The sequence below is a fragment of the Bacillus sp. 7894-2 genome (genome assembly GCF_002272225.1).
Taxonomy (GTDB): domain Bacteria; phylum Bacillota; class Bacilli; order Bacillales; family Cytobacillaceae; genus Cytobacillus.
In genome coordinates, this window is sequence record NZ_NPDG01000058.1 from 113,864 (window position 1) to 165,588 (window position 51,725).

The window sequence follows — 51,725 nt, forward strand, 5'->3', positions numbered from 1 at the left end:
GGCTGAAACCGCGACAGTAAAAGATCCAAAGTGGGAAAAAACGGCAAGAAATGCGATAAATTCGGCAATCCCTTCAGAGGCAGTCATTGATGCCAAACCAATCTATGATATCCAATTTAATTTAAAGGGAAAAGAACCGGTAAAGATGAAAGTCTGGAACGAGCAAGGCGAAGTTTACTTTAAGCTAATTGACAGTGAAGAAATTTATTCAGTTCCTGCCGGAGAAGGTGCCATATTTATCGAGTCTTTAGAGGCAATCGCACAAAGCATTCAGAACACTCCTTAATTTGACTCCTGTAAGGGGTTCGAATATCGCATCAGGCACGAAAGGATAACAAAAACGGCTAAGCGATTCGCTTAGCCGTTCTTTTCATTGTATAGGGCAATAGGTTCTCCATTCTCCGTCAACGCACACCTTATGGCGGGGAACATAGCATTCAATGACCACAGAATCCGGATTCAGCCCGTTTTCTTCAAGCTGGAATGATACTGAAGCTTCAGACTCAGTGTTAGCGGATGAGCAGGGATATCCGCCGCGCCATTCATACTTTGTACAGTAGTAGCATAGCTGGGCGGATGCTGTGGCTTTATCGGAAGAAACTGTTTTGCTTTTGGCCGCTTCTTTAATCAGCTGTGTTTTTTTCAATTCTACTTCTGTTAAATAATCAGTAAAGGTGCGGTTTTTGGATATATCTATTTTTGTCTCCTTTTCAGACTTCAAGTCTTTTACGTAAAAAGCCTGTTCCTCAATAAGCCTGCTGTAATCAACCAGCCACACTTTTAATCCCTTCCCGGACTCAAAGGAGAATGATAGAAGGGATGAGAAATTTACAAGAGCTTTTTCATCTAAGGAAATGTTTTTTTCGTTGTATTCAATTTCATATTGCACTGTCCAGCCATATTGTTTTCCTTTTTCATCAATAAGAGCTTTTGGCTGGGTGGAGGCATCTTTTAATATAGAAGCTTTGAATTCCTTAAACTCATCAGATTTTAACACGGATTTCATGAAATCTTTCTCAGTCAAACCTGCCGAATTACTTTTGGGCTGTGCAGAAACATTGCCTGAGAAAACTAGTAAAATAGTCAAGAATAAGAAAATATACTTTTTCATCACATACCTCCTAAAAGTATTGTCCAATATAAGATTAACCTATATTTCCATAATTAGGAATGGTGCGATGTGATTATATACGGCTGGTATATTTTAACTAGTCTGACTAAAATGACAGCTCTTTCAGTGCATGATGGATGCTTCTTTTGCATTCAAGGAAATTTTCATCCAGGAAAATTTCCTCCATTCGCGGCCGCCCAAAAGGCACTGTATATTCCTGAAGCACTTTAGCAGGCTTGCTGCCGAGTATTAATATTCGATCAGAGAGGTAAATGGCTTCTTCGATATTGTGAGTGACAAACAGAATCGTCGGCTTATGTTCATTCCAAATATCGAGAAGCCATTTCTGCATATCAAGACGGGTAAGCTCATCCAAAGCTGAAAAAGGTTCATCCAGCAGTATGATTGGCTGCGGGCTTAATAGTGCCCGGATAAAGGCGGCCCTTTGCTTCATGCCTCCTGATAATTCATGCGGAAATGCATTTTCATAGTCACCGAGTCCCGCTTTTTGAAGCATTTTTCTGGCTGCTTCCGGATTCGCTGTCCCCATAATTTCCTGGCCAAGCAGTACATTCTGAAGGATGGTTCTCCATGGCAACAGGGAAGGTGTCTGGGGCATATAGCTGATTGAACCGCGTTTGCCGGTGATCTCAACATTCCCAAGAGTTATGGACCCTTCATCAGGCAGGAGAATCCCGCCAATCAGGTTAAAGATGGTGCTCTTTCCGCTGCCTGATGGACCTAAAATCGAAACAAACTCTCCTTCATTTACTTGAAAACTCAAATTGCTTAAAACCTGATTTGAATCGAAACTTTTCGTTAGAGAATTAACCGCTAATTGTATCATTTCCCGTCACTCTCCCTGGACTTCCATTTAATAAGCAAACGTTCTGCCAGTAATATTCCTCCAAAAAGCAGCAAACTTAACAGCATAATCGCAAGTATGGCTACAAAAACACGGTCTGTCCGAAATGAAGAAGAGGCTAGAGTCATATAAACCCCTATTCCGGCTTTAGCTCCGAGCCATTCAGATATTACAGCACCCATCACACTATAGGTTGCAGAGATCTTTAGCCCGGAGAATAAAGATGGAAGGGAATGGGGAAGCTCAAGCTTCCAAAAAAGCTGTCCTTTGCCGGCCCCTGCCATCAGCATATAATGCCTGAGTTCTCCCGGAGTCTGCCGAAAACCATCCAATGCTGCAACAGTAATGGGGAAGAAGCATACCAGCGTAATGACAATAAGCTTTGGAAGAAGGCCAAATCCAAACCAGACAACCAGCAGAGGAGCCAGAACAATTATTGGCACATTCTGTGAAAGGATGAGGAGAGGGTAAACAGACTCCCTAATAAAAGGTAATAAGTGCAGTATTACAGCTGTAAGCAATCCGAATGCAGTGCCAATCGCAAATCCCCAAAGGGAAAGCTGGACTGTCGATTGAAGATGCGGGCGGAAGCCATCCCAGCCCAAAACCGCCTCCTGAATGATATCTGTTGGTGGAGGCAGGAGCCATGCAGGGACTCCTGCCAGATTTACCGCCAGCTCCCAAAAAATGAATAAAAGGAGGAGAACCGCAGCCGGCCTCCATCCTTTCCTTAGCACATTGATCATGGACGGTACTTCTCCGTTAAATCACTCATTTCAATACCATCGGGCTGATAGAGTATCTTAACCTGTGAGATTACATTGCTGCTTCCTATTTCAATCATTTTTCTGTTCATGTCAGCAATGATTTTCAGTAAATGTTCTAAATCGCCTTCCATCGTTGTTTCGAGGGGATGCACTTCGTACTTAACGCCGGATTGCTGAATGATACTGATTGCTTCATCAACGTAAGGAATAACACTTTCCCCATCTTTTGTTTTTGGTATGATTTGAATGCTTACAAGTGCGTTTGCCATTTCATAAACTCTCCTTATTCCGGCAGGAAGTCATTTGTAAATGCTTTGCCGGCATCTAATTCTTTATCTAAAAGACCATTTTCATGCATCCAGTCTGCATAGTTTTCCCAGACCTCAAGCTTTTGTTCTCCCCATCTGGGAGCATCGTCCTGATAGCGCGGGGATAGCCACTCCTGACTCTTTTTGACCAATTCGCTATCCAGGTCTGGAGCATTCTTTAACAGAATATCAGCTGCTTCGCCCGGCTTGTCGATTGCAAATTCATATCCTTTAGCTGCAGCATTTACAAATGCTTTGACAGTTTCCGGATCATCTTCAATCATTTTTTCACTGGTAGCGAGAACAGGCGTGTAGTAATCCAGTTTTTCTGAGTAGTCTGTGAGGTAGACCATATTAATCTTTTCCCCCCGAAGCTCAGCTTCTACACCTGTCCATCCGTAATAAATCCATGCGAAGTCTATATCTCTTTTAACCGCCGTAAAAAAGTCTGCATCTCCCATGTTAACTATTGACACCTTTTCCGCATCCGCATTTTCCTTTTTCATTAGGGAGTCAATTACTGATTTTTCTAAAGGAGCTCCCCACCCGCCATACGTTTTTCCTTCAAAGTCTTTCGGTGATTTAATGTTTTTTTCGACAGGGGATGCAAAACCGGAAGTATTGTGCTGAATGACAGCCGCTATTGATACCAGCGGCACACCCTGTACACGGGCTTCTGTAATGCTTTCCTGATAGCTGACACCGAAATCAGCCTTGCCTGATGCCGTCAATTGATCTGCACCTGCTTCGCCTGGCATGATAATTTCGACATCGAGCCCTTCTTCTTTAAAATAGCCTTTTTCTTTTGCGGCATATAAGCCGGTATGATTGGTATTGGGTGTCCAATCCAGTACGACAGTAACTTCTTTCAATTCTTGTTTGCTGCCTGCATCTTCATTTCCAGTTTCAGCATTCTGACCGCTGCCGGCACAGCCGGTTAGCAGCAGCAGCGCAGAAATAGCTGCTAAACATTTTTTCATAGAGAAACCCCCCAGAAGCTTTTATGTAATAAGGAAAGTTGATATTAGTCTGCCCTGAAAAAATAAAAAACGCCCCGGCATAAAACCGGGACGCATATAAAAAACATTTTAATATGTTTAAGAATATGTTCCCTACGCCGGTATTAGCCAGATCAGGTTCAAAGGGTCAGCATCTTAAGGATGAAGTCTCAACCGGCACACCGGTTCCCCTACATTTCTTGCTATTTAATTTTAAAAGGCATGAATACTTTCCTTGATTTATTATAGCAGACAATATCAAAATGGACACCATTTGAAAGTTATTTCATTTCAATAGTCCGGCTTTCTTTCCAGGTTTTGAATTTCTCAAGTTCACCTGTAATCTGGCTGACGGCAAAACCAAGTACTGCTGCATCATCAAGAATACCCATTCCAATTAAAAAGTCTGGAACCAGGTCGATAGGAGAGACAAAGTATAGGATGGATGCAATAATAAAGATAATTGATTTTTTGGAGATATGCCGGTAATCGCCTTTTGACCATGCCTTAACTAAATCGATCAGCAGCTGAAACTTTTCCCATATATCACTTAACGAAGATTTGTTTTTCTCAGCTTTAAGTGTAGCCTTGTTTAGCAGACCTTTTGTTTTTTCAGGATCCTCCGCATAACGTTTTGCCCTGGAAGAAAATTTTTTATAGCCGTCCTTATAATCTTTCGTTTCTATGTCAGGCATAGCCATCACTCCTATATTGATAATTCGTAAAACAGTTATAATCTATTATTTACCGCATACCTGACATGACATAAACATTTAACCAGGAGAAAAAAATGGAAAAAGCAGTACGGCAGATTTTTATTATAGATTTTATAAAAATATCTCATACTATGATTTTATGAGCCAATCCCCTATAATGGACAATGAACATGATTACTGCTGTTTCAAGCGATATGATATATAAGGAGTGTTCAGCATGTTATCAAACATCGGTATTCCAGGCTTAATTCTCATCCTGGTTCTTGCTCTTATTATTTTTGGTCCTAAAAAACTTCCTGAAATAGGGAGAGCATTCGGGGAGACCTTAAAAGAATTTAAGAAATCTACCCGTGATCTCACTAAAGATGATGATGATGATAATGATAAAAGAAAATAGCCTACTGGTTTAGAACCGGCTTTGCAGACGATTAGTCTCGAAGCCGGTTTTTCTTTTTTATGGCTTTCAAACCGAGTGAATGGGTATATAAAAGAAGGAAAATAAAAAATAGTTGACTAACATGTATATACAGGATAAAATGAAAGCGTAAACAGTTCATGTATATACAAGTTAGTTTGTGTGTAATGGATAGATTTATAAAAATCGAGAACGATAAATGAGAACCTTAAAACTGTTTTTTTCTTTAATATGAAAACGGTAACAGGAGGAGAGCGTAGAATGGCCACAAATAAAGAGTCAGCAGAGCAAATCGTAGAAGCTATCGGGGGCAGGGATAATATCGCTGCGGCCACTCATTGTGTAACAAGGCTGCGTTTTGCATTAAAAGATGAAGGAAAAGTCAATAAAGAAAAGCTCGAAGATATTGATATTGTAAAAGGTTCATTTTCCACCAATGGACAATTCCAGGTTGTGATTGGACAAGGCCTCGTTGATAAAGTATATAAAGAAATGACAGATACAACCGGTATTGGTGAATCGTCAAAAGAAGAGACCAAAAGTGCAGCTGCCGAAAACTTAAATCCCCTGCAGCGTGGAATTAAAACACTGGCTGATATTTTTATTCCTATCCTCCCGGCTATCGTAACAGCTGGTTTGCTGATGGGAATCAACAACATTATGACAGCCCCGGATATTTTCTTCGATGATAAGTCGTTTGTTGATGTTTATACAAACTGGGCTGATCTGGCGAGCATCATTAACCTGATTGCCAATACGGCTTTCGTATTTCTTCCAGGCCTGATTGGATGGAGTGCTGTAAACCGGTTTGGCGGCAGTCCGCTTCTTGGTATGGTGCTTGGTTTGATGCTGGTGCACCCTGATCTTTTAAATGCATGGGGCTATGGTGCAGCAGAGGAAGTCCCGAAGTGGAATTTATTTGGTCTTGAAATTGAAAAAGTAGGTTACCAGGGCCAAGTGTTGCCTGTATTATTTGCTTCATATGTTTTGGCTAAGATAGAAGTATTTCTGCGAAAAAGAATTCCTGATGCGTTTCAGCTTCTGACTGTCGCGCCAATCGCTTTGCTTATTACCGGATTTCTTTCTTTTATTGCCATCGGACCAATTACATTCACGATTGGCAGCTGGATTACAAATGGGGTTGTCGGAATCTTTGATGCTGTTCCGGCCCTTGGAGGCTTGATTTACGGAGGATTATATGCACCTCTTGTTATCACTGGCATGCATCATACATTCCTGGCAGTCGATCTTCAGCTAATCGGCAGCATTGGCGGCACGTTTTTGTGGCCGATGGTGGCACTATCCAATATTGCACAGGGTTCAGCCGCTTTTGCCATGATGCTGTTAAGCAAAGGGAACGAAAAGCTGAAAGGGCTTGCGCTCACTTCTTCCATTTCAGCGTGGCTGGGTGTAACGGAGCCGGCGATGTTTGGGGTTAATCTTCGCTTTAAGTATCCGTTCTTTGCAGCGATTATTGGGTCAGCTGCAGCAGGCATATTCATCACTATAAATGGTGTTAAGGCACCGTCAATTGGAGTAGGCGGCTTGCCGGCATTCTTCTCCATCTTTGCGGAAAACTGGGGTGCTTTCTTTATCGGAATGGGGATTGCCCTAGTTGTGCCGTTTGTATTAACTTTAGCTTTCTCGAAATTTAGAAAAGCTTAAATAAAATGATTGATGCCATGGAGTTCTATGATTCCATGGTATTGCCATTTTTAGGCTTGCTCAATATTTTAATATACCGGAGGTTGCATTATGAAGAAGCAATGGTGGAAAGAGAGTGTAGTTTACCAAATCTACCCTCGAAGCTTCATGGACAGCAATGGAGATGGAATAGGAGATTTAAAGGGAATTATCTCAAGACTTGATTACTTGAAAGAGCTTGGTATTGATGTGGTCTGGCTTTCTCCAGTTTATAAATCACCCAATGATGATAATGGCTATGATATCAGTGATTATCAGGATATTATGCGTGAGTTTGGAACAATGGAGGATTGGGAAGAGCTTCTTGGAGAGCTGCATACAAGAGGCATCAAACTCATTATGGATCTGGTAGTGAACCATAGTTCAGACGAGCATATCTGGTTTTCAGAAGCAAGGAAATCGAAAGATAATCCATACAGGGACTACTATATATGGCGTGAAGGAAAAAGTGGAAAGGAGCCGAATAACTGGGGCAGCAATTTCGGCGGATCTGCCTGGGAGCTTGACGAAAGTACAGGAGAATATTATTTGCATCTGTTTTCAAAAAAACAGCCTGACCTCAACTGGGAGAATCCGAAACTGAGAAAAGAAATTTACGACATGATGACCTGGTGGCTTGAAAAAGGGATTGACGGGTTCAGAATGGATGTAGTCAACTTTATCTCCAAAGTGGAGGGACTTCCAGATGATGAACCAAAGCCAGGGAAGAAATATGCTTCTGGAAGCAAGTATTATCGAAACGGCCCAAAAATTCATGAATACCTGCAGGAGATGAATGAAAAGGCCTTATCGAAGTATGATGTAATGACTGTCGGTGAAATGCCTGGTGTAAATCCGGAGTGGGCTCGGCAGTATACAGGTGAATCACGCAATGAGTTAAATATGGTCTTCCAGTTTGAACATGTTAGTCTCGATAACGGGCCAAATGGCAAATGGGACCTCAAACCCCTTGATCTTTTTGATCTAAAAACAAATCTGACCAAATGGCAAAATGAACTGGATGAGGTTGGCTGGAACAGTCTTTATTTTAATAATCATGATCAGCCGCGCTCTGTTTCAAGATTCGGGAATGATGGAGAGTATTGGGATAAGTCAGCAAAGATGCTGGCAACATTGCTGCATATGATGAAGGGAACTCCATATATTTATCAGGGCGAAGAAATCGGAATGACGAATGTCCGTTTCTCAAGCATTGATGAATACAGAGATATAGAAACACTTAACTTTTATAAAGAAGCTCTTAACGATGGCTGGACAGAGGAAAAAGCACTGAAGGCCATCTATGCAAAAGGGCGTGACAATGCTAGAACGCCAATGCAATGGGATTCTTCCAGGCACGGAGGATTTACGGAAGGAACTCCATGGATAAAAGTAAATCCTAACTATAAAGACATTAATGTCGAAAAGGCCATGAAAAACCCTGACTCTGTTTTTCATTATTATAAAAAGCTTATAGAAATCAGGAAGAAAAATGAAATTATTATTTACGGAAAGTATAACCTTATACTCGATCAACATCCCGAAATCTACGCCTATACAAGAACACTCGGCAATCAGACTCTTCTTGTCATGTGCAACTTCTATGGCGGAAACACTGAAGCAGAACTCCCTGCAGACCTCCAGCAGAAAAAATTTGAACCGCTGATTGGGAATTACAATGAAATACAAATTGGCAGAACCATAAAACTTCGTCCATACGAAACTCAGGTGCTTCTCTTTAACAGCTAAAAGAAAAGCATTATTCTAAATAAACTAAAACAGGGTGATTCTAAATGAAACAACCATGGTGGAAAAAAGCAGTAGTTTATCAAATTTATCCGAAAAGCTTTAACGACACGACAGGAAATGGAGTTGGAGACATTCCTGGAATTATTGCCAAGCTTGATTACTTAAAAGAATTAGGTGTGGACGTCGTCTGGCTGACACCCATTTATAAATCTCCGCAGCGTGATAACGGATATGACATCAGCGACTATTTCAGCATCCATGAGGAATATGGAACAATGGCAGACTTTGATAAGCTACTTGAAGAAGCCCATAACCGGGACATGAAAATCATTATGGATATTGTTGTTAACCATACTTCCACTGAACATCAATGGTTCCAGGAAGCAAAAAAATCAAAAGACAATCCATACCGCGATTTTTATATCTGGAAAGATCCAAAGGAAGGTGGAAGCGAGCCGACAAACTGGGAATCCAAATTCGGCGGAAATGCATGGCAATATGATGAAGCAACCGGCCAATACTATCTTCATCTTTTTGATGTTACACAGGCTGATTTAAATTGGGAAAATGAAGACCTTCGCCGCAAAGTGTATGACATGATGGAATTCTGGTTTAAAAAAGGTGTAGATGGCTTTAGACTTGATGTAATCAATCTGATTTCCAAAGATCAGGATTTTCCGGATGATGACGGCTCTGTACCTCCGGGCGACGGAAGAAAATTCTATACCGATGGCCCTCGTGTTCACGAATTTATGCATGAAATGAATGATAAAGTATTCTCAAAGTACGATAGTATGACAGTTGGGGAAATGTCATCCACTACAATTGATCATTGTATAAAGTATTCCAACCCCGAGCGGGAAGAATTAAGTATGACTTTCAACTTTCATCATTTAAAAGTCGACTACCCTAATGGAGAGAAATGGGCACTCGCTGATTTTGATTTTACGGCATTAAAGCAAATTTTATCCAAATGGCAAACTGAAATGCACAATGGGGGAGGCTGGAATGCTTTATTCTGGTGCAATCATGATCAGCCTCGTGTTGTATCAAGGTATGGTGATGACAAATACTATCATCGTGAATCTGCTAAAATGCTGGCTACAGCCATCCATATGATGCAGGGAACTCCTTATATTTATCAGGGAGAAGAGTTTGGCATGACAAACCCCGGGTTTGAGAGGATTGAAGAATATAGAGATGTAGAATCACTGAATGTTCATTCTATTCTTAAGGAAAAGGGAATGGCAGAAGAAGAAATAATTAACATTCTCAAAAGCAAATCTCGCGATAATTCCCGGACGCCTGTTCAGTGGAATAGTACCGAAAATGCCGGATTCTCCGATGGAATCCCATGGATTCATGTCGCATCCAATTTCAGGGAAATCAATGCCGAAAACGCATTGAAGGACGAGAATTCTATTTTCTATCATTATAAAAAGCTGATCCAGCTTCGAAAGCAGTACGATATCATCACCTATGGTGATTATGAACTCATTTCTGAATATCATCCTGATGTATTTGCTTATGTTCGAAATGGTGATAATGAAAAACTGTTGGTCGTAAATAATTTTTATGGGAAAGAAACAACCTTTACCCTTCCTGAACACATTCAAGCAGATGAATATAAAGCAGATATTTTACTTGCCAATTATAAGCAGTCACCTTCTGCTGCGGAGACCATCCAGTTAAGGCCATATGAATCGGTTATCTATTATTTTAAGAAATAAAAAAAATCCTCCCGGCCTGCGGGAGGATTTTCCATATTTCATAGTTCATTAAAACAGCATTCCGGCTATGGCGGCACTTAGCATAGATGCCAAAGCACCCGCAGCAACTGCCTTTAAACCAAGCCGTGCAATGTCCTGCCTGCGGTTCGGGGCCAATCCGCCAAGTCCTCCCAGCAGGATGCCCAATGAGGAAATATTGGCAAATCCGCAAAGGGCGAAGCTTACGATCGCCACCGTTTTATCAGATAAAGTCGGGATATCCGGTGCAAAAGCAGAATAAGCAACAAACTCATTCAAAATTAACTTCTGGCCAATATAATTTCCTGCCTGTACGGCTTCTGACCATGGAACTCCTATAGCAAACGCGAGCGGAGAGAACACATATCCAAGTATGATTTCGAGCGTCAGGCCTTCCAGCCCGAATAACCCTCCAACCCATCCAAGAAGCCCGTTAATTAAAGCAACCAAAGCAATAAAGGCCAGCAGCATTGCGCCGATATTTAAAGCGAGCTCCAGTCCGACACTTGCTCCTTTTGCCGCTGCATCAATGACATTTGCAGAATCGCTATCCACTTCCATCTCAAATTCTTTAGGCTCTTCTTTATCTTCCGTTTCCGGAAGCATAACTTTGGCCAGGACCAAACCGGCAGGTGCAGCCATAAAGCTTGCTGCCAGCAGATATTCAAGAGGCACACCCAATAAGGAATACCCGATCAAAACAGATCCTGCCACAGAAGCAAGGCCTCCTGTCATAACTGCAAACAACTCGGATTTTGTCATATTGGCGATAAATGGGCGGATTACAAGAGGAGCTTCAGTCTGGCCAACGAATATATTGGCTGCTGCAGACATGGATTCCGCTTTTCTAGTCCCTAGAAGCTTAGCCAGTCCCCCGCCGAGGATCTTAATGAAAAACTGCATAATCCTTAAGTAATAAAGAACGGAAATCAGTGATGAAAAAAAGATTACAACAGGCAAAACCTGAAGTGCAAAAACGAAGGTAATGCCTGATTCATCTGTAAAAAGGCCGCCAAATAAGAAATTTATTCCCTGATTGGCGTAATTGATTATATCGTTTACCTTCATTGTGAGCCATTCCAATCCCTTTCTGCCGCCTTCCCACTTTAAAACGAGAAAGGCGAAAATCAGTTGAATGGCAAGCCCTCCCGCAACTGTTCTTACACTTATCGCCCTTCTATTGCTTGAAAGCAGGAAGGCTATTCCTAAAACGACAATGATTCCGAATATCCCCCAAACAAAATTCATGTTTACACCTCTTCACTATGTAGTAGTGTTTCCTGGCATTAATCCTATTTCCTTGAGAAACTGCTTGTAAATCCAATAGTTCTATTATGCGCAAAAGGAATAAATTCATGAAAATACTAAGCATGAAATAAATGATGGGGATAAACGAAAAAAGATGAGCACACCGCTCATCTTTCTGTGTTTTTTTCAATATATTCGAATAAAAATGACTGGCCGTTTCTGTAAAAGCGGGGATCGTAGAGCCCTAGCCTTTCATCATCATCAACGAGAACCACAAATGGGGACCATTCATAAAGAGTTTTAGCTTCAGGAGCTTGCGAAAACAACTTGTCCAAATCCGCTGTTTCTTTTGATTGAAGCACATATTGGGTTCTCTTTTCGGTGAAAAGAGTATCATTGAATATGGTCACTTCGTCATCTTTCTTTGTAATAACGGAATAAGACCACGGGATAAAATCTGCCGATAGTGCAACTTGTTCATAGTAATCATCATACTGTTTATAAATGAGATATCCCTGTGTGCTTTGAATTACCACATGAAGAAGCATAAAAGCCCATGCTAATTTAAAATAGTAAGGGGATTTAGATTTATTCCTTTTTGTAAAGAAATAGGCTGCTCCCATTATGATCCAAAACACCAAATCAACAATTGGAATCGTACCAAAAGTAACCCTCATAGTTGAAAATGGCTCCAAATAACCTGTGCCCCATGCATTAAATAAATCGCTGGTATTATGTATGAAAACTGCAAGCCATCCCAGCAGAAAAAGCTTCTTATCCTTGACTCTGAAAAGCAGGAAGGACAGCAGCAAAAACAGCAGGGCCCAAACCGGGGTAAGGAAAACGGAATGGGTAATCCCCCTGTGCCACATCTGATAAAGTCCTTCTGTATCCCAGAAGCGAGAGATGACATCAATATCCGGAATTTGGCTTGTCCCTACAGCGGTTAGCAAATACGCTCTTTTGGATTTTTTATCCATGTTGCGTTTATCAACTGCTCCATATAGGCTCAAGCCGAATAGAGTATGAGTAATTGTATCCATTTTAAACCCCTTTTTTGCATTTAGTTTCCCTATTATAAGCCTGAAAAAGATTTATAAAAAGAAATATGCAATTTTAAATGCGTTGCAAACTTGACTTGAGAGCGATAAAATTGAAGGTATTGCAATAATTAGTGACACATTGATTGCTTGGTCAACAAATTTTCATATAAGTAAGTGAGGAACGAATATGTCCAAAAATTTTAAAGAAGAAGTTTTATCCCGCCGCACGTTCGCGATTATTTCCCATCCGGATGCCGGTAAAACGACGCTTACCGAAAAGCTCTTATTATTCGGTGGTGCCATTCGTGATGCAGGTACAGTTAAAGGGAAGAAGACAGGCAAATATGCGACAAGTGACTGGATGGAGATTGAGAAGCAGCGTGGAATTTCTGTAACCTCCAGTGTGATGCAGTTTGAATATGAGGGAGCACGTGTAAATATTCTAGACACGCCTGGTCACCAGGATTTCAGTGAAGATACATATCGCACGCTGACAGCCGTTGACAGTGCCGTTATGATCATCGACTCAGCTAAAGGGATCGAGGAGCAGACACTTAAATTATTCAAGGTCTGCCGCATGAGAGGAATTCCGATATTTACTTTTATGAATAAGCTTGACCGTCAGGGAAAAGCACCCCTTGAGCTCCTTGCTGAATTGGAAGAAGTTATGGGAATTGAATCTTACCCAATGAACTGGCCTATTGGGATGGGAAAAGAATTCCTGGGGATTTATGATCGGTTTAATAATCGAATTGAGCAATTCAGAGTAGAGGAAGAGGACCGCTTTATTTCCTTAAATCAGGAAGGTGAAATAGAGGGCAACCATTCCATTAAGGATTCTGGACTATATGATCAGACGCTTGAAGAGATTATGCTGTTAAATGAAGCAGGCAATGAGTTTTCAAGAGAGAGAATTGCAAATGGAGAACTGACACCTGTGTTTTTTGGAAGCGCACTGACCAACTTTGGTGTACAGACTTTCCTTGAGTCTTACCTGCAATTTGCACCGCCGCCGCAGCCGAGAAATTCGACTGCAGGGGAAATTGATCCGCTTTCAGAAGAATTCTCTGGCTTTATATTTAAAATCCAGGCCAATATGAACCCTGCACATCGCGACAGGATTGCATTCTTAAGAATTTGTTCAGGCCAATTTGAGCGGGGCATGGCTGTGAATATACCTAGAATCGGCAAGTCCATTAAGCTAGCGCAGTCCACTCAATTCATGGCAGATGACAGAAGTACGGTTGATTCTGCAGTAAGCGGAGATATCATCGGAATTTATGATCCGGGAACCTATCAAATAGGCGATACATTAACAGCCGGAAAAAATAACTTCCAATATGAACGTCTCCCTCAATTTACACCTGAGCTTTTTGTTAAAGTTACAGCTAAAAATGTCATGAAGCAAAAACATTTCCATAAAGGCATTCAGCAGCTGGTTCAGGAAGGTGCCATCCAGCTGTTTAAGACAGTCAAAATGGAAGAATACCTCCTGGGTGCAGTGGGACAGCTTCAGTTTGAAGTTTTTGAACACCGCATGAAAAATGAATATAACACAGAAGTATATATGGAAAGGCAGGGCTCCAAGATCGCACGCTGGGTAGAAGGCGATGAGGTCAACGAAAACCTTTCCAGCGGAAGAAGCCTCCTGGTTAAAGATCGGTACGGCAAAAATGTCTTTCTATTTGAAAATGACTTTGCACTCAGATGGTTCCAGGAAAAAAATCCTGATGTAAAACTATATAATCCGATGGACTCGGAATAAAGCTGGCGGCCCTTTATGGGCCGTTTTAGCTTTCCATATATTCCTTCCTCATTACTATTGACATATCTATCAATTGATAATATAGTATTAACACATACGCTTTAACGCTAAAAAGCGTCTAAGTTAAAAAGCAGAAAGTGTAATCTCAATAAAAAATCTTGTCCGCAGCATAAGTAGAGTAATTGCCGGCAGCAACTAGAAACTGGATGGCTGATGAAAATCCAGGCAGCAATGGTCGAAATACAACTGCATCCAATATGGACAATACTTTTTAAGTGGGTAAGCAGCGTTAGCTTATCAATTAGGGTGGTACCGCGGAGCTCCTTCGTCCCTATAGGCGAGAGGGCTCTTTTTGTTTGTATAAATTACAGGCAAATTTAGGAGGAATACATTATGCATCATGATCAGGCAGCGTTAAATTTAAAGCCCATGGAGGCACTCATTGTCACTTTCATCATTTTAGGCGGAATCAGTTATTCGATTATTTTTGCCGGGGCAGTTCCACATATTCCGGTTGTTTTCGCGATAATGGGGTTATTAGCCTACGGTTTAATAAGAAAAGTATCTATAACACAGCTGGAAAAGGGGCTTATTGAAGGTGCCCAGTCCGGATTAGGGGCTATTTTCATCTTTTTTTTAATCGGGATGCTGATAAGCAGCTGGATGGCGAGCGGCACGATTCCTACATTTATCTATATGGCTTTGGAAGCTGTTAATGGAAAGTTCTTTTATGCCATAGTATTTGTGGTAGCATCTGTGATCGGCATGAGCATAGGAAGCTCACTTACAACAGCTGCTACATTGGGAGTGGCCTTTATGGGAGTCAGTTCAGCTTTGGGTCTCTCGGATGCAATTACGGCAGGTGCAGTTATTTCCGGGGCATTTTTTGGAGATAAAATGTCCCCTCTATCCGATACAACAAACCTGGCATCATCGACAGTTAAGGTGGATTTATTTGAGCATATCAAGACGATGGCCTGGACAACAATTCCTTCGTTTATCATTTCACTGGCAATCTTTGCTTTCCTGTCACCATCGGAGGCAGCATCTGATTTCTCAAAGATTGCCCAGCTGAAAAAAACTTTGCTGGATGAGGGGTTGGTACATTGGTACTCCCTCATTCCATTTGCGATTTTGACTATAATGGCCATTAAAAGAGTATCAGCTATTATTACGCTGTCTGCTGGCATAGTATCTGCATTAATCTTAGCCGTTATCGTCCAAAGCAGCTTCAGCTTGGAAAAAGTTATGACATTGCTGTTTTCAGGATATGCTTCAAATAGCGGTTCAGAGGAAGTTGACGCCCTTTTATCAAGAGGCGGCATGGAAAGCATGATGTTTTCGATTTCTTTGGTATTGCTCGCGCTTTCTATGGGCGGTTTATTCTTTAAGCTTGGGATCCTTCCAGCTCTTCTGGAAGGGGTCAAAGGGTTTTTGAATCGGATGTCAGCTCTAGTGGCGGCAGCAGCAGGAACAGCAATCGGGATTAATTTCCTGCTTGGCGAACAGTACTTGTCAATTCTCTTAACAGGAAATGCTTTCAGAGAGCCTTTTGAAAAAGCCGGGCTGCATCCAAAGAATCTTTCCAGAATTCTTGAAGATGCAGGCACGGTAGTAAACCCGTTAGTTCCATGGAGTGTATGCGGAGTATTTCTGACAGGTGTCTTAGGTGTAGAAACAACAGCTTATATGCCATTTGCATTATTCTGTCTGTTCAGTCCTGTAATCACCATTATCTATGGATTTACTGGTTTTAAAATCGAAAAATTATAGAAAAAAGCAGCTGCTTAGGCTGCTTTTTTCTGTGGATAACGAGCTGATGTAATTTTTGTAATTATAATGACAGCACACTGATTGCTTGCATCGCAATAGCTGCTTTAATATAGTTAAAATGTGTTAATTTTTACATGCATCGATCACAGATTACCTCATACAGTCATTGAAAGGAGCAGAATGTGTGCGAATAAGCGATTTTTCAATCAAAAGGCCAATTTTTACATTGGTTACGATGTTCTTAGTGCTTATTTTAGGGGTAGTCTCCCTCTTAAATATTCCATTAAAACTCATACCAGATCTTAATCCTCCTGTAGGAGTAGTAGTCACTTCGTATCCTGGAGCAAGTCCCGATGAAGTGGTGGAAAAAGTAACAAAGCCACTTGAGGAAAATCTGGCAACATTGCCGGGGATCAAGACTTTGACCTCTACCTCACAGGAGAGCGCAAACTTCATTTTGATGCAATTTTCCTGGACTACAGATATTGATGAAATACAAAGTGAGGTCATTCAAAGACTGGATCAGACACAGCTTCCTGATGAAGCTGATAAACCGCGATTTATGAAGTTTGACCCTGCTCAGTTTCCGATTATTCAATTATCTCTTAGTGCAGATGAGAAGCCTGAAGCATTAAGAAAGCTTGCGGAAGAACTGAACCTGGAGCTATCTAAAGTGGAAGGAGTAGCAAGCGTAAATCTCTCAGGAACAGCCATTAAGGAAGTAAGAGTGGAACTGGACCAGGAAAAGCTGAAAGATTTCAAACTTAGCCAGGCGGATGTTGTGGATGTAATTGAATCCAATAATATATCAATGCCGGGTGATCCTGTATTGACTGAGGGAAAAGAGCTGACAACCAGAATTATCAGCTCCATTGATTCCCTGGATACACTGAAAAAACTTACGGTAACAGCAGACCCCGCAACAGGCAATAAAGTAAGCCTTGATGATATCTCAGAGGTTCAGCTGGCCAGCCAGGATGATCGCACCATCACGCGCACAAACCAGGCTCCATCTGTCTTACTGAGTGTCCTGCAGCAGTCCGATGCTAATACGGCAGAGGTTTCAGATCAATTTATAAAGCAATTGGATAATCTTCTTGAAAAGGAACAGTTTGAACATATTGAATCTGAAATTCTTTTCGATCAGGGAGATTACATAAGTCTTGCAATAGGAAATATCTCAAATTCACTGATTCTTGGCGGTATTTTTGCTATGATTGTGCTGTTTTTCTTTTTGAAAAATGTCAAAAGTCCGCTCATCATTGGAATCTCTATTCCTTATTCAGTTATTTTCACGTTTGTGTTAATGTATTTTTCCGATTTTACCTTAAATATTATGACTCTTGGCGGATTGGCGCTTGGAATAGGCATGCTGGTGGATAATTCCATCGTGGTTATTGAGAATATTTACCGCCATTTATCAATGGGGAAAGATCCGAAAACGGCGGCAAGTGTTGGGGCAAAAGAAGTAGGAGGTGCAATTACGGCTTCCACCTTGACGACAGTTGCCGTATTCCTCCCAGTAGTATTTATAACTGGGATAATCGGTGAATTGTTTAAGGAGTTTGCCCTGACCATTTCCTTTAGTTTATTTGCATCTCTGGTTGTTGCCCTGACAATAGTGCCCATGCTTGCGAGCAGGCTGCTGAAGGCTCCAAGAACAAACACGGAGGCAAAAAGGCAGGAAACAGGCTTAATGCGATCACTTGAAAAATCAATCAAGTGGTCATTAAGGAATCGTGCAGCGGTAATAGCAATTACCATGCTTTTATTGGCAGCGGGCAGCTTTGGATTGACCACAGTAGGTACACAATTTCTGCCAAATGCAGATGAGGGCTTTTTTACGGTGCGTATGGAGCTTGAGAACGGCACTGCACTTTCAGAAACAGAAAAGGCTGTATCTGCTTTAGAGGAAGAATTAAAGGATGAAGAAGATGTAGATACATTTGTTAGTCTCATTGGAACTACACAGGAAGGGTCCTTCCGGGGCTCAAAAAATGCCAATATCGCTGAATTGTATATCAAAATGAAAGAGCTGGACCAGCGGGAAAGGTCTACCTTTGAATTTGTCGATGAGGTGAAAAAGGATCTGGAAAGTGCTGCATCAAAGGTTAATGAAACTGCTGAACTCTCATTTAATACACAGTCGACAGCAGGTACATCGCCGAATACACTGACCTTTAGTGTGAGGGACACAGATCCCAACCGTTTAAAGGAGAATGTTGATAAAATCTATAATGCATTGAAGGACCTTGAGGATGTAACCGAATTGTCGACTGATCTCATGGATACCGTTGAAGAAATTCAGATAACTGTGGACCGTGAAAAGGCTCTTGAAGAGGGTTTGGCTCCCGCCCAGGTAGCCATGGCAGTAAATGGCGTAACCCGGGGCAATCGTGCTACACAAATGATAGATGATGAATCCAATATATATGGGGTATTTGTTGAGTACGATCGGGAAGTCACACAGGATATAGAGAATTTGAAGAAATTGCTTATTAAAAAGCCTGATGGCAATTATGCCGCTCTGAATGATGTAGCCAATATTGAGCGCGGAGAAGGACCGGTAAATATTCAGCGGATTAATCAGCAGGATGCTGTCCAATTTACATTAAAGTACAAGTCTTCTACAAACATGGGTGCCATGTCAAAAGAAGTGGATAAAGAAATTATTGATCTGAAATTGCCGGATGAAACAGAAATCGTTTTTAGCGGTGACAGAGAATTGCTGGAATCATCCATTGATGACCTGATTCTGGCATTTGTACTGGCAATCGTGTTTATTTATCTTGTCATGGCAGCTCAATTTGAATCACTTAAGTATCCGCTGGTTATCATGTTTACTGTGCCGCTCATGGTGATAGGTGTGGCAATTGCTCTTACCGTAACCCAAACACCTATTAGTTTAACAGCCATAATCGGGATTATTGTGCTTGCGGGCATTGTAGTGAATAATGCAATAGTCATTGTCGATTATATTAACCAAAAGAAAGAGCAGGGCCTTAAGAGCTACGATGCCATAATTATTTCTGTTAAGGACCGTGCAAGGCCAATATTCATGACAGCCTTAACAACTATACTTGGCTTAGTGCCTTTAGCACTTGGCATTGGAGAAGGAACAGAAATTAACCAGCCCATGGGCATTACTCTTATTGGCGGACTGATCAGCAGTACGTTCCTGACACTATTTGTCATACCAGTTGTATATAGCTTTTTTGACAAGGGTACACGGAGATTAAATAAAATGTATGCAACACCGGATGGCCACTTAGTGCCAGCTTACCTGCTTGAAGAAAGAGTGGACAAAAACTGGGATCACGATAATGACGAAGACAAAAAACAGCTTCAATCTTCTGATGTCAAATCCTACAGCAGAGATGATATGGCAGCTATGCTGGAGGAATTGTTAAAAATTGTAAAAAGAGATGACGATGATAAGAAAAACCAGAAACGGGATGATAATTCCTAGATCTGATGAAGGCTCCTTCTACTGAAGGGGTCTTATTTTTGTGCTGAAGTTTATTTTTTAGATGGTGTTTCAGGAAAATATCTGGAAAATAAATTGATAATTGACCAATATTCAGAGCACAATAAAAGTATCGACTTGTAGCTGGTGGTAATGAAATGAAAAAACTCAGTAAACTAGAAGCGGTTTTTTGGAGTATTGCATTGCCGGGTTTTAGCCAATTATTGGCGGGGCAGCTTTGGAAGGGGACATTGTTTGTCGTCCTTGAATTTATCATTAATGTATACAGCCATTTTAATTCGGCCATCATGTACAGTTTTATGGGCGAAATTGAAAAAGCTGTTCATGTCCTTAATTATCAGTGGCTCATGTTTTATCCTTGTCTTTACATGTTTGCAATGTGGGATGCATACCGCAGTGCTATGCCGGAAAAGGAAGAATTATCATTCCTTCCTTTTGTATTCAGTGCCTATTTTGTCACAGTAGGACTAATGTACTCAACAAAACTCAAATTGTTTGGGATTTTTTTCGGACCGGTCTTTCTTCCTATGATCTTTGTTATTCCGGGTGTAGTAACCGGCCTGCTAATCAGGTGGTTAATCCTGAAATGGAGAAAGCCAACCACTCAAAGTTGAGTTTTATTGATTAAAAAAGCTTTGTCACACTAATTGTTTAGTGGTGCTGAAGCTTTTTTCTTTTTTAAAATATTTTCTTACATTACCCCCACAAATCCCTTCCATGAATCCGTACAGTTGTAATGAACAAGCGGCCGCTTTTTCATGAGATGAAATCATATGAGTTTCAATAAAGTGTATTAAAGATTTTACATTAGCCCTGCCCATAATACGGATTGGACGCCGTATGATATAATGTGTTTTGAAAAGAGGTGGGGCTATTGCTGGGTTTATTGTTTATGCCGAAAAAGCGTAAAAAATCGCTCGAAGAAACGGTAAAGTTAATACAGCAGGGAAATGCAGCATTGAATAATGAGCTAATAGAGTCATATAAGCCGTTTATTGCTAAAACAGTATCATCAGTCTGCAAGAGGTATATTCATGAATCTGATGATGAATTTAGCATTGGCCTCATAGCTTTTAATGAAGCCATTCAAAAGTACAGTCCTGATAAGGGAAGTTCACTCATAAGCTTTTCGGAAGTGCTGATTAAAAGGCGGGTTATTGATTATATCCGTAAGCAATCCAAATTTCAGAATCTCAGCTTTAATGGAGTCTCTAATCTGGAAGATGATGATACAACCAGCTCGGCTATAGAAGACGAATTGTCCATTGAAGACTACAGGAAAAAAACAGATGAAGAACTGAGGAAAGAAGAAATTGTCCAGTTTACTCAGATTCTTCAGGAATTCGGCCTTACCTTCAGTGATCTGATCGAACAATCCCCAAAACATGCGGATGCACGAAAAAATGCAATGACTGTAGCCAAAATTCTGGTTGAAAATGAAGAACTCAAAAGTATTCTTTTTGACAAAAAAAAGCTGCCTATAAAGCAGCTGGAGGGTTATGTATCTTTAAGCAGAAAAACAATAGAGAGAAATAGAAAATATATAATTGCCATATCATTGATATTAACTGGCGATTATGTCTTTTTAAAGGATTATATCAAAGGGGTGTTGGAAACGTGAAAACAGGTATAATCATGGAAATAAACGAACGTTTTTTAACACTATTAACCCCGGAAGGAGAATTTCTGCGTGCCCGAAAACAAGATCAGGCATACGCAATAGGCCAGGAAATTGTCTTCTTCCCAATAGAACTGAAAAACGGAAAATTGTCGCGTCCTCTATCTATTTTTAGATTATCCAGAGGAAAAGGAATAATGGCAGCAGCATTTGCGATGATACTCGCAATCGTGTCTTTTCTGCCGTTTTTGCAAAACGATGAAGTGTACGCTTATATGTCAATAGACGTTAATCCGAGTATTGAATTAGGGGTCAATCAGGAATATCAGGTAGTAGAACTCATTCCTTATAATGAAGAAGGAAAACTTATTATCCAGAATATCAAGAACTGGAAAAAGAACAGCATTCATGAAGTGGCTGACAAAATTCTCCTTCAGATAAAGAAGCAGGGCTATTTTAAGGAAAATAAAGAGGTAGTCATTGCTGCCGTGTATACAGAACAGAATAAAGAAGCGGATGAGCGTATTCAGAAAGAGTTAGCAGATATAAAAAAAGCGGCACAAAAAGAGCAGCTTGAGGTAACTTTACTGGAAGCAAGTGAAGAGGAAAGAGAAGCAGCTATTGATAAAGGGCTGTCACCTGGTTTGTATAAAGAAAATAAAATTAAGGCTGGCAGTGCCGATAAGAAAGTTTCTGAGCCAGTGAATAAGGAGAAACAATCAGGTAAAGCATCTACTGCTCCACAAAAACCTGCTGAAAAATCTCAAAGCCAATTAAAACAGAAAGACTGGCGCGTAAAGAAAGATAAGGAAGAAAAGAAGGCTGTTCCCGGGCAGATAAAGAGATCAGAAAATCAGCATAAACATTCTAAACAGCAAAATAACAAAGCTGATAACAGCAATGGAAATGGCAATCACCATGAGAATAATCATGATGATAGACATAATAATAAAGATAAGAAAAACCAGGGAGATAGGGTGAAAGCCCCAAACAATCAAAATCCTCCTAACGGCGGCCATAGGGCCAATGAAAAAAGGATTAAACCTGATAAAAATCATAAAGATAAAAAAGATAATTGGAAAAATAAAGGCGGAAACGGTCCTGAGGGGAAGCATAAAGAAAGGGACCATCGAGATGATCACAGTGGAAATAAACAAGGGAAACACCAGGAAAAAGGAAAAAGATAAAAGCAAAGTCCGGAGCATGCTCCGGACTTTTTCCATTTATATGAAGTTGTTATTGATTATTCTGGCCGGACATTTGTGCTTGAGCTTGCTGGACAAGCCGCTTAGTAATTTCTCCGCCTACAGATCCGTTAGACCGGGATACTGTATCAGAGCCTAATTGAACACCAAATTCCTGGGCAATTTCATATTTAACCTGGTCCATGTATTGTTCAATACCAGGAACTAAAAGCTTATTGCTGCTTCTTGCCATTGTATTCAACTCCTTTTTATTGGTCTTACAGAGTTACCATCCCTCTGTATTTGTAGTATGAATTAAAAAGGAGTTTTCATAAGTGGTAATATTTCGGCATAAGCACATGTTTATTTTTCACAGGCAGCCTCCAGTAGGATGTCTGCGATGTGAACTGCTTTAATCTTATGATTTAAACCTTCCCGTTCGATCCCCAGCTTCATCTGCAGAAGACAGCCTGGATTAGAGGTCGCAATCACCGCAGCATTTGCTGACTTGGCCTGAATCATTTTATGATCAAGTATTTGCATAGACATTTCAGATTCAACAATATTATAAATACCGGCAGAACCACAGCATCTGTCTGCATCTTTCATTTCCCTGAATTCAATGCCCCTTATTGAATTCAGAAGGGTACGAGGTGCTGTGGAGGTTTTCATGACATTGCGCAAATGGCAGGAATCCTGATAGGTTACGACCTGCCCCGGAAGCTCAAGATGAACTTTTTTATGAAATTCAAGTTCATATAGAATTTGGCTGATGTCTTTAAGTTTTTCCGAAAACTTTACAGCTCTTTCATGCCATTCCCGGTCATCTTTAAGCAGGTGGCCATAGTCAATAAGGAATGCCCCGCATCCTCCTGCATTTGTGATGATATAGTCTGCATCCAGCTTTTCAAAAGCTTCTATGTTCCGTTTTGCCAGATCTTTAGCTGTCTGCTTTTCACCGCTATGACCGTGAAGAGCACCGCAGCAAGCCTGATTTTGAGGAATATGAATTTCACATCCGGCAAGCTGGAGAAGCTTTATTGTTGCATTATTGGTTTCAAGGAACATCGTGTCCATTAAGCACCCGGTAAAAAAAGCGGCTTTCTTTACTGGCTTATCTGCCGGGAAATAGGATGGCCTATTTTTCATTTCTTTTAATTTTGGTACTTGAGGAAGCACCTTTTCCATTGCACTGAGGTTTTTTGGAAGCCAATTCAGCATCCCTGTTTTTCTGGCGGCCGATTGCAGGCCTGAACGCTGGTAAAAGCCCAATAGCCCTGCAGCTGCCCTCATTCTGTTCTGATGGGGGAAAAGCCCATTAAAGACCAAATTGCGAACCGCTCTGACCGGAAGTGAGTGTTTCTTATTCTGGTTAATAATATCCCTCGCTTCTTCCAGCAAGTGTCCATATTTTACCCCTGAAGGACATACAGGCTCGCATGCCCGGCAGCCCAGGCAAAGATCAAGAGATCTCTCAACGTCTTCATCCGGTTCAATCAATCCGTCAGCAACAGCTTTCATTAATGCAATCCTTCCCCTTGGGGAGTGTGCTTCTTTAAAGCCTGACTCGACATAAGTAGGGCATGAAGGGAGGCAAAAGCCACAGCGCATGCAATTCAGGAGCTCATCTTCATCCATTCGCTTCTCAAATTCTTCCTGAATGATTGTCTGTTCTTTTAATGTTGTCATTGTGTAACCACCACACGTTTTCTGTTGTCCTTGGCAAAAATTTTGCCGGGATTAAGAATATTATTGGGGTCTAAGCCAGTCTTTACAGCCTTCATGGCATCAATCCCTGCCTGGCCCAGTTTCAGTTCAAGATAAGGAGCTTTCATGACTCCTACTCCATGTTCCCCTGTTATTGTTCCTCCAAGTTCGATCGCCTTGATAAAAATCTCTTCAAACGCTTTTTCAACCCGTTCCATTTCGTTTTTATCCCGGGCATCTGCAGGGCATGTCGGATGAAGGTTTCCATCACCTGCATGGCCAAAGGTACAGATGGAAAGCCCGTATTTTTGAGAAATTTCGTTTATGGCTCTTACCATATTGGCAATTTCAGATCTTGGCACTGTAGCGTCTTCAAGAATGGTGGTCGGCTTTAGGCGTGCAAGAGCCGATAAGGCCGCACGTCTTGCTGTCCTTAAGGCTTCGGCTTCTTCTTCAGATTTTGCAAGCTGTGCCGATACAGCTCCTTCTCTTTGGCAGATTTCAGCCATTTTTTGCATATCCTTTTCCACAACGTCAACCGGCCCATCCTGTTCGATAAGAAGTACAGCTTTAACATCAGTCGGCAAACCGATTTGTGCGAAATCCTCTACTGCTTTTAGTGTTGGTTGATCTAAAAATTCAAGCGTGGCCGGAATGATTTTGTCAGCGATGATCTTTGAGACGGATTTCGCAGCTTGTTCCAGATCCTGAAAGAGAGCAAGCATTGTCTTTTTTGTTTCAGGAAGCGGAATTAACTTTAATGTGGCTTCCGTAATAATCCCTAAAGTTCCTTCAGATCCAACCAGCAGCCTGGTAAAATCATAACCAGCCACGTCCTTTGCAAGCTTGCCGCCAGTTCTGATAATGTCTCCGTTCGCAAGTACAGCTTCCAGCCCCATTACATAGTCCCTTGTAACGCCATATTTCAATCCGCGCAGTCCGCCTGAATTTTCATTGATGTTTCCGCCGATTGTGCTTATTTTCATTGAACTTGGATCAGGGGGATAAAATAGCCCTCTTGCTTCAACCTGATTAATCATATCAAGTGTGATAACACCCGGCTGTACTGTAGCTGTCAGGTTCTCTTCATCGATTTCAATAATTTTATTCATATGCTTAAACAGGAGAACAATTCCGCCTTCTGTGGGACAGGTGCCTGCACATAAATTGGTGCCTGATCCTCTGGGGACGATTGGAATTCCTCTGCTGCTGCAAATTTTGAGGATCTGGGAAATTTCCTGAGCGTTTCGGGGACTGATCACCGCATCTGGCATCGATTGGAAATTAGGAGTAGCATCATAAGAATAAACGAGGCGCCCAGCTTTAGAGTCATCATAATTTTCTGTGCCGACAATGGCGATAAATTTTTCTTTTATTTGTACGTCAACCAAATAGATCCTCTCCTTTAATAGCAGGCTGGCAATATCTATTCTTTAAGTATAAAAAAAGCAGGGAATCCCTGCTATAGATAATTATACAAATATCAAGGAGTGTTTTAATTATTTTTTGTACCTTCCTCCAAAAGCTTTACAGCTATGAATAATTTCATTAAATCATTCAAATTTGATGGGTAAAGCCCTGAAAGCTCTGATATTTTCTTGAGTCTGTAATGAAGAGTGTTAATATGTATATGCAGCGCCTCAGCAGTATTTTTCAAAGAGTGATTTTGCCTGAATAGCTCCTTAAGGGTAACCATAAGATCCTCTTCATACATAAATGTGCCGATGGTTCTTTCTATAAAGTCCTTCTTAGTTTCCGGAGAAAGATCATCAAATATCATTTCTATGGTCAAATCCTGATCAAATATGATGGTCCCCCGGTCTTTTGCGATTTTTAAAGCTCGTTCTGCCTGCATAAATGATTCGGACAAACTAAAGGGAGGCAATGGTTTTCCAGTGCCGATACTAACTTTGGCAGCGAGCAGGTTTTCCAGAAAACGATGGAAGCGTGTGATCTTTTCTCTTATGCTGCGATCTTTTTTGCTGAAGAAACCCCGGCTAAAAGGACAATTCGATCATTTCCCCAGCGAATCAGAATATCATTGGGCCCTGCTTCCTTCCAGGATAAAATTCTATTCCAAAGATCACGATGAAGCAATTGGCTAGTTTGCCTGAATTCTGCGATCGATGCCTGTCTATCCACTGAGAGATTTATCTTCAGCAGGTGAGCACGTTCTTTAAAGGCAGGATCCCACTCCTTCGTCTGCAGCCAGTCAAACATAAAACCTTCCATTGCACGGGCCTGCCAATCGAGCTGCTCTGCAAAGTAACTTTCGCTGATAAACAACTCTGTCAGTTTACGGATGATCTCTGCGAATGGGGAAATTTCATCGGGATTTCCGGTAATGCCAATAACGCCAACTGTTTCCCCTTTGAAAAAGATCGGCAGGTTAATGCCTGCTTTTACACCCTGAAGGCGTGATTGATCCTTTCTGGTAATAATCAGCTTTTCTTTATGTTTTATAGTAAGCAATGCTCCTTCATGAAAATTGCCTATTCTGCCGGCGTCTGTGCTTGCTATGATCACTCCGCAGGTATTGGCAACTATGATATCTTCCTGAAGAAACTGACGCACTTCAGCTATGATTTTTTCAGCCAGATCAGGCAGCAGCATATCAAGTCTCCCTTTGGTTTTTAATTTTATTATATATAAATAAAAAACTTCCTGCGAATTATCTAATATCTCTTTTAAAAACAGGGTATATTCATTATGATAAGGGATAGAAAAATTTTAAAGGGGACAGGTATTATATGTGGAAGGACATAAGAAATTGGCTGGATAAACTAACACCTGCCCAAGTAATATCCGGATATTATTTATTGGCAGTATCCGTATCGGTACTTTTATTAAGGATACCGGCTGTACATAAGCCGGGAGTGGAGGTTTCATTTATTGATACGGTCTTCACTGCTGTAAGTGCAGTCAGTGTTACCGGTCTGACAGTGGTGAATATATCAGAAACTTATAGTGTTTTTGGTTATTTTGTCATAATGTTCATACTTCAGTTTGGCGGAATAGGGATCATGGCGCTGGGCACCTTCTTTTGGCTCCTGCTGGGCCGCAGGATCGGATTAAGGGGACGCCGCCTTATTATGGTGGATCATAATCAGTATGCCTTGTCAGGGCTTGTGCATTTAGTAAAAGAAATTATTAAAATAATATTGGTGATTGAAACCCTTGGTGCACTCATATTGGGCTTTCATTTTCTTAAATATTATCCTTCGTGGGATAAGGCATTTCTGCATGCGCTGTTCACATCTGTCAGTGCCACAACTAACGGAGGCATGGATATAACAGGAGCATCTCTCAAACCATTTGCCGGCGATTATTTCGTGCAGCTTATCAATGTTATCCTGATTACTTTAGGAGCTATAGGCTTTCCTGTTCTTATCGAATTAAAAGAATATCTATTCCGCAATAAATGGAATCAGGAACAGTCTTTCAGATTTTCTTTATTTGCCAAACTGACAACTGTTACATATGCAGCTCTTCTTGTATTTGGAACTGTTATTTTGCTTGTCATGGAATTCAATCAATATTTTAAGGATATGAACTGGCATGAAAGCTTTTTTTATGCATTCTTCCAATCCGCTACCACCCGGAGCGGCGGTTTATCAACCATGGATGTAAATGAGTTTACAATGCCCACACTCATTATAATGAGTATTTTAATGTTCATCGGGGCGTCTCCAAGCTCTGTCGGAGGGGGCATAAGGACAACGACTTTTGCGGTTAATATCCTTTTCATCTATCATTTTGCAAAAGGAAATCGGGATATAAAGATATTTAAAAGGGAAATTCATGAAGATGATGTACTGAAATCCCTTGCTATCACGCTGCTTGCTATAGGAATGTGTTTTTTCTCTGTAGTCATTTTAAGCATTACAGAAAAGCAGCTTGAGCTCATTGAAATTATCTTTGAGGTTTGCTCAGCTTTTGGGACCACAGGATTATCATTAGGAATTACACCTGAATTGTCCATTATCGGGAAATGCATCATAATGGCCTTAATGTTTATTGGAAGAATCGGTTTAACTTCTTTCTTATTCATAATAGGCGGCAAAGAGAAAAAGCCAAATTACCATTATCCAAAAGAGCGAGTTATCATTGGCTAAAAAAGCAGCCCGGAATAGTATTTCCGGACTGCTTTTTTTAAGAGTTATTTCGAGGCATGGCGTTTTTTTTCAATCTGTTCCGCGGCTGACATCCTTAGTCGGATGCATGAAAGGATAGGCTTGAGGCGGTTTTTTGCTTTCAAGGAGTTCCTTGTTTTCCGTTGTATTCCAGCCGATATCGTTTGTAGGATGAATCCATTCGTCTCCAGCCATAACTGCAGGGTCTGTTTCATCACTCCAGTTTTCCAGCGGTGAACTGTTTGAGGAATAATGACTGTCCCCAATAGTTACGCCAAAAGAATTTTTGAAAGGAGGCTGAAGCTTCATGCCTGTGTCTTTAAAGCTCGGAGCTTCAATTTGATGTGGAAGTGTCTCGTTAATGCCAATGCTTTTATTTAACTTCTTTTTATTTGTCATAGCGGCTCATTCCTTTTTACTCTATTTTTTGCACTGCAGAAAAATTTATGAATGCAAAATAAGGAAGACACAGGGAGGAATGAAACCGTTTATTTTACTAAAAATAAACCTGTGTTAAAGCATGAAAATTAATTTAACACGAAGAAATTTTTTCAGGAGGAGATTGGGATGGCCAAACGAAAAGCTGAGTATAATGCTGTTGAAAAATACAGCAAGACGCCTAAGAAGAATATTCAGGAATCTGAGTTTTCAGCAGAATTCAGCCAGGAAGAAAATCCGATGAAAATGGCTAACCGCAACTCTAAGCATGGGAGAGAGGGAAGAGCCTAGTGGATCAAAATAAACCACGAAAAACCAGCCGGCAGGATGGCTCTGCCAATGTAGAATTCGGCATGGAGTTTGGTGATATAAATGCCGGAAAATTTTACGAGTTGCCTTTTATGAACCGGGATAAAGATCAAAAGAAAAATAAAGATAAATGCTAAAAAACCGGCAGATTTCTGCCGGTTCTTCCATTATTGTAAAGGCCCGGAAAAGATAGAGACTGTTTCAGAGCCTGAATCGAAATAGGCAAGAAGAAAAGAGTCTTTCTTTTCAATTATTCCCTCGTTAATATACCTTTCGATATCATAGGATAATCTTTCACTTAAGGTATGTTTGTATATTTCTTTTTCATTCAACTGAAGGCTTAAGAAGCTTTCTCCCAGCTGATTTGGGTTTTCAAGCAGAGACTGGTAAAGCTTTGATCTTTCGGATTTCTCAAAGCTTGGCTGCCACCATGGTTTTCTGGGCTTATATTTTTGTTTTGAAATATAGTCAAACTTCATTAGTCCTTCAGCTATATCCAGATCATCAATTTCTTTTGTTTGAAGGAATTCAAACAGGCGTTTGAATAAATCCTCAAGCTGATGCCCGATTCGGGACCAGCCTTTTTGCTCCCAATAGCTGCCGAATTCCTGGAAGAAATCGAAGGGGGTCGGAAATACTTTTGTAACCAAATATTCAACAGTTGCATCCATTCTATGGTCATTCCAATATTTCTCTAACACATCTTCGACCTGTTTTATGCGAATAATGTCATCGAAGGACAGAACATTATTTCCTAATATTTCATATGGTGAATGGTCCATATAAATATATTGATGATCTTCTGCTCTTAAGCGAAGTCCGGTGCCTCTCAGCATTTTTAAGAAGCCGAGCTGGAGCTCTTCCGGCCGCATGGCAAATACATCATTAAATGTTCTTTTGAATGAATTATAATCTTCCTCAGGCAGGCCGGCAATTAAGTCGAGATGCTGATCGATTTTTCCTCCATCCTTTACCATTGTGACTGTTCGGCAAAGCTTGTCAAAATTCTGCTTCCTCATGACCAATTCATTTGTATAGTCGTTTGTCGACTGTACGCCAATTTCAAATCGGAATAATCCTCGTGGTGCTTCCTTATTCAGAAATTCAATTACCTCAGGTCTCATGATATCTGCAGTGATCTCAAATTGAAAGACAGTTCCCGGCAGATGTTCATCGATCAAAAATTGGAACATTTCCAAGGCATAGCTGCGGCTAATGTTGAATGTGCGGTCCACAAATTTAAGGGTTTTTGCACCATTCTTCATTAAATACCGGATATCGTCCTTGATTTTTTCCCTGTCAAAGTAACGCACACCTACTTCAATGGAAGAAAGGCAAAATTGGCAGCTGAAAGGGCACCCCCGGCTGGTTTCTATATATGTGACCCGCTTTGAAAGATGAGGAATATCTTCTTCAAAGCGGAACGGTGAGGGAAGATCGCGCAAGTCCAGCTTATTCCGCTGTGGATTAATGCGAACCTGGCCGTTTTCCCTGAAAGCAAGACCATGCACATTTTCCATATTCATGGTGCTGTTCAGCTCCGTCAGCAGCTGTTTGAAGGTTTCCTCACCTTCCCCGATGACAATGTAATCAAATTCATTTACATTCTTCATCCAATCTGCAACATCATATGTCACTTCTGGCCCTCCGACTACAATATGAATGGAGGAATCTATCTTTTTAATCATCTTAATGACCTTGATGGTCTCTTCGATATTCCAAATATAACAGCTGAATCCGATCACATCAGGTTTTTTGCGGATCAGGTCTGTAACAATATTCATTATTGGATCTTTAATAGTATATTCGGCTAATTCCACATCGAAATCAGGCTGAGCATATGCTTTTAAATAGCGGATCGCTATATTTGTATGAATATATTTAGCGTTAAGCGTACTGGCGATAACTTTCATTTATTTCTGAACTCCCTTTTTAGCAACTTAAACATCATATAATTGTATCATATTTTTGACTAAAAAAAAGGAAGTAAAACATTGACATATGTATTGGAAGATATACTATACTAATTATTATAATATTTATAAAAATACAACAATTTGTATTATAACTATAGTAAGATAGTAGAAAATAAAATATTTAGCTGGGAGAGGGAATGAATGAAGGTAAGTCTATTTGCAACATGTCTTGTAGATATGTTTCAGGGAAATGCAGGCAAAGCAGCTGTTGAACTGCTGGAGCGTCTGGGGTGTGAAATAGATTTTCCGGAATCACAGGTCTGCTGCGGCCAGCCTGCCTATAACAGCGGCTATGTGAAGGAATCGAAGGAAGCCATGAAAAGAATGATCACGGCCTTTGAACATGCAGAATATGTTGTTTCCCCTTCCGGATCCTGTGCCTATATGTTTCATGAGTATCCGCATGTTTTTAAGGGGGACTCTGTGTGGGAGCCCAAGGCAAAAAAGCTTGCAGAAAAAACATACGAACTTACTCAATTTATCGTTGAAGTTCTCAATGTGGACGATGTCGGGGCAAAATTAAATGGGAAGGCCACCTATCATAAATCCTGCCATATGACCAGGCTTCTTGGAGTAAAAGAAGCGCCAATGAGATTATTAAAAAATGTGAAGGGCCTGGAATTCGAAGAGCTTCCTGGCAAAGAGCAATGCTGCGGTTTTGGCGGAACATTCTCCGTGAAAATGGCTCAAATATCGGAACAAATGGTAGATGAGAAGGTTGGGCATATAGAGGAGACTGAAGCGGAAATCCTCATTGGAGCTGACGCAGGATGCCTGATGAATATTGGAGGCAGGATCGGAAGGCAGGGAAAGCCAATAAGGGTTATGCATATTGCCGAAGTGTTGAATTGCCGCTGAGTCATTAATGGACATGCTTTGTTACAGGAGGAATAGTTATGGCTATGAAAATAGGAACAAACGACTTTAAGGATCGTGTAGATTCCGGAATAAGCAATTCCTTTATGAGAGGGGCAGTGTCAGGTGCACAGGAAAGGCTTCAGACCAGAAGGCTTGATGCTGCCGCAGAACTTGGGAATTGGGAAGATTGGCGTTCGCTATCAGAAGAAATTCGCCAGCATGTTCTTGAAAATCTTGATTTTTACTTATACCAGCTCAGCGAAAATGTAGCTAAAAGGGGAGGGCACGTTTACTTTGCTGAAACTGCTGAAGAGGCCTCTGCTTATATACGTGAAGTAATTGAAAAGAAAAATGCAAGAAAAGTGGTTAAATCAAAATCAATGGTAACCGAAGAGATCCATTTAAACGCCACATTGGAAGAGGCGGGGTGCCAGGTCATTGAAACAGATTTGGGAGAATATATCCTCCAGGTGGACGACCATGACCCGCCATCACATATAGTGGCACCTGCCCTTCATAAGAATAAAGAGCAGATTCGGGATGTATTTGCAGAAAAACTAAGCTATCAGAACACAGAAAAGCCGGAAGAGCTTGCATGGCATGCGAGAGAAATGCTTCGCCACGAATACTTAACTGCCGATGTAGGCATTACGGGCTGCAACTTCGCAGTTGCGGAAACCGGTTCAATCACATTAGTGACGAATGAAGGAAATGCAGATCTTGTCACAGCCTTGCCTAAGACACAAATTACGGTAATGGGCATGGAAAGGCTGGTCCCGACTTACGAGGAAATGGAAGTTCTGGTCAGTATGCTGACCAGGAGCGCGGTTGGGCAAAAGCTAACGAGTTATATTACTGTTTTGACTGGTCCAAAAGAAGAACTTGATGTTGATGGACCCGAGGAATTCCATCTCGTCATTGTGGACAATGGCCGCTCATCGATATTAGGAGGGGAGTTTCAATCCATACTGCAATGTATCCGCTGCGCTGCTTGTGTGAATGTTTGTCCCGTATACAGGCATGTTGGAGGCCATTCCTACGGATCAATTTATTCAGGCCCGATCGGAGCGGTTCTGTCACCTCTTTTAGGCGGCTATGATGATTATAAAGAATTGCCTTATGCATCAACCCTTTGCGGGGCCTGTACAGAAGCTTGTCCAGTCAAAATCCCTCTGCATGAGCTGCTTCACAAACACCGGCAGGTAATTGTCGAAAAAGAAGGAAAGGCTCCTATATCGGAAAAGATGACCATGAAGGCTTTTGGACTGGGGGCCGCTTCACCTTCCCTTTATAAACTGGGGTCAAAGCTGGCACCCACAGCCATGAATCCATTTACATCAGGCGACAAGATTACCAAGGGACCCGGGCCTTTAAAGGCCTGGACAGAAATCAGGGATTTTCCGGCTCCTAATAAAGAAAGATTTCGTGATTGGTTCAAAAACCGGCCAAAAGGAGGCGAACAGCAGTGAACGGAACTATTCAGAATCGGGACGCTTTTTTAAATAAAATTGCAGGCAGACTGGGCAGGGAAAAGAGAATTTCGGGAGTTGAAAGGCCAAAATGGAGCTATAATCCACAGGATTCCATCTTTAAAGAAGCAGATGCAGATGAGCTTCTTGAAGCTTTAAAAACACAGTGCACGAAAATTCACACTGACCTTCTTGTAACAAAAGCCGCCAATTTGCCGGAAACTCTTAAAGAGATTGCAGCCCAGTACGGAGGCGGTCCAGTAGTGACCTGGAAGGATGACCGTTATAGACAGTTTGGGCTTACGCAGCTATTTGAGGAAATTTGGCCAAAAGAGAAAGTGGAAGTATATGAATGGGATTATTCTGCTGGAGAAATTAATGTTGATTACGCAGAAAAAGCAAATATCGGCATCACCATCAGTGAAATTACTCTGGCTGAATCCGGAACAGCAGTCCTGTTCAGCAGCAGAGACCACGGACGGTCAATCAGTTTTCTGCCTGCTGCTTCCATTATCCTTATTCCGAAAAGCACCCTGGTTCCGCGCATGACACAGGCTGCAAGGATCATCAGGGAAAGAGTGAGCAGAGGGGAGCTGGCTCCTTCATGTATTAATTTCATAACCGGACCAAGCAATTCAGCAGATATTGAGATGAACCTCGTTGTGGGAGTACATGGGCCTGTTAAGGCAGCGTATATTGTTATAGATGATTTATAATGCGTGAGCACCTGGCATCATAAGAACGAGAAAAAACGCCAAACTTTTGTTGGCGTTTTTTTGTAGCGTCCCAGGCGAGATTCGAACTCACGACCTACAGCTTAGGAGGCGGGCTATCCTAAAAGGAAAGACTTTGGGTAACTTTGAAGAACCCTTGTTAAATCAACATTTTTGAACTGTGAACCGGATTGAGTTGGTTAGAATTTGGGTTATAATGATGAGTTTCGACCCCAAATCGACCCCAACGACTCCAAATTAAATTTGTACCTAAGGGTTATAAAACACTCTGCACTAAATTAAAACATCATTTGTTTGAGTATATATTAATAATCTTAGCTATTAATTAGTATTAAATTAAGGTTTTAATCAAAGATCCCTACATCTGTTTAGTATTGAGATAGACTCAGAAAAATATTTAAAGCCCCTCTCAAGTTGGAGAAGGGCTTATATTATTTAATTCAAAACACTATACTAACTATAAGCGCAGTATACCTTTTCCCACAATTTCAGAGTCTAGTATAAACGCTAATATTGAGAAGTTTTATTCTCAATAGGAAAGTGAAGAGGGATATAGCAGCTAACCTATTTTTCTCGTGGCATTATGGTTTACTATTATTGTTTCCCCGTCTTTTTGCCATAAACATTACCAAGAAGTCATAGATTGCGAATAAAGCAGTTAAAATGATAATAGCATTAAAACCATGTTCACGTGGAACTATGAAATAAGAAAAAATAAGAGTTAAACCAAAAATTAACCAACCAATGTAATGCCATCTATAATATGACATATCTAATCCCTCCTAGCTTTTAATATACCCGCACTCTATAAGGTTCACCTGTTTCAGATTTTACTAATGTTGTTCGGGAGCTATTTGTATATAAATTTAATTGTATTTTACTCCATAGATAATTTGGATCAGTATCAGCAGCTGTAGCACCTCTTCTTTTAAAATATCCAACTTTCATATTCCAAGTAACCATTAATCCTGCAAAAAGAGCTGCTAAACTTCCGACATAGGGAATAAGATTTAATAGATAAGCTGTTATTGCAGCGACTGTCATTTTACCTTCTACTGTAACAGTAAGGTTACTCCACTTAGACCAAACCCAGGATCCTTTAATTGCTTGTATCCCAATTGTTTCTGTTTGGACTTGGTTATTATTAGTTGGGGTTGGGGCATGCCCTTTTGTGACAAAACCATTGATTTCCTTACCATCCACCTCAACAACCATACTATTGGTAGATTTCTCTAAATCCTTAATTTCTTCTTCACTAAGGTAATCGCTGGAAACGCTTACGTATCCGTTGGACTTGTTGGTTTCGAACTCTTGATATCCCTTGTCGTCTTGAATAGTCGTGGTAATAAATTTATCATCATGAACACTTTTTACCTTATAATCTATTCCCTCATGTTTAAATGAAAAGTCGTGTGGCCCATTATCATGATTTAAAGTAACACCTTTCGATTGTGCATGAGGATTTTCTGCAGATGCAAAGTTTGCTCCAATGGGGGAAAACGCCAAAGATAAAGAAAGGGCACATAAAAAAGCTTTTGTTTTTTTCAAAATTTAAATCGTCCTTGAATTATATTCCAAAAAATAACACTCTACAATCAATCAAAAGAATTAGATACTAATAAAGTTAAAATTTCCTAATTTAACCTCCTTTTCCTTTTCTACCAATTAGACGAATGAAATTTCTAAAGGTATCACCTGAATTTTCAATTTATTCCTTTTTTTGTAATTTAAATAAAAGTTATATAGGTGTAATCCTACAGTTGCTATAGGCTACGTTTCTGTTGTTTTTTTACATGAAAAATTATCATTTAAGTTGTGGGAAGCATATCTTTCGGATGGAAACATTTACTTTAGGGGACAGCTTACGCAAAATGTAAACTAAATTTGGCAATTTATTATTAAACTAAACCGCCGCATTAGTTTGATAATAAAGCATTAATCCATCTTTGATTAATGCCAAATAGGATTAATGCCTTATTTATTTACATACATTAATACTCCCATTTATTTCCTATGCTTTCTTTTCGAAAAATTTATCAAAGTGACTTGCAGCAGTTTTATCAGCCTCTTCCAAAACATGGCCATAAATATTCATTGTAGTAGAAATATCTGCATGTCCTAATCTTTCGCTAATTACTTTTGCGTGAACACCTTCACTAATGAGTAGGGTTGCTGAAGTATGCCTAAGATCATGAAAGCGAATATGTTTAAAGTCATGTTTTTGGGTGAATCTTCGCCACCACTGGCCGATACTGTCCGGACGTATGGGCTTGCCGAATTCATTTCCAAAGATGAAAAAGTGATCGGGCCATTTCACTAACAAAAATGCTTTCTTAGGGGATTTAACCTTAACGATACCTTCTGATAAATTAGAGAAAACTGGAGTACTTATCTCTGAGAATGCAGAAAATGAAAAGTATAAAATTACCTTACACCCTATCAATTATCACGGGAAAATTGAGGTAGTTAATAATGAAATAGTAAACTTAAACGCGTCTATTTCAGTTTCAATATTAGAAACTCAGCCATCCGCTTCCATAATTGATAAAGAATCAACAAGAAAATTAGAGCGCTTGATTGGTGAAGAACTTAAAAATGAATTCGAGAAAATTCTTGAGGAATTAAAAATTTTAGAAACAGATCCCATAGGAATTGGAAGAAAAATAAAAAGTTTAAGGAAATATTCTCATTTAAGCAATGGAGAATTAAGTGAGAAGTATTCTGCACTAAAGATAAAGCCAAATATAACTGTAGAAATTAAGCGGCCTGGAGCAGTTAATTAGGAAAAAATTTCGTTCCGACCCCAAACCGACCCCAAACTTGGAATTCAAAGGTTTATGAATACTCAAATTGAATAAAATAAAAAACGCAAAACCCTTGATATAAAAGGGTTTCGCGCTTTTCTTTTGTAGCGTCCCAGGCGAGATTCGAACTCACGACCTACAGCTTAGGAGGCTGTCGCTCTATCCAGCTGAGCTACTGAGACATGTTGGAATAATTAAATTGTTTGCAGTACAAATATGATTTGCATATCCTGTTTCTTCCTCTGCAAGCCTATACAAGGAGCAAATGCGTCGAAACAAAGCTACAGAGAAGTATTTCAGTGAAGTTTACGCTTAGCTGAGCTACTGAGACATGATGGCATAATTAAATTGGTAACACAGTTACTTATTATAATCCCATAATCAAAAATGGTCAATGGTTATGCTTAAAGTTAAAACCGGCCATTAATACATGACCGGTTTCTGATCTAACTTGTAAGTTTTTTACGATAAAATCTTGCATAAACCCTTGATTTATCTTTCAGCTTTTTAAGCTGTGAAGTCTTCAGTTCAATGATTGGCTGTGCAAATGAAGTAATCAATTTGCTTGATAGAAGCAAAGTAAGCAGCAGCGATATGCCGGCAAGCAGCAGGAAGTTTTCCGGTTTATTGAAAAAGCCCTGTACATCACTTTCTCTGAATACCCGAACAAAGAACCCATGCAGCAGATAGACATAAAGTGTATTTTTCCCTAAGTTAGTAAAGAAATATTGTTTGCGCGGTACGAAAGCAAAGAAGCTAAATACCATGATTAAGCTCAGGATATAAAAGCCGAGTCTCGTAAAGACTGCCCCAATGGATGCTGTTCCCATTTCAGTATATGGCTTCGATCCAAGCAGCCATTTGTAATCCACTTCAGGATAAAGATAAAAACCGATAAATACCATTGCAAAAATAGCAAACGCACTAATTCTGAACTTCGGCTGGAATAGAGCATATAAATGCTCTTTCTTTAAGTAGTATCCCAATAAAAATAACGGGAAGAACACAAACGTCCTGGATAAACTTAAATAGTTTGAAATCCAATCTGCATATCCGACAGCAAGCCCTATGATAAAAGCGGCAGCCAGGGAGTAAACCGCTTTATACTTTGCGAAGAATAAAAGCATGATATTCCAGCAGAACATGCTGATCAGGAACCATAATGACCAATGCGGGTTAAATGGATCCAGTTCAAAGGTGCCTTTATTATATAAAAAGTAATAAAAAACGGAGTAAATAACCTGGAAAATGATATACGGCAGTATTAGCTTTTTGGCAATTTTCTTTATATAGCCTTTTTTATAAAAGCCTTTTGCAAAAAAACCGGATACCAATATAAATGCCGGCATATGGAACGTATAAATCACTTTATATACTGTATAAATTGTCTCATTATCTTCAATAAAAGAGCGGAGCAAATGCCCGAAAACGACAAAGAAGATCAGGATAAACTTAGCATTGTCGAAGTAAAAGTCACGTTGTTTCATATGTCCTCCTCTATTAAAGACCCCCAAAAAATACTCTCTCTGTCTTTACCCACTTTAACATGAAGCAAACTTCAATTCTCGTGTAAATAGAAGGCTTTATTTACAGAAAAAGTAAACTTAAAAAATTTTGAAATAACTGTAACATTCTGATTGAACCTCTGTTATATAAAAATAGCGGCAAACCAACATATATATTGTAAGGATGAGAATTCTTATTGCAAACCTGTTACATATTTTTTTAACTGATTTTTATTTTTGTAATAGATAATTGGAAGCAGTTCATATAGTCTGCCAAGCTTTGAAAAGCTGCTCTTTCCTGAAGGAAATCATAAAGGGAAATGTCCGAAAAAGTGCCGGATTAAAAGAAATTGGAAAAATAATCTTCAAATGTCTATTTTGTTCTATTATAATGAATTGAAAGAATAGTAAAAAAGAATTAGAGATAAGCTAGTTCAATTGTTCGCATCCGGTTAATCACAAAGGGGGAATTATTTTGAAAGGGGTAAGAAGAATTAAATCAGGAAAGAAGGAACGAAAAGATTCAACCAAGTCTAAAAAGCTTGATATAGGAAAGTTTATTAATAAAATGGCTGGCACAAGCTGGTGGAAGAATCTGAAGCTTGGCCAAAAATATGGGGTTGCGCTTTTCGTGACTATTGGACTATTCACTGTTTCAACAGTTCTTACTTTTTTTCTGCTGACAATTGCCAGCACAAAACTGGAGGTTGTTAAGGATTCTGGAGAAAAAGCCATTAAAATTACTGAATCAGCGGCCACATTTCACCATAAAGGGAGCACGATTGGAAATTTTATCATTGACTCCAATCCTAAACATTTAAAGACATTTGACCAACTGACAGAAGAATTTAATAAATTAAAGGAGGAAATTTCTCCGGATCTGAGCAATGCAAAATCAAAGGACCTTTTTCAGCAAATTGATGAAAATGATCAAAAAATCACCAATTTATTTCATGATGTCATTGAGCCAAAAGTAAAACTTCAGCATGAAAGAGAATATAGGCTTGGAAAATTGCAGGCAGACAATATTATTTCTGAAACGGTTGGAAAATTGAATACCCTTAGCAGCATGATGAAAGAGGATCAGCAAAAGGCTGTATCTTCTGCAAAATCCAGCCTTATCCTTACTTTGATCGTACTTGGCATTTCAATCATCGTTTCCGCTATCCTTGGAATCGCGAGCATTGTTTTTATAGGGCGTATTATCTCAAAGAAATTAGCTTCCATTGTACAATTCTCAAATGAAATAGCAGAAGGAAACCTCAATGCGGATTCAGTAGAATATGAGGGTAATGATGAAGTAGCACAGCTTAGCAGAGCCATGAATTCCATGAAATTAAAACTGCAGACCATGATTCAGGAAATTAATGCAGTTTCCGGATATGTAACAGAACGAAGCGGAGAACTGAATATTGCTGCAAATGAAGTGAAAGCTGCCAGTCAGCAGGTTGCTTCAACCATGCAGGAGCTGTCAGGAGGAGCTGAGGATCAGGCTGGATCTGCAACACGTTTGTCTTTATTGATGGACGAGTACCTGGAAAAAGTGAAAGAAGCAGCATACAGCGGGAATGAAATCAAGGGTGCTTCCACAGAAGTGCTAACGCTTACTGAGGATGGAAACAAGCTTATGAAAAAATCCCAGGAACAAATGGGATTAATTAATCAGATTATGAAGTCGTCTGTGGACAAGGTTAATGGGCTGGATGACCAGACCAAACAAATTTCAAGGCTGGTTAAAGTTATAAAGGAAATTGCTGACCAAACCAACCTGCTCGCATTAAACGCAGCAATTGAAGCCGCCAGAGCCGGTGAGCACGGAAGAGGTTTCGCAGTTGTGGCAGATGAGGTGAGAAAGCTGGCTGAGCAGGTATCCTATTCAGTATCGGATATCACCAGGATTGTGGGAGGTATACAAACAGAGTCAAACAGTGTAGCCGTGTCACTTCAAACAGGCTATGTACAGGTTGAAAAGGGAACGGAGCAAATACAACTGACTGGACAAACATTCCAGAAAATTTATGAGGCAATTAACTCAATGTCTGCCAATGTCAGCGATATTTCCAGCAGCCTCGAGCAGGTATCAATTAACTCTTCACATATGAACCAGTCTATTGGCAATATTGCTGCAGTATCTGAGGAATCTGCTGCAGGCATCGAACAAACGAGTGCATCAATGGCTCAGACTAACCATTCAATGGAGGAAATTTCAGATAATGCACTGTCTCTGTCGGAATTGGCAGAACAATTAAATGAAATGATTGCAAAATTTAAACTGTAAAATCCAGGCATACTCATGATAGGGTATGCCTCTTCCTTTCTATCCAGAGCACTTAAATAAAAAAATAATTTAAGATAGTTTTCCCTGAGATTTAAAGGTTTTAGTCTTATTTTGTAGAAATATTTAATTAATTGCAAATCCCAATAGGAGGAAATAGAGTGGTCATTATGAATCAGGAAATCAGGAAGCTCTATGCCAGGATTGAGACATTGGAAAAGGAAAATAACATTTTGACTAATGACAATTCATCTGGATATGATTTATTCTCTCACTCAAAAGATGGAATTTTAATTTTTGACAGCGAGGAGACAATAGTTGATGTCAATCCATCATTAGCTGAGAGTATAAAGATGGATAAACAGCAGCTGATAGGCAGGGGCCTGTATGAAATCGTGCCGGAAAACAAGCATTTCAAGCTAGAAAAGCAAAAGGAGCTATTAAAGAAGAATAATAGTGTCAGGGGAATCCTTCCAGTATATAGCGGCAGAAGTATTATAGAGTTTGATTTTACTACCAGTGCTCTTAATGAGAGCGGTCTTTATATGTGTATATTAAGAGATGTCACGAGTAAGCGGCGCCTTGAACGGAAAGTGAAAAAGAATGAAGAGCTATATGCGGACCTGTTTATAGAAGCTCTGGATGGCATCATTTTTTGGTGTGGTAATGGCGAAATCATCGATGCTAATGAGGCTGCTTGCCGGATTTTTGAATGTACACATGATGAACTGATCAAAAGACAGGTAAAAGATTTTGTCTATGAAAAATCGGAAAGATACAGAAACATTGTTAAAGAGATGTTCATTAAGGGCTCAATAAGGGATGAGCTTGTTTTTCTAATGCCAAATGGACAGTTTAAATCTTTGGAGTTTACAGTGAAATTGAACTCTGTTGAGGGCTACCATATGACAATCTTCAGAAATGTCAGTGAGCGTCACGCCATGGAAAAAAGCTTAAGGGAAAGCGAGCAAAAATTTCGGATGATATTTGAAGGAGCTCTTGAAGGTATTCTTCTATGGAACGATCAATTTCAAATAGTCGATATTAATCAATCAGGCCAGAAAATGCTGCAGATGTCAAAAGAGGATCTTGCAGGGATATCACTGCATAGTATTTTGAATGATTGCAATATAACTGATGATGAGTTAAAAGAGCAGATAAGAAGCATACACTCTGAGGGGCAATCAGACGGGAATCTTTCCATTACTTTAAAATCAGGCAGAAAGAAATTTTTTGAGTTTTCCAACAAGCTGAATATTTTTTCTAATATCAGTATGACCACATTTAAAGATATAACTGAGAAGCTGGAAATGGAAGAACAGCTTCGGAAATCAGATACCTTAAATGTCATTGGAGAATTGGCAGCAGGGATTGCACATGAGATCAGAAATCCGATGACGGCCCTTAAAGGCTTTATACAGCTTTTGGAGGGGAGTGTAAAAGAAGATCATACCATGTATTTCAATGTGATTACCACTGAGCTCAGCAGAATAGATTCTATTATTAATGAATTTCTTATTCTTGCTAAGCCTCAAGCTGTCAAATTTGTAGAAAAAGACATTTCACAAATTATGAAAGAAACAGTCGATCTCCTTAGTGCCCAGGCCGTACTGCACAATGTTCAATTCAGAACTTATTATGAACAGAACCTGCCCAGGGTTTTCTGTGAATCCAATCAAATGAAAAAGGTTTTTATCAATATAATAAAAAATGCAATTGAAGTCATGCCTAAGGGTGGATTTATTACAATATCCATTCAAAAAGAATCGGACCAAAAAGTTCATATATCCATAGGGGATGAAGGAACTGGAATTCCTGAACATAAAATAAAAAAGCTTGGTGAGCCTTTCTATACTACAAAGGAAAGAGGTACTGGACTTGGCTTAATGGTTACATATAAAATTATAGAAGAACACAAGGGAACAATTGAAGTGGAAAGCAAATTGGGCCAAGGAACTGTTTTCCACATCTATTTGCCCACATAATAAAGGCGGGAATGAAATGACAGGCAGAGTTTATTCTAAAAAAATGACACCGGCTGGAGACATTTACATCGTAGCAGAAAATGGAATCCTTTTGGCTTTATACATGGGGGAAGCTGATTTTCTGGAAGGGGAAGAGCTCTCATCATTGCAATTTAATCCCTCTGACTCTTTGTTAAACAAGTGTGCTCTCCAGCTTGAGGAATACTTTGACGGACATAGAAAGGAGTTTGATATCCCAATTGACCCTAATGGAACAGAATTTCAAAAAGCAGTATGGAAAGAGCTTTGCCTCATCCCATTTGGCGAGACAAGGAGCTATCACGACATTGCTGTTAAAATAGGGAAAGACAAAGCTGTGCGGGCCATTGGACAGGCAAATAAGGCCAATCGCCTTCCAATCATTATTCCTTGCCATCGTGTGATCGGCAAGAATAAATCACTAACCGGGTATGCAGGCAGCAGGACAGAAATTAAAGAAATATTATTATCCCTTGAAGGGGCCAATTATGCTAAATAGTTATCAAATCACCATTTTAAGGTGATTTTTTTTGATTTTTCAAATTCTGTTGACGAAATAAAGCATATTCGATTAATATCTAATTAGATGATAATCGAAATGAGGTAGGTATTTATGCAATTAAATCGCTTAGTGGCTTTTTATAAGACTATGGGAGACCCAACCAGAATCCGGATTGTTTTTCTTCTTGCCAAAGGGCCGCTGCATGGACAGGCGATAGCCGGAAAGCTTGGCTTAACCCCGCCTACCATTACGCATCACCTAAATAAACTGCGGGAAATAAACCTGGTATATCAAAGAAGAGATAAAAATACTGTTTATTTTTATTTAAATGAATCTGTACTGAAACACCAGTCAGGTGTTCTTGCAAAATTGGCAGATAAAGAGGAGGTTAAAAAAATGGAGGAACAAAATTCCGAAAATCAGAAGGTTATTGAAAATTTCTTTACCAGTGATGGAAAGCTGAAGAATATTCCAGCCCAGAGAAAAAAGAAACTGATGGTTTTTGAGCATTTAATTAAAGGCTTGAAAATGGGCAAAAAATATGAAGAAAAAGAGCTTAACGAATATATCAAACAGTATCATGAAGACTATGCTACTATTCGCAGAGAATTTATAATCAACCATTATATGTACCGTGAAAATGGCATTTACGAGTTAAACCCTCCTGAAATGTGGGCAAAAATAGAAGGGTAAGCAGGGGCCCTGGCAGGGCCCGCTGCAAAGTCCTTATCGGTAATAATCCGGTTTGCGGTCATCAAAAATCGGAATTAAGCTGCGGACTTCCTTCACTTGATCCAGGTCAATTTCACCATGAAGGATTTCTTCAGTTTCAGAGCCTTCAGCAAGTACATCACCCCAAGGGTCTATAATCATCGAATGGCCAGCAAAGACATTAGCAGGATCAGAGCCGGAACGGTTGCAGGCAATGACATAGCATTGGTTTTCAATGGCACGTGCAATCAAAAGCGCACGCCAATGTGCAAGCCGTGCCAATGGCCATTGGGCTACTACAAATAAAGCTTCTGCACCCTCTGCTGTATGGCTCCGCACCCACTCAGGAAAACGGATATCATAACAGATCATTCCTGCAAATTTCCTATTGTCCAGAGAAAATTCTCCTCTGGCTGACCCTCCTTTCAAATAGAGATGCTCATTCATAAGCTTAAATAAGTGCAGCTTGCTGTATTCATGTATAAGGTCTCCGTTGTTATCTACAATCAGCAGCGTATTGTAAATGCCCTCAGCTGTTTTCTTTGCAACAGAACCGCCAATCAGATGGACCTTATTTTTTTGTGCTGTCTCTTTCAAAAAAGCCAGAGCGAAGGCTGCATCCTGGTCCGCAATTTCATCCAATCTGGTCAAATCATAGCCAGTCGTCCAAAGCTCCGGAAGAACCAAAACGTCCGGATTGGACTTAAGCGCTTTATGAATCATGGATTCAGCCGCTTTAAAATTCTTTTCAGGTTTTCCAAAGGCAATATCCATTTGTAAACAGGCAACCTTTAATTTCATTTAACTCCCCCGCAATCATCTTTTGCTTATGTTATGATTAGTCCGATAGATAGAAATTTTCTAAATTTTACTTTACAACTTATCATTTACGTTATATCATTTGTGACTATATTTTCAATCATTTTTTTTAAGCAGGTGACCAATTTGATTAATTATCCGCAATCAGAACTATTAAAAAGTCTGCCAAAACAGTTTTTTGCCTCATTGACAGCTAAGGTGGGTAAAAAGCTTGAACAGGGTCATGATATCATCAACCTGGGACAGGGAAATCCTGATCTGCCTACCCCGGAGCATATTGTCAAGCGTCTTCAAAGTGCAGCCGAAAACCCTCAAAACCATAAGTATTCTCCTTTTCAGGGTTACCCGTATTTAAAAAAGGCAGCAGCTGACTTTTATAAAAGGGAATATGATGTGGATTTGGACCCCGATACTGAAATAGCCATCCTTTTTGGAGGTAAAGCCGGCCTTGTAGAAATTCCTCAATGCCTTTTAAATCCCGGGGACAGTGTATTGGTTCCGGACCCGGGATATCCTGATTATTGGTCAGGGGTTGCGCTTGCTAAAGCAAAAATGGTAACAATGCCTCTGAGAGAGGAAAATAACTTCTTGCCAGTATACAGTGAATTGACAGCTGAGAAGCTTCATTCAGCCAAATTGATGTTTCTTAATTATCCAAACAACCCTACTGGAGCAGTGGCAAACATTGATTTTTTTCAGGAAACAGTTGAGATAAGCCGAAGCCATGGCATTTGCGTGGTTCATGACTTTGCATATGGCGGAATTGGATTTGACGGAAAGAGACCTGTAAGCTTTCTTCAGGCAGAAGGGGCAAAAGAGGTTGGAATAGAAATTTATACTCTTTCAAAGACCTTCAATATGGCAGGCTGGAGAGTGGGATTTGCAGCTGGAAATGCAAGCGTTATTGCCGCACTGAACCTGATGCAGGATCACCTTTACGTCAGCTTGTTTGGAGCTGTTCAGGAAGCTGCGGCAGCTGCTCTGTCAGACTCCCAGGATTGTGTAAACGAGTTGAATTCAATCTACGAATCCAGACGAAATACTTTCATTTCCGGTCTCAGGGAAATTGGATGGGATGTACAAGCTCCTAAGGGCTCTTTTTTTGCATGGCTTAAGGTCCCGAAATCATTTACATCTGAAGGGTTTTCTGAGTATCTCCTGGAAAAAGCGCATATTGCAGTTGCCCCCGGCAATGGGTTCGGGCAGTTTGGAGAAGGATTTGTGAGAGCCGGTTTGCTTACATCTGAAGAAAGACTTAAAGAAGCGGTAAGAAGAATACAAAAATTAGATCTATTTTAATTTTTTTGAAATTAAATTAGATTGCTATGCAAACCTCTTCATAATTGAAGGGGTTTTTTATTTTTTTGCTATAATAAATGGATTTTTTTTACATAAAGTTTTTTATCAAATACTGTTGGTTTACGTTTTTTTAAGTAGCAAAAGCTGTCGAAGACCAAGGGGTCTGATGTAAGATTATTGTCGATTAAAATTAATTGGGAAAAAGATTGTCTAATATTGCGAATCTATTTACATTCATAGAAATTCTTGTAATAATGCTTCAAGTAGACACATTTATATCGGATAAAAGGGATAGGACTAGGAGGAAGAAAGTTGCGCAATAAAAGAATACAGCTGCTGACTGAAATCCAGCAAAAAAGGGAAAAAATGATAGAAACGGCCAGGAAAAGCGGAATGGCGAGCCAGGAAACAGTTCGCTGCAGCCAGGAACTCGATCAATTGATTTTTGAATATCAATGCTTCATTAAACAGGAGAAGGAACAAAAGAAAAGTATGAGAGTTTCATTCAGGCAAATGATTCTATCATGGAAGAAAGCAGTTGTATAAATTGAGCATATATAACAAGGGAGTAAAAAGGATCCGTGAAGGGTTCTTTTTTTTTTGCAGTCTGCCGCAATTCTAGTAATAAACATATTAATTCATTAAAGAAGTACTATGCCTCTTTAGAGAATCATATATCGTAATACAAAGCTTTTTTTATTACTTAAAGTACTCAATACTCATACAAGCTTTAAGTTAAGAGGAGGGAAAGTAAAAAATGCACATAGTTGTGTGTGTCAAGCAAGTGCCTGATACTAAAATCATTAAAATTAATCCCAAAACCAATACCCTTGACCGGCGCAGTGCTCCTGCCATTTTGAATCCTTATGATGCTCATGCAGTGCAGGAGGCTGTGAAAATTAAAAAGGCCCTGGGAAATGGCACCATATCAGTCTTATCCATGGGACCTCCACAGGCCGTGGCAGTTATTAAGAAAAGTATCGAAATTGGGGCGGACCGCGGATTTTTAATTTCCGACCGTGCATTTGCCGGTGCCGACACATTGGCAACAAGCTATGCTCTGTCTAAAGCTTTAGAACGTATTTCAAAAGATATGCCTGTGGATTTGGTTATATGCGGAAAGCATGCCATTGATGGAGATACCGGCCAGGTTGGGCCAGGTATAGCAAGGCGGCTGGATATTCCGCCTGTCACCAATGTGATCGAAGTAGCTGAAGTTAATGAAAGTGAAAAAACGATTCTGATCAAAAGGAAAATCACGGACGGATATGAATTAATTCAAGCTCAAATCCCTTGCTTGCTGACCGTTGAAAAAGAGATTAACAGCATAGAATATTCCCCTATGCCTAATATGATAAAAGCTGCCAGGTATGAGCCGGTCATCTGGTCTGTAAATGATCTTGAAGAAGTGGACCGCACACAGCTCGGATTGAAAGGATCACCTACAATAGTAGGTAAAATGTTTACCCCTCCAAAACCGGAAGGCGGAAAAAGGCTGGAAGGGAATGCAGACGAACAGATTCAGCAGCTGATAGAGCTTCTTAATGATAAAAAAGAGCTATTTGCAGGTAAATAACAGTAATAAACAGGGGGGATTTACATGATGGATGAGTACCGGGGAGTATGGGTATTCATAGAACAAAATGATGGGAAAATTGAAGGGGTTTCCCTTGAACTGCTCGGTGCAGGCAGGAAGCTTGCAGATAAACTGGAGGTGCCTCTTTCAGGTGTGCTGCTTGGGTATGAAATAAAGTCTTTAAGCCGGGAGGTCATCGCATATGGAGCTGATCAGGTTTATGTAATCGACCACGAAGTTATGAAGGATTACCGGACAGAATCTTATATGAAGGCAGTTATCAATCTTGCCGAAAAATATAAACCAGAAATATTTCTCTATGGGGCTACTTCCAATGGTAAAGATTTAGCCAGTGCAGTTGCCACAGATCTCAGCACTGGATTGACTGCTGATACTACCATGCTGGATGTCGAAGTAGAAAAGAGGCTGCTTGAAGCAAGCCGCCCGGCATTTGGAGGAAATATTATGGCAACCATCCTTTGCAAAAAACACCGTCCGCAAATGGCTACTGTCCGTCCTAAGGTTATGAAGGCAATGGATCCGGATCCTGATAGACATGGTGAGGTTATAGAAGAACCGATTACCTTAAAAGAAGATGAGATGCGCACAAAGGTGATAAAAATTGTGAAGGATGTCACAAAAAAAGTGAATTTAGCTGAAGCCCATGTTGTCGTTGCAGGCGGAAAAGGCATGGGTGATCTTCAAAACTTCCAGCTGATCCATGAACTGGCTGACACCATTGGAGCGACCGTAGGGGGTACAAGGGATGTAGTGGAGGCCGGATGGCTGCCCCATGAACAGCAGGTAGGGCAGACAGGAGAAACCATTACACCAAAGATCTATTTTGCTATTGGGATATCAGGGGCGATTCAGCATGTTGTAGGCATGAAGAATTCGGAGTTTATTATTGCGATTAACAAGGATCCACAAGCCCCCATATTCGATGTAGCAACATACGGTATCGTGGGTGATGCACTTGAAATTGTTCCGAAGCTGATTAAAGAATTCAAGGAAGCAAGAGAAAGAGGGGGTGAAATGAGCTATGTCTGAAAAGTTTGATGTCATAGTGGTCGGTGCAGGCCCTGCAGGGACTTCCTGTGCTTACACCTGCGCTAAAAACGGCCTGAAAGTCCTGCAAATTGAAAGAGGAGAATATCCGGGCAGCAAAAACGTAATGGGCGGAGTGTTATACCGTAAGCAAATGGAGGAAATCATTCCGGAGTTTTGGAAAGAAGCACCATTAGAACGGCCTGTCATTGAGCAGCGATTCTGGATGATGGATAAAGAATCGGCAGTGAGTTTTGGCTATAAAGGTCTTGAGTGGGGGAAGGAGCCATATAATAATTTTACAGTGCTCCGGGCGCCATTTGATCAATGGTTTGCAAAGAAAGGGGTTGAGCAGGGCGTTCTATTAATAAATGAGACGGTCGTGCTTGAGTGTCTGACTGAAAATGGAAAAGTAGTTGGTGTAAGAACTGACCGACCTGATGGAGATATATATGCAGATGTAGTGGTTTTGGCAGATGGTGTGAATTCACTGCTGGCAAAACAGCTTGGCTACCATAAAGAATTCCGCCCTGATGAAGTGGCGCTGACAGTAATGGAAGTCATTAATCTTTCTAAAGACAAGATCAATGATCGTTTTAACCTGGAAGACAACCAGGGCTGTACGATTGAAATTTTCGGGGACTCTACGAAAGGCAATCTCGGCACAGCTTTTATTTACACCAATAAAGATAGCATTAATATTGGTGTGGGAACAACGCTGTCAAGCATGATCAAGGCAAAGCTTAAGCCTTATGACCTGCTGGATTATTTAAAAACACACCCTATGGTAAGACCTTTAATAGAAGGGGGAGAGTCTGCTGAATATCTGGCTCACTTGATTCCTGAGGGAGGCTACCATTCGGTGCCGAAAGTGGCCGGTAATGGTGTCCTTCTTGCAGGTGATGCGGCACAGCTGGTTAATGCCATTCACCGTGAAGGCTCCAATATGGCCATGGCTTCGGGGACGATGGCTGCAGAAACCATCATTGCCGCCAAAGAACGGGGTGATTTTAGCGAAACGAGCTTGAATCAGTATAGGGAAAAGCTCTATCAAAGCTTTATTATTAAGGACCTGGAAAAATATAAAGATGCCGCACACACATTTGAACACTACCCGCAGTATTTTAAGGAATATGTTCCAATGCTGAACAGGGCAGCGAATAAATTCTTTACAGTTGATGGAACTCCGAAGAAAGATAAGCAAAAAGAAATTATGAAGAGCTTCACCAGTGAGCGCGGGACTATTCGTGTACTTCAAGACATGTACAGGGCATGGAAGGCGGTGAAATAATGTCAACGAAAACGATCGAAGAAAAGCAATATTTAGTTCGTTTTAAGGCAGATACAAAATCACATCTTACTGTATTGGATCATGATATCTGTATGACAAAGTGCCCCGATAAAATATGCACCATTTTTTGCCCGGCTGAGGTCTACAAGTGGGAAGGGTTAAGAATGCAGGTCGGTTACGAAGGATGTCATGAGTGCGGCAGCTGCAGAATAGGATGCCCGTATCAGAATATTAAATGGGAATATCCGAAAGGCGGCCATGGAATAGTATTCAGGCTTGCCTAAATCAGCCTTTAGGATCACAAAAAAACCGGCCATCAAATTGGCCGGTTTTGAAAAGGGGGGATGAAAAAGGCTTTGTCTTTCGGTACATGTCCATTATAAATTTGAAATATTAAAAAACTATTAACAAGGTATATATAAATTATGAATTCTAAAATGATTTTTTAAACTGACGCGTTAATGCTTTTGAGTAATAGTGCTTTAGTAACTTAATTTTTCAGGCAGAATTTGTTAAACTGAATCTGGTCGAACTATTTTAGTTGACCCCCTATAATCTGGAGAGCTTAGTTTGTCTAGGCTCTTTTTTTTATTGTATTAAATTATTGTTGGGTTTTAATTAGAAGTAGAATTTACCTATATGTATGTTATTTCACATGCGAGGGTAAAAAAAGATGGAGCAAAGGAGAAGTGATTTTTTGAGGCTAGCTGATTTTTTCTTCTCTATTTAAAAAACTGAACTGAGAGTCTTTGACATTGGCTTCAATTTCTCTGGCATGTTCAAAAGCTTTATGGATGCATTCATGAAGGGATGAAGAATATAGTACTTCATTCCATGAAAAGCTTCCTTCAGAATCTGATGGATAAATGGTTACTTTCCAGCAATAAAACTCTTTTTCCTGTTCTTTAAGCTGACCTTCCAGAGCGATTAGCCAATGGGTTTGCCCAGTGGAAAGGAATGAGTCAGCTGAATTGGCTGGAATAAGGCATTTTTGATAAAATTCATAAAAGTTTGGCATATGCATTTTTAATCCCTCCTAACATTTTACAGGGTTCAGCTGCGCCGATATAAAGATAACTTACCTTTATTATATGGCAAAAAACGAGAAGATTGCACAAAATTATTTAAATTTTTAGAAAATTTTTCAGGAATGCACAAAGTGATGGGCATCACAACAATCCTGACTGCCATTTTTTATACTGAACCTATAATAGATAGGAGGGGTTTTGGGATGGAAGGCTGTATGAGCTCCATGATGGGAAATGGACCAATCAAGCTTAGCAAAGGGCTGAAACAGCTAAAGGAGGAGCATCCTCCTCTTTTGGCAATGCTTGAAGAGCTGCTTCAAATCACAATTAAAATGGAGGAATCTCCAGATAAAGCTCTTTTTGAAAAATTAACTGAACATGTACGAAATTTCTGCAGTAAACTTGATCCGCATTCAGAAAGGGAGGAAGGTGTCCTTTTCCGCATGATGGAAGAATACCTTGGAAGAGGAACAGGCCCTATCGCGGTTATGGAGTATGAGCATGATCAGGCTAAAAGCTGTATTAAAGCCTTCTTAGGAGCAGCGGAAAGAGCAGAGCACTTAACTGAAACAGAAATGGCCGAACACTCCGGGCTGATTAAAAAGGCATACTATACTCTGACACAGCACTTTTCTAAAGAAGAAAACGTCCTATTTCCAATGGCAGAAAATCTTCTTACTGAAGACGAGAAAGAAGAGCTATATATTAAAATTCAGCAAATTTAAAGAGGAGGGAGCACCTCCTCTTTTTTTATGTCTAGCTT

49 protein-coding genes, 1 tRNA gene, 1 pseudogene and 1 riboswitch (1 of these 52 cut by a window edge) are annotated in these 51,725 nt (G+C 40.2%); of the genes and pseudogenes, 29 read left to right on the top strand and 22 right to left on the bottom strand.

Annotation, left to right across the window (positions count from 1 at the left end; genetic code table 11):
* Positions 1-286: the final stretch of a hypothetical protein gene (locus CHI10_RS09070; RefSeq protein ID WP_095243982.1), read on the top strand. It extends 323 nt beyond the left edge of the window; only the last 286 of its 609 coding nucleotides appear in the window; its start codon lies beyond the left edge, outside the window; its stop codon occupies positions 284-286.
* A gap of 84 nt (positions 287-370) precedes the next feature.
* Here the strand turns inward: CHI10_RS09070 and CHI10_RS09075 are convergent, their stop codons facing one another.
* The 6 genes from CHI10_RS09075 to CHI10_RS09100 all read right to left on the bottom strand — a co-directional run bounded on the left by CHI10_RS09075 (position 371) and on the right by CHI10_RS09100 (position 4,744).
* A complete protein-coding gene (locus CHI10_RS09075) occupies positions 371-1,111 on the bottom strand; it encodes a hypothetical protein (RefSeq protein ID WP_095243983.1) in 741 nt (246 codons plus the stop codon).
* A 106-nt stretch (positions 1,112-1,217) separates the two neighbouring features.
* A complete protein-coding gene (locus tag CHI10_RS09080; RefSeq protein ID WP_095243984.1) occupies positions 1,218-1,958 on the bottom strand; it encodes an ABC transporter ATP-binding protein in 741 nt (246 codons plus the stop codon).
* Complete coding sequence (locus CHI10_RS09085) at positions 1,955-2,722, bottom strand: ABC transporter permease (RefSeq protein ID WP_095243985.1); 768 nt, start codon at positions 2,720-2,722, stop codon at positions 1,955-1,957. Before CHI10_RS09085 ends, CHI10_RS09080 begins: the two co-directional genes overlap by 4 nt.
* Positions 2,719-3,012 carry a thiamine-binding protein gene (locus CHI10_RS09090; RefSeq protein WP_095243986.1) on the bottom strand — a complete coding sequence of 98 codons (294 nt, stop codon included), beginning with the start codon at positions 3,010-3,012 and terminating at the stop codon, positions 2,719-2,721. Before CHI10_RS09090 ends, CHI10_RS09085 begins: the two co-directional genes overlap by 4 nt.
* 14 nt (positions 3,013-3,026) lie before the next feature.
* Entirely contained in the window at positions 3,027-4,031 is a 1,005-nt protein-coding gene (locus CHI10_RS09095) for an ABC transporter substrate-binding protein (protein WP_095243987.1), read from the bottom strand.
* A 112-nt stretch (positions 4,032-4,143) separates the two neighbouring features.
* A riboswitch (TPP riboswitch) is annotated at positions 4,144-4,252 on the bottom strand.
* A 78-nt stretch (positions 4,253-4,330) separates the two neighbouring features.
* A complete protein-coding gene (locus CHI10_RS09100) occupies positions 4,331-4,744 on the bottom strand; it encodes a YkvA family protein (RefSeq protein ID WP_095243988.1) in 414 nt (137 codons plus the stop codon).
* A gap of 238 nt (positions 4,745-4,982) precedes the next feature.
* Here CHI10_RS09100 and tatA point away from each other — a divergent pair, with 238 nt between their 5' ends.
* The 4 genes from tatA to treC all read left to right on the top strand — a co-directional run bounded on the left by tatA (position 4,983) and on the right by treC (position 10,342).
* Positions 4,983-5,162 carry a twin-arginine translocase TatA/TatE family subunit gene (tatA, locus tag CHI10_RS09105; protein WP_095243989.1) on the top strand — a complete coding sequence of 60 codons (180 nt, stop codon included), beginning with the start codon at positions 4,983-4,985 and terminating at the stop codon, positions 5,160-5,162.
* 279 nt (positions 5,163-5,441) lie between these two features.
* Positions 5,442-6,845, top strand: a complete 1,404-nt coding sequence (gene treP, locus CHI10_RS09110) for a PTS system trehalose-specific EIIBC component (RefSeq protein ID WP_095243990.1) — start codon at positions 5,442-5,444, stop codon at positions 6,843-6,845.
* 90 nt (positions 6,846-6,935) lie between these two features.
* Positions 6,936-8,612, top strand: coding sequence for a glycoside hydrolase family 13 protein (locus CHI10_RS09115; protein WP_095243991.1), 1,677 nt, complete (start codon positions 6,936-6,938; stop codon positions 8,610-8,612).
* A gap of 44 nt (positions 8,613-8,656) precedes the next feature.
* Positions 8,657-10,342, top strand: coding sequence for an alpha,alpha-phosphotrehalase (gene treC, locus CHI10_RS09120; RefSeq protein WP_095243992.1), 1,686 nt, complete (start codon positions 8,657-8,659; stop codon positions 10,340-10,342).
* 48 nt (positions 10,343-10,390) lie between these two features.
* Here treC and CHI10_RS09125 read toward each other — a convergent pair whose 3' ends face one another.
* Together CHI10_RS09125 and CHI10_RS09130 are read right to left on the bottom strand one after the other, a co-directional pair.
* The gene (locus tag CHI10_RS09125) at positions 10,391-11,608 is read right to left on the bottom strand and encodes a NupC/NupG family nucleoside CNT transporter (RefSeq protein WP_095243993.1); all 1,218 of its coding nucleotides are present in this window, start codon (positions 11,606-11,608) and stop codon (positions 10,391-10,393) included.
* A gap of 167 nt (positions 11,609-11,775) precedes the next feature.
* Positions 11,776-12,651 (bottom strand): metal-dependent hydrolase, encoded by an 876-nt coding sequence (locus CHI10_RS09130; protein ID WP_095243994.1) that lies wholly within the window; start codon positions 12,649-12,651, stop codon positions 11,776-11,778.
* 187 nt (positions 12,652-12,838) lie between these two features.
* Between CHI10_RS09130 and CHI10_RS09135 the strand changes: the two genes are divergently transcribed.
* The 6 genes from CHI10_RS09135 (at position 12,839) to CHI10_RS09160 (ending at position 22,481) form a co-directional block, all read left to right on the top strand.
* Positions 12,839-14,416: a peptide chain release factor 3 gene (locus CHI10_RS09135; RefSeq protein ID WP_095243995.1), complete on the top strand. Its 1,578-nt coding sequence runs from the start codon at positions 12,839-12,841 to the stop codon at positions 14,414-14,416.
* A gap of 393 nt (positions 14,417-14,809) precedes the next feature.
* Positions 14,810-16,189 carry a Na+/H+ antiporter NhaC gene (nhaC, locus tag CHI10_RS09140; protein WP_095243996.1) on the top strand — a complete coding sequence of 460 codons (1,380 nt, stop codon included), beginning with the start codon at positions 14,810-14,812 and terminating at the stop codon, positions 16,187-16,189.
* Positions 16,190-16,373: 184 nt separating this feature from the next.
* The gene (locus CHI10_RS09145; RefSeq protein ID WP_095243997.1) at positions 16,374-19,658 is read left to right on the top strand and encodes an efflux RND transporter permease subunit; all 3,285 of its coding nucleotides are present in this window, start codon (positions 16,374-16,376) and stop codon (positions 19,656-19,658) included.
* Between the two features lie 155 nt (positions 19,659-19,813).
* The gene (locus CHI10_RS09150; protein ID WP_095243998.1) at positions 19,814-20,290 is read left to right on the top strand and encodes a hypothetical protein; all 477 of its coding nucleotides are present in this window, start codon (positions 19,814-19,816) and stop codon (positions 20,288-20,290) included.
* 260 nt (positions 20,291-20,550) lie between these two features.
* Complete coding sequence (gene sigI, locus CHI10_RS09155) at positions 20,551-21,297, top strand: RNA polymerase sigma factor SigI (RefSeq protein ID WP_095243999.1); 747 nt, start codon at positions 20,551-20,553, stop codon at positions 21,295-21,297.
* Positions 21,294-22,481 carry an anti-sigma factor domain-containing protein gene (locus tag CHI10_RS09160; protein ID WP_095244000.1) on the top strand — a complete coding sequence of 396 codons (1,188 nt, stop codon included), beginning with the start codon at positions 21,294-21,296 and terminating at the stop codon, positions 22,479-22,481. The genes sigI and CHI10_RS09160 overlap by 4 nt, the downstream gene beginning before the upstream one ends.
* 49 nt (positions 22,482-22,530) lie before the next feature.
* Here the strand turns inward: CHI10_RS09160 and CHI10_RS09165 are convergent, their stop codons facing one another.
* From CHI10_RS09165 to CHI10_RS22650, 5 genes are all read right to left on the bottom strand, one after another.
* A complete protein-coding gene (locus tag CHI10_RS09165; RefSeq protein WP_095244001.1) occupies positions 22,531-22,731 on the bottom strand; it encodes an alpha/beta-type small acid-soluble spore protein in 201 nt (66 codons plus the stop codon).
* A 110-nt stretch (positions 22,732-22,841) separates the two neighbouring features.
* Positions 22,842-24,167: a (Fe-S)-binding protein gene (locus CHI10_RS09170; protein WP_095244002.1), complete on the bottom strand. Its 1,326-nt coding sequence runs from the start codon at positions 24,165-24,167 to the stop codon at positions 22,842-22,844.
* Positions 24,164-25,576, bottom strand: a complete 1,413-nt coding sequence (glcD, locus tag CHI10_RS09175) for a glycolate oxidase subunit GlcD (protein ID WP_095244003.1) — start codon at positions 25,574-25,576, stop codon at positions 24,164-24,166. The genes CHI10_RS09170 and glcD overlap by 4 nt, the downstream gene beginning before the upstream one ends.
* 104 nt (positions 25,577-25,680) lie before the next feature.
* Positions 25,681-26,040: a PucR family transcriptional regulator gene (locus tag CHI10_RS22645; protein WP_286137273.1), complete on the bottom strand. Its 360-nt coding sequence runs from the start codon at positions 26,038-26,040 to the stop codon at positions 25,681-25,683.
* A 107-nt stretch (positions 26,041-26,147) separates the two neighbouring features.
* Positions 26,148-26,798 (bottom strand): CdaR family transcriptional regulator, encoded by a 651-nt coding sequence (locus CHI10_RS22650; protein ID WP_286137274.1) that lies wholly within the window; start codon positions 26,796-26,798, stop codon positions 26,148-26,150.
* A 137-nt stretch (positions 26,799-26,935) separates the two neighbouring features.
* Between CHI10_RS22650 and CHI10_RS09185 the strand changes: the two genes are divergently transcribed.
* Entirely contained in the window at positions 26,936-28,300 is a 1,365-nt protein-coding gene (locus tag CHI10_RS09185; protein ID WP_095244004.1) for a TrkH family potassium uptake protein, read from the top strand.
* A 69-nt stretch (positions 28,301-28,369) separates the two neighbouring features.
* Here CHI10_RS09185 and CHI10_RS09190 read toward each other — a convergent pair whose 3' ends face one another.
* A complete protein-coding gene (locus tag CHI10_RS09190; protein WP_095244005.1) occupies positions 28,370-28,717 on the bottom strand; it encodes a DUF3905 domain-containing protein in 348 nt (115 codons plus the stop codon).
* Between the two features lie 168 nt (positions 28,718-28,885).
* On the opposite strand from CHI10_RS09190, the gene CHI10_RS22290 reads away from it, so the two are divergent.
* Both CHI10_RS22290 and CHI10_RS22295 read left to right on the top strand, forming a co-directional pair.
* Positions 28,886-29,047, top strand: coding sequence for a hypothetical protein (locus CHI10_RS22290; RefSeq protein ID WP_179288984.1), 162 nt, complete (start codon positions 28,886-28,888; stop codon positions 29,045-29,047).
* Positions 29,047-29,202: a hypothetical protein gene (locus CHI10_RS22295; protein WP_179288985.1), complete on the top strand. Its 156-nt coding sequence runs from the start codon at positions 29,047-29,049 to the stop codon at positions 29,200-29,202. The genes CHI10_RS22290 and CHI10_RS22295 overlap by 1 nt, the downstream gene beginning before the upstream one ends.
* A 30-nt stretch (positions 29,203-29,232) precedes the next feature.
* On the opposite strand, the gene CHI10_RS09195 is transcribed toward CHI10_RS22295, so the two are convergent.
* Positions 29,233-30,978 (bottom strand): B12-binding domain-containing radical SAM protein, encoded by a 1,746-nt coding sequence (locus CHI10_RS09195; protein WP_095244006.1) that lies wholly within the window; start codon positions 30,976-30,978, stop codon positions 29,233-29,235.
* Positions 30,979-31,182: 204 nt separating this feature from the next.
* Between CHI10_RS09195 and CHI10_RS09200 the strand changes: the two genes are divergently transcribed.
* The 3 genes from CHI10_RS09200 to CHI10_RS09210 are packed head-to-tail and all read left to right on the top strand — an operon-like array spanning position 31,183 to position 34,084.
* Positions 31,183-31,899 carry a (Fe-S)-binding protein gene (locus tag CHI10_RS09200; RefSeq protein ID WP_095244007.1) on the top strand — a complete coding sequence of 239 codons (717 nt, stop codon included), beginning with the start codon at positions 31,183-31,185 and terminating at the stop codon, positions 31,897-31,899.
* A gap of 38 nt (positions 31,900-31,937) precedes the next feature.
* Positions 31,938-33,368: a LutB/LldF family L-lactate oxidation iron-sulfur protein gene (locus tag CHI10_RS09205; RefSeq protein ID WP_095244008.1), complete on the top strand. Its 1,431-nt coding sequence runs from the start codon at positions 31,938-31,940 to the stop codon at positions 33,366-33,368.
* The gene (locus tag CHI10_RS09210) at positions 33,365-34,084 is read left to right on the top strand and encodes a LutC/YkgG family protein (RefSeq protein ID WP_095244009.1); all 720 of its coding nucleotides are present in this window, start codon (positions 33,365-33,367) and stop codon (positions 34,082-34,084) included. Before CHI10_RS09205 ends, CHI10_RS09210 begins: the two co-directional genes overlap by 4 nt.
* Before the next feature lie 599 nt (positions 34,085-34,683).
* Here CHI10_RS09210 and CHI10_RS09215 read toward each other — a convergent pair.
* The 3 genes from CHI10_RS09215 to CHI10_RS09225 all read right to left on the bottom strand — a co-directional run bounded on the left by CHI10_RS09215 (position 34,684) and on the right by CHI10_RS09225 (position 36,419).
* Positions 34,684-34,872, bottom strand: coding sequence for a hypothetical protein (locus tag CHI10_RS09215; RefSeq protein ID WP_095244010.1), 189 nt, complete (start codon positions 34,870-34,872; stop codon positions 34,684-34,686).
* 19 nt (positions 34,873-34,891) lie between these two features.
* Entirely contained in the window at positions 34,892-35,650 is a 759-nt protein-coding gene (locus CHI10_RS09220; protein ID WP_095244011.1) for a hypothetical protein, read from the bottom strand.
* A gap of 463 nt (positions 35,651-36,113) precedes the next feature.
* Positions 36,114-36,419, bottom strand: coding sequence for a site-specific integrase (locus tag CHI10_RS09225; protein ID WP_286137278.1), 306 nt, complete (start codon positions 36,417-36,419; stop codon positions 36,114-36,116).
* 31 nt (positions 36,420-36,450) lie between these two features.
* On the opposite strand from CHI10_RS09225, the pseudogene CHI10_RS09230 reads away from it, so the two are divergent.
* A pseudogene (locus CHI10_RS09230) lies at positions 36,451-36,885 on the top strand (Ger(x)C family spore germination C-terminal domain-containing protein); the annotation flags it as partial.
* 129 nt (positions 36,886-37,014) lie between these two features.
* Here the strand turns inward: CHI10_RS09230 and CHI10_RS09235 are convergent.
* Positions 37,015-37,088: transfer RNA gene (locus CHI10_RS09235), tRNA-Arg, on the bottom strand.
* A 264-nt stretch (positions 37,089-37,352) separates the two neighbouring features.
* On the bottom strand, positions 37,353-38,393 hold the full coding sequence (locus CHI10_RS09240) for an acyltransferase family protein (RefSeq protein ID WP_095244013.1): 1,041 nt from the start codon (positions 38,391-38,393) through the stop codon (positions 37,353-37,355).
* A 490-nt stretch (positions 38,394-38,883) separates the two neighbouring features.
* Here CHI10_RS09240 and CHI10_RS09245 point away from each other — a divergent pair, with 490 nt between their 5' ends.
* From CHI10_RS09245 to CHI10_RS09260, 4 genes are all read left to right on the top strand, one after another.
* Entirely contained in the window at positions 38,884-40,689 is a 1,806-nt protein-coding gene (locus CHI10_RS09245; RefSeq protein WP_095244014.1) for a methyl-accepting chemotaxis protein, read from the top strand.
* A 167-nt stretch (positions 40,690-40,856) separates the two neighbouring features.
* Positions 40,857-42,671: a PAS domain-containing sensor histidine kinase gene (locus CHI10_RS09250; RefSeq protein ID WP_286137279.1), complete on the top strand. Its 1,815-nt coding sequence runs from the start codon at positions 40,857-40,859 to the stop codon at positions 42,669-42,671.
* Positions 42,672-42,687: 16 nt separating this feature from the next.
* On the top strand, positions 42,688-43,188 hold the full coding sequence (locus tag CHI10_RS09255; RefSeq protein ID WP_095244015.1) for a methylated-DNA--[protein]-cysteine S-methyltransferase: 501 nt from the start codon (positions 42,688-42,690) through the stop codon (positions 43,186-43,188).
* A gap of 114 nt (positions 43,189-43,302) precedes the next feature.
* Positions 43,303-43,884 (top strand): DUF2087 domain-containing protein, encoded by a 582-nt coding sequence (locus CHI10_RS09260; RefSeq protein WP_095244016.1) that lies wholly within the window; start codon positions 43,303-43,305, stop codon positions 43,882-43,884.
* Positions 43,885-43,917: 33 nt separating this feature from the next.
* Here the strand turns inward: CHI10_RS09260 and CHI10_RS09265 are convergent, their stop codons facing one another.
* A complete protein-coding gene (locus CHI10_RS09265) occupies positions 43,918-44,703 on the bottom strand; it encodes a carbon-nitrogen family hydrolase (protein ID WP_095244017.1) in 786 nt (261 codons plus the stop codon).
* Positions 44,704-44,847: 144 nt separating this feature from the next.
* Here CHI10_RS09265 and CHI10_RS09270 point away from each other — a divergent pair, with 144 nt between their 5' ends.
* The 6 genes from CHI10_RS09270 (at position 44,848) to CHI10_RS09295 (ending at position 50,218) form a co-directional block, all read left to right on the top strand.
* Positions 44,848-46,020: a pyridoxal phosphate-dependent aminotransferase gene (locus CHI10_RS09270; protein ID WP_095244018.1), complete on the top strand. Its 1,173-nt coding sequence runs from the start codon at positions 44,848-44,850 to the stop codon at positions 46,018-46,020.
* Positions 46,021-46,332: 312 nt separating this feature from the next.
* Entirely contained in the window at positions 46,333-46,566 is a 234-nt protein-coding gene (locus CHI10_RS09275; RefSeq protein WP_095244019.1) for an aspartyl-phosphate phosphatase Spo0E family protein, read from the top strand.
* A gap of 211 nt (positions 46,567-46,777) precedes the next feature.
* Positions 46,778-47,596: an electron transfer flavoprotein subunit beta/FixA family protein gene (locus tag CHI10_RS09280; protein WP_095244020.1), complete on the top strand. Its 819-nt coding sequence runs from the start codon at positions 46,778-46,780 to the stop codon at positions 47,594-47,596.
* A 24-nt stretch (positions 47,597-47,620) separates the two neighbouring features.
* Entirely contained in the window at positions 47,621-48,646 is a 1,026-nt protein-coding gene (locus tag CHI10_RS09285) for an electron transfer flavoprotein subunit alpha/FixB family protein (RefSeq protein ID WP_095244021.1), read from the top strand.
* Positions 48,639-49,934, top strand: coding sequence for an FAD-dependent oxidoreductase (locus CHI10_RS09290; RefSeq protein ID WP_095244022.1), 1,296 nt, complete (start codon positions 48,639-48,641; stop codon positions 49,932-49,934). The genes CHI10_RS09285 and CHI10_RS09290 overlap by 8 nt, the downstream gene beginning before the upstream one ends.
* Positions 49,934-50,218 carry a ferredoxin family protein gene (locus CHI10_RS09295; protein ID WP_019381639.1) on the top strand — a complete coding sequence of 95 codons (285 nt, stop codon included), beginning with the start codon at positions 49,934-49,936 and terminating at the stop codon, positions 50,216-50,218. Before CHI10_RS09290 ends, CHI10_RS09295 begins: the two co-directional genes overlap by 1 nt.
* A gap of 419 nt (positions 50,219-50,637) precedes the next feature.
* Here CHI10_RS09295 and CHI10_RS09300 read toward each other — a convergent pair whose 3' ends face one another.
* Positions 50,638-50,958 carry a hypothetical protein gene (locus tag CHI10_RS09300; protein ID WP_095244023.1) on the bottom strand — a complete coding sequence of 107 codons (321 nt, stop codon included), beginning with the start codon at positions 50,956-50,958 and terminating at the stop codon, positions 50,638-50,640.
* Between the two features lie 207 nt (positions 50,959-51,165).
* Here CHI10_RS09300 and CHI10_RS09305 point away from each other — a divergent pair, with 207 nt between their 5' ends.
* The gene (locus CHI10_RS09305) at positions 51,166-51,687 is read left to right on the top strand and encodes a hemerythrin domain-containing protein (RefSeq protein WP_286137276.1); all 522 of its coding nucleotides are present in this window, start codon (positions 51,166-51,168) and stop codon (positions 51,685-51,687) included.
* The last annotated feature ends 38 nt before the right edge of the window (positions 51,688-51,725 follow it).

Excerpts from the sequence above, each read along its gene's own strand:
- CHI10_RS09075 (WP_095243983.1), bottom strand. The coding sequence starts at position 1,111 with ATGAAAAAGTATATTTTCTTATTCTTGACTATTTTACTAGTTTTCTCA.
- CHI10_RS09130 (WP_095243994.1), bottom strand. The coding sequence starts at position 12,651 with ATGGATACAATTACTCATACTCTATTCGGCTTGAGCCTATATGGAGCA.
- CHI10_RS09125 (WP_095243993.1), bottom strand. The coding sequence starts at position 11,608 with ATGAATTTTGTTTGGGGGATATTCGGAATCATTGTCGTTTTAGGAATA.
- CHI10_RS09280 (WP_095244020.1), top strand. The coding sequence starts at position 46,778 with ATGCACATAGTTGTGTGTGTCAAGCAAGTGCCTGATACTAAAATCATT.
- CHI10_RS09290 (WP_095244022.1), top strand. The coding sequence starts at position 48,639 with ATGTCTGAAAAGTTTGATGTCATAGTGGTCGGTGCAGGCCCTGCAGGG.
- CHI10_RS09135 (WP_095243995.1), top strand. The coding sequence starts at position 12,839 with ATGTCCAAAAATTTTAAAGAAGAAGTTTTATCCCGCCGCACGTTCGCG.
- treP (WP_095243990.1), top strand. The coding sequence starts at position 5,442 with ATGGCCACAAATAAAGAGTCAGCAGAGCAAATCGTAGAAGCTATCGGG.
- CHI10_RS09300 (WP_095244023.1), bottom strand. The coding sequence starts at position 50,958 with ATGCATATGCCAAACTTTTATGAATTTTATCAAAAATGCCTTATTCCA.
- CHI10_RS09215 (WP_095244010.1), bottom strand. The coding sequence starts at position 34,872 with ATGTCATATTATAGATGGCATTACATTGGTTGGTTAATTTTTGGTTTA.
- CHI10_RS09305 (WP_286137276.1), top strand. The coding sequence starts at position 51,166 with ATGGAAGGCTGTATGAGCTCCATGATGGGAAATGGACCAATCAAGCTT.
- nhaC (WP_095243996.1), top strand. The coding sequence starts at position 14,810 with ATGCATCATGATCAGGCAGCGTTAAATTTAAAGCCCATGGAGGCACTC.
- CHI10_RS09085 (WP_095243985.1), bottom strand. The coding sequence starts at position 2,722 with ATGATCAATGTGCTAAGGAAAGGATGGAGGCCGGCTGCGGTTCTCCTC.
- CHI10_RS22645 (WP_286137273.1), bottom strand. The coding sequence starts at position 26,040 with ATGCAGGCAGAACGAGCTTTAAAAATCGCAAAAGACCGGGGGACCATC.
- CHI10_RS09295 (WP_019381639.1), top strand. The coding sequence starts at position 49,934 with ATGTCAACGAAAACGATCGAAGAAAAGCAATATTTAGTTCGTTTTAAG.
- CHI10_RS09260 (WP_095244016.1), top strand. The coding sequence starts at position 43,303 with ATGCAATTAAATCGCTTAGTGGCTTTTTATAAGACTATGGGAGACCCA.
- CHI10_RS09165 (WP_095244001.1), bottom strand. The coding sequence starts at position 22,731 with ATGGCAAGAAGCAGCAATAAGCTTTTAGTTCCTGGTATTGAACAATAC.
- CHI10_RS09200 (WP_095244007.1), top strand. The coding sequence starts at position 31,183 with ATGAAGGTAAGTCTATTTGCAACATGTCTTGTAGATATGTTTCAGGGA.
- CHI10_RS09170 (WP_095244002.1), bottom strand. The coding sequence starts at position 24,167 with ATGACAACATTAAAAGAACAGACAATCATTCAGGAAGAATTTGAGAAG.
- CHI10_RS09090 (WP_095243986.1), bottom strand. The coding sequence starts at position 3,012 with ATGGCAAACGCACTTGTAAGCATTCAAATCATACCAAAAACAAAAGAT.
- CHI10_RS09240 (WP_095244013.1), bottom strand. The coding sequence starts at position 38,393 with ATGAAACAACGTGACTTTTACTTCGACAATGCTAAGTTTATCCTGATC.
- CHI10_RS09080 (WP_095243984.1), bottom strand. The coding sequence starts at position 1,958 with ATGATACAATTAGCGGTTAATTCTCTAACGAAAAGTTTCGATTCAAAT.
- CHI10_RS09150 (WP_095243998.1), top strand. The coding sequence starts at position 19,814 with ATGAAAAAACTCAGTAAACTAGAAGCGGTTTTTTGGAGTATTGCATTG.
- CHI10_RS22650 (WP_286137274.1), bottom strand. The coding sequence starts at position 26,798 with ATGCTGCTGCCTGATCTGGCTGAAAAAATCATAGCTGAAGTGCGTCAG.
- CHI10_RS22290 (WP_179288984.1), top strand. The coding sequence starts at position 28,886 with ATGGCCAAACGAAAAGCTGAGTATAATGCTGTTGAAAAATACAGCAAG.
- CHI10_RS09195 (WP_095244006.1), bottom strand. The coding sequence starts at position 30,978 with ATGAAAGTTATCGCCAGTACGCTTAACGCTAAATATATTCATACAAAT.
- CHI10_RS09095 (WP_095243987.1), bottom strand. The coding sequence starts at position 4,031 with ATGAAAAAATGTTTAGCAGCTATTTCTGCGCTGCTGCTGCTAACCGGC.
- CHI10_RS09265 (WP_095244017.1), bottom strand. The coding sequence starts at position 44,703 with ATGAAATTAAAGGTTGCCTGTTTACAAATGGATATTGCCTTTGGAAAA.
- CHI10_RS09255 (WP_095244015.1), top strand. The coding sequence starts at position 42,688 with ATGACAGGCAGAGTTTATTCTAAAAAAATGACACCGGCTGGAGACATT.
- treC (WP_095243992.1), top strand. The coding sequence starts at position 8,657 with ATGAAACAACCATGGTGGAAAAAAGCAGTAGTTTATCAAATTTATCCG.
- CHI10_RS09205 (WP_095244008.1), top strand. The coding sequence starts at position 31,938 with ATGGCTATGAAAATAGGAACAAACGACTTTAAGGATCGTGTAGATTCC.
- CHI10_RS09100 (WP_095243988.1), bottom strand. The coding sequence starts at position 4,744 with ATGCCTGACATAGAAACGAAAGATTATAAGGACGGCTATAAAAAATTT.
- CHI10_RS09190 (WP_095244005.1), bottom strand. The coding sequence starts at position 28,717 with ATGACAAATAAAAAGAAGTTAAATAAAAGCATTGGCATTAACGAGACA.
- CHI10_RS09250 (WP_286137279.1), top strand. The coding sequence starts at position 40,857 with ATGAATCAGGAAATCAGGAAGCTCTATGCCAGGATTGAGACATTGGAA.
- CHI10_RS09185 (WP_095244004.1), top strand. The coding sequence starts at position 26,936 with ATGTGGAAGGACATAAGAAATTGGCTGGATAAACTAACACCTGCCCAA.
- CHI10_RS09285 (WP_095244021.1), top strand. The coding sequence starts at position 47,621 with ATGATGGATGAGTACCGGGGAGTATGGGTATTCATAGAACAAAATGAT.
- CHI10_RS09115 (WP_095243991.1), top strand. The coding sequence starts at position 6,936 with ATGAAGAAGCAATGGTGGAAAGAGAGTGTAGTTTACCAAATCTACCCT.
- tatA (WP_095243989.1), top strand. The coding sequence starts at position 4,983 with ATGTTATCAAACATCGGTATTCCAGGCTTAATTCTCATCCTGGTTCTT.